46 protein-coding genes (1 of these 46 cut by a window edge) are annotated in these 57,671 nt (G+C 41.9%); 28 read left to right on the forward strand and 18 right to left on the reverse strand.

The window, feature by feature from the left end:
* A protein-coding gene (recQ, locus tag AC59IL_RS11070; RefSeq protein WP_496552183.1) for a DNA helicase RecQ crosses the window boundary here: on the reverse strand, positions 1–545 show its 5' end (the start). The gene continues 1,750 nt to the left of window position 1, outside the view; the window shows 545 of its 2,295 coding nt (coding positions 1–545); its start codon is at positions 543–545; its stop codon lies off the left edge, out of view.
* A 637-nt stretch (positions 546–1,182) separates the two neighbouring features.
* Between recQ and AC59IL_RS11075 the strand changes: the two genes are divergently transcribed.
* From AC59IL_RS11075 to AC59IL_RS11105, 7 genes are all read left to right on the forward strand, one after another.
* Positions 1,183–2,160, forward strand: coding sequence for a KpsF/GutQ family sugar-phosphate isomerase (locus tag AC59IL_RS11075; RefSeq protein WP_496552184.1), 978 nt, complete (start codon positions 1,183–1,185; stop codon positions 2,158–2,160).
* A gap of 153 nt (positions 2,161–2,313) precedes the next feature.
* Positions 2,314–3,396: a mannose-1-phosphate guanylyltransferase gene (locus tag AC59IL_RS11080; protein ID WP_496552185.1), complete on the forward strand. Its 1,083-nt coding sequence runs from the start codon at positions 2,314–2,316 to the stop codon at positions 3,394–3,396.
* Positions 3,397–3,481: 85 nt separating this feature from the next.
* A complete protein-coding gene (locus AC59IL_RS11085) occupies positions 3,482–4,198 on the forward strand; it encodes a 3'-5' exonuclease (protein WP_496552186.1) in 717 nt (238 codons plus the stop codon).
* A gap of 51 nt (positions 4,199–4,249) precedes the next feature.
* Positions 4,250–4,603 (forward strand): MmcQ/YjbR family DNA-binding protein, encoded by a 354-nt coding sequence (locus tag AC59IL_RS11090; protein ID WP_496552187.1) that lies wholly within the window; start codon positions 4,250–4,252, stop codon positions 4,601–4,603.
* Positions 4,604–4,711: 108 nt separating this feature from the next.
* Positions 4,712–5,860 carry a methionine aminotransferase gene (locus tag AC59IL_RS11095; protein WP_496552188.1) on the forward strand — a complete coding sequence of 383 codons (1,149 nt, stop codon included), beginning with the start codon at positions 4,712–4,714 and terminating at the stop codon, positions 5,858–5,860.
* A 75-nt stretch (positions 5,861–5,935) separates the two neighbouring features.
* Positions 5,936–6,427 carry a GNAT family N-acetyltransferase gene (locus tag AC59IL_RS11100; protein ID WP_496552189.1) on the forward strand — a complete coding sequence of 164 codons (492 nt, stop codon included), beginning with the start codon at positions 5,936–5,938 and terminating at the stop codon, positions 6,425–6,427.
* A gap of 35 nt (positions 6,428–6,462) precedes the next feature.
* Entirely contained in the window at positions 6,463–7,074 is a 612-nt protein-coding gene (locus tag AC59IL_RS11105) for an HAD family hydrolase (RefSeq protein ID WP_496552190.1), read from the forward strand.
* 408 nt (positions 7,075–7,482) lie between these two features.
* On the opposite strand, the gene feoB is transcribed toward AC59IL_RS11105, so the two are convergent.
* The 4 genes from feoB to AC59IL_RS11125 all read right to left on the reverse strand — a co-directional run bounded on the left by feoB (position 7,483) and on the right by AC59IL_RS11125 (position 13,466).
* Positions 7,483–9,606 carry a ferrous iron transport protein B gene (feoB, locus tag AC59IL_RS11110; RefSeq protein WP_496552191.1) on the reverse strand — a complete coding sequence of 708 codons (2,124 nt, stop codon included), beginning with the start codon at positions 9,604–9,606 and terminating at the stop codon, positions 7,483–7,485.
* Between the two features lie 209 nt (positions 9,607–9,815).
* Positions 9,816–11,756 carry a glycoside hydrolase family 97 protein gene (locus AC59IL_RS11115; RefSeq protein ID WP_496552192.1) on the reverse strand — a complete coding sequence of 647 codons (1,941 nt, stop codon included), beginning with the start codon at positions 11,754–11,756 and terminating at the stop codon, positions 9,816–9,818.
* Positions 11,757–11,958: 202 nt separating this feature from the next.
* Entirely contained in the window at positions 11,959–12,942 is a 984-nt protein-coding gene (locus tag AC59IL_RS11120; RefSeq protein ID WP_496552193.1) for a 2-hydroxyacid dehydrogenase, read from the reverse strand.
* Positions 12,943–13,211: 269 nt separating this feature from the next.
* Positions 13,212–13,466, reverse strand: a complete 255-nt coding sequence (locus AC59IL_RS11125) for a hypothetical protein (protein ID WP_496552194.1) — start codon at positions 13,464–13,466, stop codon at positions 13,212–13,214.
* 291 nt (positions 13,467–13,757) lie between these two features.
* Here AC59IL_RS11125 and asnS point away from each other — a divergent pair, with 291 nt between their 5' ends.
* Positions 13,758–15,197 (forward strand): asparagine--tRNA ligase, encoded by a 1,440-nt coding sequence (gene asnS / locus AC59IL_RS11130; protein ID WP_496552195.1) that lies wholly within the window; start codon positions 13,758–13,760, stop codon positions 15,195–15,197.
* 78 nt (positions 15,198–15,275) lie between these two features.
* On the opposite strand, the gene AC59IL_RS11135 is transcribed toward asnS, so the two are convergent.
* Positions 15,276–16,115, reverse strand: coding sequence for a universal stress protein (locus AC59IL_RS11135; RefSeq protein WP_496552196.1), 840 nt, complete (start codon positions 16,113–16,115; stop codon positions 15,276–15,278).
* Between the two features lie 132 nt (positions 16,116–16,247).
* Here AC59IL_RS11135 and AC59IL_RS11140 point away from each other — a divergent pair, with 132 nt between their 5' ends.
* Entirely contained in the window at positions 16,248–16,784 is a 537-nt protein-coding gene (locus AC59IL_RS11140) for an ExbD/TolR family protein (protein WP_496552197.1), read from the forward strand.
* 10 nt (positions 16,785–16,794) lie between these two features.
* Here AC59IL_RS11140 and AC59IL_RS11145 read toward each other — a convergent pair whose 3' ends face one another.
* Genes AC59IL_RS11145 through AC59IL_RS11170 form a run of 6 tightly spaced genes read right to left on the reverse strand, consistent with a single transcriptional unit; the run spans position 16,795 to position 22,420 of the window.
* Positions 16,795–17,664, reverse strand: coding sequence for an NAD-dependent epimerase/dehydratase family protein (locus AC59IL_RS11145; RefSeq protein ID WP_496552198.1), 870 nt, complete (start codon positions 17,662–17,664; stop codon positions 16,795–16,797).
* Positions 17,657–19,285, reverse strand: a complete 1,629-nt coding sequence (locus tag AC59IL_RS11150; RefSeq protein ID WP_496552199.1) for a hypothetical protein — start codon at positions 19,283–19,285, stop codon at positions 17,657–17,659. The genes AC59IL_RS11145 and AC59IL_RS11150 overlap by 8 nt, the downstream gene beginning before the upstream one ends.
* Positions 19,273–19,662 carry a hypothetical protein gene (locus AC59IL_RS11155; protein WP_496552200.1) on the reverse strand — a complete coding sequence of 130 codons (390 nt, stop codon included), beginning with the start codon at positions 19,660–19,662 and terminating at the stop codon, positions 19,273–19,275. Before AC59IL_RS11155 ends, AC59IL_RS11150 begins: the two co-directional genes overlap by 13 nt.
* On the reverse strand, positions 19,659–20,009 hold the full coding sequence (locus AC59IL_RS11160) for a DUF2304 domain-containing protein (RefSeq protein ID WP_496552201.1): 351 nt from the start codon (positions 20,007–20,009) through the stop codon (positions 19,659–19,661). Before AC59IL_RS11160 ends, AC59IL_RS11155 begins: the two co-directional genes overlap by 4 nt.
* Positions 20,006–20,710 carry a glycosyltransferase family 2 protein gene (locus tag AC59IL_RS11165; RefSeq protein ID WP_496552506.1) on the reverse strand — a complete coding sequence of 235 codons (705 nt, stop codon included), beginning with the start codon at positions 20,708–20,710 and terminating at the stop codon, positions 20,006–20,008. Before AC59IL_RS11165 ends, AC59IL_RS11160 begins: the two co-directional genes overlap by 4 nt.
* 30 nt (positions 20,711–20,740) lie before the next feature.
* Positions 20,741–22,420 carry a hypothetical protein gene (locus tag AC59IL_RS11170; RefSeq protein WP_496552202.1) on the reverse strand — a complete coding sequence of 560 codons (1,680 nt, stop codon included), beginning with the start codon at positions 22,418–22,420 and terminating at the stop codon, positions 20,741–20,743.
* Between the two features lie 290 nt (positions 22,421–22,710).
* Here AC59IL_RS11170 and AC59IL_RS11175 point away from each other — a divergent pair, with 290 nt between their 5' ends.
* The 11 genes from AC59IL_RS11175 to rho all read left to right on the forward strand — a co-directional run bounded on the left by AC59IL_RS11175 (position 22,711) and on the right by rho (position 35,773).
* Positions 22,711–23,655 (forward strand): isopenicillin N synthase family dioxygenase, encoded by a 945-nt coding sequence (locus AC59IL_RS11175; RefSeq protein ID WP_496552203.1) that lies wholly within the window; start codon positions 22,711–22,713, stop codon positions 23,653–23,655.
* A gap of 208 nt (positions 23,656–23,863) precedes the next feature.
* Positions 23,864–24,307 carry a hypothetical protein gene (locus tag AC59IL_RS11180; protein ID WP_496552204.1) on the forward strand — a complete coding sequence of 148 codons (444 nt, stop codon included), beginning with the start codon at positions 23,864–23,866 and terminating at the stop codon, positions 24,305–24,307.
* Between the two features lie 109 nt (positions 24,308–24,416).
* Entirely contained in the window at positions 24,417–25,001 is a 585-nt protein-coding gene (locus AC59IL_RS11185) for a penicillin-binding protein activator LpoB (protein ID WP_496552205.1), read from the forward strand.
* A gap of 35 nt (positions 25,002–25,036) precedes the next feature.
* The gene (locus AC59IL_RS11190; protein ID WP_496552206.1) at positions 25,037–26,461 is read left to right on the forward strand and encodes a COG3014 family protein; all 1,425 of its coding nucleotides are present in this window, start codon (positions 25,037–25,039) and stop codon (positions 26,459–26,461) included.
* Between the two features lie 928 nt (positions 26,462–27,389).
* Complete coding sequence (locus AC59IL_RS11195) at positions 27,390–27,746, forward strand: hypothetical protein (RefSeq protein WP_496552207.1); 357 nt, start codon at positions 27,390–27,392, stop codon at positions 27,744–27,746.
* 6 nt (positions 27,747–27,752) lie between these two features.
* Positions 27,753–28,163 (forward strand): PadR family transcriptional regulator, encoded by a 411-nt coding sequence (locus tag AC59IL_RS11200; protein ID WP_496552208.1) that lies wholly within the window; start codon positions 27,753–27,755, stop codon positions 28,161–28,163.
* A gap of 26 nt (positions 28,164–28,189) precedes the next feature.
* Positions 28,190–30,373 carry a PspC domain-containing protein gene (locus AC59IL_RS11205; protein WP_496552209.1) on the forward strand — a complete coding sequence of 728 codons (2,184 nt, stop codon included), beginning with the start codon at positions 28,190–28,192 and terminating at the stop codon, positions 30,371–30,373.
* A 329-nt stretch (positions 30,374–30,702) separates the two neighbouring features.
* The gene (gene gcvT / locus AC59IL_RS11210) at positions 30,703–31,788 is read left to right on the forward strand and encodes a glycine cleavage system aminomethyltransferase GcvT (RefSeq protein ID WP_496552210.1); all 1,086 of its coding nucleotides are present in this window, start codon (positions 30,703–30,705) and stop codon (positions 31,786–31,788) included.
* 299 nt (positions 31,789–32,087) lie between these two features.
* Positions 32,088–32,570 carry an SRPBCC family protein gene (locus tag AC59IL_RS11215; protein WP_496552211.1) on the forward strand — a complete coding sequence of 161 codons (483 nt, stop codon included), beginning with the start codon at positions 32,088–32,090 and terminating at the stop codon, positions 32,568–32,570.
* A 98-nt stretch (positions 32,571–32,668) separates the two neighbouring features.
* Positions 32,669–33,421 carry a 2-phosphosulfolactate phosphatase gene (locus AC59IL_RS11220; protein ID WP_496552212.1) on the forward strand — a complete coding sequence of 251 codons (753 nt, stop codon included), beginning with the start codon at positions 32,669–32,671 and terminating at the stop codon, positions 33,419–33,421.
* Positions 33,422–34,084: 663 nt separating this feature from the next.
* A complete protein-coding gene (gene rho / locus AC59IL_RS11225; RefSeq protein ID WP_496552213.1) occupies positions 34,085–35,773 on the forward strand; it encodes a transcription termination factor Rho in 1,689 nt (562 codons plus the stop codon).
* A gap of 58 nt (positions 35,774–35,831) precedes the next feature.
* On the opposite strand, the gene AC59IL_RS11230 is transcribed toward rho, so the two are convergent.
* Positions 35,832–36,533 carry a hypothetical protein gene (locus tag AC59IL_RS11230; RefSeq protein ID WP_496552214.1) on the reverse strand — a complete coding sequence of 234 codons (702 nt, stop codon included), beginning with the start codon at positions 36,531–36,533 and terminating at the stop codon, positions 35,832–35,834.
* A 119-nt stretch (positions 36,534–36,652) separates the two neighbouring features.
* On the opposite strand from AC59IL_RS11230, the gene AC59IL_RS11235 reads away from it, so the two are divergent.
* Positions 36,653–36,898 carry a CBU_0592 family membrane protein gene (locus tag AC59IL_RS11235; protein ID WP_496552215.1) on the forward strand — a complete coding sequence of 82 codons (246 nt, stop codon included), beginning with the start codon at positions 36,653–36,655 and terminating at the stop codon, positions 36,896–36,898.
* Between the two features lie 111 nt (positions 36,899–37,009).
* On the opposite strand, the gene AC59IL_RS11240 is transcribed toward AC59IL_RS11235, so the two are convergent.
* The 3 genes from AC59IL_RS11240 to AC59IL_RS11250 all read right to left on the reverse strand — a co-directional run bounded on the left by AC59IL_RS11240 (position 37,010) and on the right by AC59IL_RS11250 (position 39,494).
* Positions 37,010–37,246 (reverse strand): 4a-hydroxytetrahydrobiopterin dehydratase, encoded by a 237-nt coding sequence (locus AC59IL_RS11240; RefSeq protein WP_496552216.1) that lies wholly within the window; start codon positions 37,244–37,246, stop codon positions 37,010–37,012.
* Between the two features lie 136 nt (positions 37,247–37,382).
* Positions 37,383–37,817 carry an IPExxxVDY family protein gene (locus tag AC59IL_RS11245; RefSeq protein ID WP_496552217.1) on the reverse strand — a complete coding sequence of 145 codons (435 nt, stop codon included), beginning with the start codon at positions 37,815–37,817 and terminating at the stop codon, positions 37,383–37,385.
* A 27-nt stretch (positions 37,818–37,844) separates the two neighbouring features.
* Positions 37,845–39,494, reverse strand: a complete 1,650-nt coding sequence (locus AC59IL_RS11250; protein ID WP_496552218.1) for a M20/M25/M40 family metallo-hydrolase — start codon at positions 39,492–39,494, stop codon at positions 37,845–37,847.
* A 607-nt stretch (positions 39,495–40,101) separates the two neighbouring features.
* Between AC59IL_RS11250 and AC59IL_RS11255 the strand changes: the two genes are divergently transcribed.
* From AC59IL_RS11255 to AC59IL_RS11275, 5 genes are all read left to right on the forward strand, one after another.
* Positions 40,102–43,875: an SNF2-related protein gene (locus AC59IL_RS11255; RefSeq protein WP_496552219.1), complete on the forward strand. Its 3,774-nt coding sequence runs from the start codon at positions 40,102–40,104 to the stop codon at positions 43,873–43,875.
* A 154-nt stretch (positions 43,876–44,029) separates the two neighbouring features.
* Entirely contained in the window at positions 44,030–47,017 is a 2,988-nt protein-coding gene (locus AC59IL_RS11260; RefSeq protein ID WP_496552220.1) for an outer membrane beta-barrel protein, read from the forward strand.
* A 636-nt stretch (positions 47,018–47,653) separates the two neighbouring features.
* Positions 47,654–48,199 carry a hypothetical protein gene (locus AC59IL_RS11265; RefSeq protein ID WP_496552221.1) on the forward strand — a complete coding sequence of 182 codons (546 nt, stop codon included), beginning with the start codon at positions 47,654–47,656 and terminating at the stop codon, positions 48,197–48,199.
* Positions 48,200–48,399: 200 nt separating this feature from the next.
* Positions 48,400–51,213: an outer membrane beta-barrel family protein gene (locus AC59IL_RS11270; RefSeq protein WP_496552222.1), complete on the forward strand. Its 2,814-nt coding sequence runs from the start codon at positions 48,400–48,402 to the stop codon at positions 51,211–51,213.
* 198 nt (positions 51,214–51,411) lie between these two features.
* Complete coding sequence (locus AC59IL_RS11275) at positions 51,412–53,232, forward strand: alpha-amylase family glycosyl hydrolase (RefSeq protein ID WP_496552223.1); 1,821 nt, start codon at positions 51,412–51,414, stop codon at positions 53,230–53,232.
* A gap of 718 nt (positions 53,233–53,950) precedes the next feature.
* On the opposite strand, the gene AC59IL_RS11280 is transcribed toward AC59IL_RS11275, so the two are convergent.
* Positions 53,951–54,748: a GLPGLI family protein gene (locus tag AC59IL_RS11280; RefSeq protein ID WP_496552224.1), complete on the reverse strand. Its 798-nt coding sequence runs from the start codon at positions 54,746–54,748 to the stop codon at positions 53,951–53,953.
* A 23-nt stretch (positions 54,749–54,771) separates the two neighbouring features.
* Between AC59IL_RS11280 and AC59IL_RS11285 the strand changes: the two genes are divergently transcribed.
* Both AC59IL_RS11285 and AC59IL_RS11290 read left to right on the forward strand, forming a co-directional pair.
* Positions 54,772–56,307 carry a sensor histidine kinase gene (locus AC59IL_RS11285; RefSeq protein ID WP_496552225.1) on the forward strand — a complete coding sequence of 512 codons (1,536 nt, stop codon included), beginning with the start codon at positions 54,772–54,774 and terminating at the stop codon, positions 56,305–56,307.
* The gene (locus AC59IL_RS11290; protein WP_496552226.1) at positions 56,307–56,999 is read left to right on the forward strand and encodes a response regulator transcription factor; all 693 of its coding nucleotides are present in this window, start codon (positions 56,307–56,309) and stop codon (positions 56,997–56,999) included. The genes AC59IL_RS11285 and AC59IL_RS11290 overlap by 1 nt, the downstream gene beginning before the upstream one ends.
* Before the next feature lie 173 nt (positions 57,000–57,172).
* Here the strand turns inward: AC59IL_RS11290 and AC59IL_RS11295 are convergent, their stop codons facing one another.
* Positions 57,173–57,457, reverse strand: coding sequence for a hypothetical protein (locus AC59IL_RS11295; RefSeq protein WP_496552227.1), 285 nt, complete (start codon positions 57,455–57,457; stop codon positions 57,173–57,175).
* Positions 57,458–57,671: the final 214 nt, after the last annotated feature.

The following is a 57,671-nucleotide window of genomic DNA, read 5'->3' on the forward strand; positions in this document are numbered from 1 at the left end:
CATTCCGAAATACAGTGTGCTTCATCAACAGCGAAGAAAGATAATTTCAGGTCTGAAAAGAATTCAAGATTTTCCTGCTTGGTTAATGTTTCGGGCGCCACATATAACATCTTGGTACGACCGCTAAGCAGATCATCATGAACTTCGCGAATTTCTTTTTTTGTTAAAGTAGAGTTAAGAAAATGGGCTACATCATCTTTGCTACTATAACTACGCACCAGATCGACCTGGTTTTTCATAAGAGCGATAAGCGGACTTATGATTATGGCAACGCCTTCACTAATTATAGCTGGAAGCTGATAGCACAGGCTTTTACCACCACCTGTAGGTTTAATAACAAATGTATCTTTTCCCGCTAATAAACTTTTGATGACAGGCTCCTGGTTGCCTTTAAAAGCGTTGAATCCAAAATGCTCCTGGAGAGCTTCATGTAAAAAAGTGCCTGAAATAGTTGAAGAAGTGTTTGCACTTTTTTTCTTCGCTACTGGATTGTCTTTCTGAACTTTTGTCGTTTTAGACGGTATTTTTTTTGATGTAGTTGACATTGCTCAAAGTGTTTCCTTCGCACAGATTGTTTCAGAAATATTTAAAATAACTTCCTTTTATTATGCCGTTCGTGCAGCACAATAACAACATAATTCAAGTTGCCTTTTAGCAAAAAATCGTCAGATCGTTTGAATGGGTTTAAATCAGGCCTTTAGGATAAGAGTGTATAACAGGCACCTTGTAAAGGGATGCGAATTTAATTCATTTTTGTTGTTATGCCAACCTTTTAATGGTCAATTCAACATATTTAAAATCACTGTAAGTGTGCATGCATCTACACTTCATTTAAGATACAGCATTTAACTTAACTGTGCACCATTAGTTTTTAACAAAAGTGAATAACTGTTGTTTGTATAAGCAACTGATAAATAGCGAATCATGCTTAACGCAGAACGCGAAACGCCCAAAGCAGAACGCTGAATGCTGAAAAGTCAAAAGCCTGGAATGGCTGTTTATAGCATTATGCGTTAAGCTTTAAGCGTTCCCATTGATGGTAAAAATACTAACCAACTGCAGTTAGTTTTTTTGTGCCGGGGAAGCAGGCCGGCAAGCCTGTTTAGCATGTTTTGTTCTTTTATCCGATATTCATATTGCTTTTGTGCAATTAACAATTTCAAGTAGGTTTGCGACTTAATTATGTCTGTTGTGTCTGCCATTGATATTAAATCGGTTGCGCTTCGAACCATAAGTTTGGAAGCAGAAGCAATTATGGCCATCGGAGCCATGATAAATGATGATTTTGAAAAAGCGGTTAAGGCCGTTTTCGAGTCAAAGGGAAGGATGGTTGTGAGCGGTATTGGTAAAAGCGCTTTGATTGCCCAAAAACTGGTGGCTACACTGAATTCTACGGGTAGTCCTTCTATTTTTTTGCATGCTGCTGATGCCATTCATGGCGACCTGGGTATGATACAACAGGAAGATGTGGTGATGATCATCAGCAAAAGCGGCGAAAGTCCTGAAATAAAAGTTTTGGTGCCGCTGGTAAAGAATTTCGGGAATACCCTGATTGCCATGGTTGGCAACATTGAATCTTATCTTGCCCGGCAGGCCGGAATCATATTAAACACCACTGTTTCGCAGGAAGCCTGTCCTAACAACCTGGCGCCAACCTCAAGCACCACTGCTCAACTGGTAATGGGCGATGCATTGGCTGTTGCCCTGATGGAACTGAGAGGATTTACGCCTGAAGATTTTGCGCGGTTTCATCCCGGCGGAACATTGGGTAAGAAGCTATACCTGCGTGTATCTGACCTGTACATAAATAATGAAAAGCCCGAAGTATCGCCAATTGCGTCATTAAAAGAAGTGATTGTTGAAATATCTAAAAAACGGTTGGGTACTACAGCTGTGATCGATTCTGATAAGCGGTTACTGGGCATAATTACCGATGGCGACCTGCGCCGCATGCTCGAAAAGAATATTCCTTTGGATAGTGTTACTGCAAAAGAAATCATGACGTTGAACCCCAAAACCATTACACCCGATGCACTGGCGGTTGAAGCGCTTGACCGGCTGCGTAAGTACGATATAAACCAGCTGATAGTAGTAACCAATGAATCGGAGTATTTGGGTATTATACACCTGCATGACCTGATCAGGGAAGGATTGATTTAGGTTCAGGTTTGTAAGTTAACAAGTTAAATAGTTAACTGGCTAATAAGTTGAAGAGATAAAAAAAGTTATAAAGATAACAGGTTGAATAGTTAACAGGGTTGATGGAATATCACGGATCAACTTTTAAACTTATCAACGTATCAACATTACTCAATGAACAAACATAACTACGTAGCAATTATGGCGGGGGGAATTGGCAGCCGTTTCTGGCCTATGAGCCGTACCAATTACCCAAAGCAGTTCCTGGATATTTTGAATACCGGCAAAACACTGATACAGTCTACGTTTGATCGATTTGCTGCCTTTATTCCGGTTGAAAATATTTATGTAGTTACTTCTAATGAATACGTGAATATTGTTAAAAAGCAATTGCCCAAAATACCGTTACAAAACATCCTGGGCGAGCCTTCACGCAAAAATACCGCCCCCTGTATCGCCTATATTTCATTTAAGCTGCAGGAAATTGATCCGGATGCATCGTTGATCATTGCTCCCTCTGATCACCTTATACTCGATCCTATAGCGTTTAATAAAGTGTGCTACGAGGCGTTGAGTTTTGTTAACAAACACAACGCGCTGATAACACTCGGTATTAAACCAACCCATCCTAATACCGGCTATGGATATATTCAGTACGAACAACAGGCCGTAAGCGACAATGTGTATAAGGTTAAAACCTTTACCGAAAAGCCAAATCTTGAGCTGGCCAAAACATTTATATCAAGCGGAGAATTTTTATGGAACGCCGGTATTTTCGTGTGGCAGGTGAAAAATATCCTGTATGCGTTTGAAAAATACCTGCCCGAAATGTACGACGTGTTTGTGGCCGAAAAAGATAAATTCAACACCACCGGCGAAGGACCTGCATTACAACGTCTTTACCCGTTGTGCACCAATATATCTATCGACTTCGGCATTATGGAAAAAGCCGATAACGTGTATGTTATTCCTTCTTCATTCGGCTGGAGCGATCTCGGTAGCTGGAACAGCGCCTGGGAAAACCTCGAAAAAGATTATCTGAGCAATGCCTCCGGCGGCGGCAATGTTATTGTGTTTGATACGCAACGCTGCATGATACAAACTCCTGAAAATAAACTGGTGGTACTGCAGGGTATGGAAGATTTTATTGTGGTTGATACCAATGATGTACTGCTCATTTGCAAAAGAGAGAAAGAACAGGATATTAAAGAATACGTGGCAGAAGTGAAAAGAAATAAGGGAGATAAGTATCTTTAATTAAACAATGTGCTAATTTGAAAATTTGAAAATGTAGGAGGAGATGCATTTTCAAATTTGCACATTTTCAAATTTTCAAATTATTATGGTAACTCTGAACAACATTCTTTTTCTTGATATCGAAACGGTTCCTCAATTTGATTGTTACGATAAGTTAACGCCTGAATGGAAATCGCTGTGGGACCTGAAGGCAGCCTATCTTATTCGCAATAAAGAAGAAGAAACGGTTGAAACCATTTACAACAAGGCGGGCATTTATCCCGAGTTTGGCAAAATCGTGTGTATCAGCGTTGGTATTATTCAGGGCTATGGCCCAACAAAAAAGCTCATACTTAAATCTTTTGCCGGGCACGATGAAAAAGAAGTGTTGCTGCAGTTTACCGAAATGCTGAAGCGCTGGGCAACGGATCCTAATAAATGCCTGTGCGCGCATAATGGAAAAGAGTTTGATTTTCCCTACCTGTGCCGGCGAATGATCATTCATAATATTCCGCTGCCTACCATTCTGAATACAAGAGGTAAAAAGCCATGGGAAATAAGCCACCTCGATACAATGGACCTGTGGCGCTTTGGCGATTTTAAAACTTTTACCTCACTCAATTTGCTGGCCTGTACTTTAGGCATCCCCACTCCGAAAGATGATATCGATGGCAGCATGGTATGGGAAGTTTACTGGAAAGAAGATAATATAGATCGAATTGTTTGCTATTGCCAGAAAGATGTGGTAACCGTAGCACAGGTATATTTAAGGCTATGCGGTGAGGAGCTGATCGATGATCAGTATATTGAAATCAAACAATAAATTAAACACATAAGTTGTAAACCTTTTGGTGTACATAAATTCTGGTGACGTATGGACATAGAATCACTTCGCGATTATTGTTTGTCGAAACCCGCGGTTGAAGAAACCTTTCCTTTTGGCCCCAACACACTGGTGTATAAAGTAGGAGGCAAAATGTTTTTACTTTGCTCACTCGATTCCGATTCACTACAGTTTAATGTAAAGTGCGATCCCGAAAAAGCCATCGAGCTGCGGGAGCGATACGATTGTGCGCAACCCGGTTATCATATGAATAAAAAACACTGGAATACCATAACAGTAGATGGAACGGTTTCAAATGCTATATTAAAAGAATGGATCGACGATTCCTACAATTTAATTGTTGCAGGCCTGCCGGTAAAAGAGCGGGAGAAGCTGAAGAAGTAGAATATTGAATTTCGAATGTTGAATGATGAATGTACTTGTATTTATTTCAACATACGATATTTGAGGATCGTCTGTTTTATTCAAACATATATCTTAATCTACACGTAATTGAGCTTACCAATTAAATCGAAGTTACCCGAAGTGGGGACCACTATTTTCACTGTGATGAGTGCCCTGGCTACTGAATACAAAGCAGTGAACCTGGGCCAGGGTTTTCCTGATTTTGCAATGAGTTCAGAACTTACCGGGCTGGTGAACGAGGCTATGCAAAATGGATACAACCAGTATTCGCCAATGCCCGGCTGGATGCCGCTTCGCGAAGCCATTGCTGAAAAAGTTCAGTTTTTGTATGCTGCTGCAATTAATCCCGATACTGAAATAACTATTACACCAGGCGGCACCTATGCCATTTATACGGCATTAACAACCGTGCTGCAACCTGGTGATGAAGTGATTGTTTTTGAGCCGGCATACGACAGCTATATTCCAAACATAGTGGTGAATGGCGCTACGCCGGTTCGTATTAACCTGCAATTCCCTGACTATAAGATCAACTGGAACGAGGTACGCCAAAAAATTACGGCGCGAACCAGAATGATCATGCTCAACTCGCCCCATAACCCTACCGGCGCTGTATTGAGCGAAGACAATATACAACAATTGCGCTCGATTGTGCGCGATACAAACATCATCATAGTTTCAGACGAAGTATATGAACACATCATTTTCGATGATGTGCAGCACCAGTCAATATTACGCTATCCCGATCTGCTGCAAAGAAGCTTTGTATGCTTTTCGTTTGGCAAAGTGTATCATTGCACGGGCTGGAAGCTGGGCTATTGTATAGCGCCCGCTGAATTTACAAAGGAGTTTCGCAAAGTACATCAGTTTAATTGCTTTAGTTGCCATACCCCGTCGCAGGTGGCGCTGGGTACTTTTTTACGTAACAGGGATTCGTATTTAACGCTTGGTTCTTTTCTTCAAAAAAAGCGCGACTATTTTCTGCAGTTAATGCAAAATACCCGGTTTACTATGCTCGATAGTAAGGGCAGTTATTTTATCTGCGCTCAATATAATCGCATCAGCGACGAAAGCGACAGGGAATTTGCCATACGCATTACAAAGGAATTTGGGGTGGCTGTAATTCCTGTTTCGGCCTTTTACCAGCAGGGTACGGATAATAAAGTGATACGATTTTGTTTTGGAAAGAAAGATGAAACGCTGGCACTGGCAGCCGAACGATTATCACACATATAAAAAAGTATTCAGCGAAATAAACCGCGTGTAAAAACCCGGTACCCATTTTTGCTGTATGAGTTTTAATTTAGCAGCATGATTACTCTGTTACCAATGCAGCAGGAGCATGCAGCGGCTGTTCTGGAAATTTACCAGCATGGTATTGCTTCGGGTATGGCTACATTCGAAACAACTGTGCCCGATTGGGAAAAGTTTAACAACAAATATCTTCAGCACTCACGCATTGTTGCCATGGATGAAAAAGAATCCGTAGGGTGGGCAGCTTTAACGCCTGTATCAACCCGCGATTGTTACAATGGTGTTGCCGAAGTGAGTGTGTATGTTCATCAGCAACATCAGCGAAAAGGAATTGGAAGAATTTTGCTACTGGCCCTGATCACAGAAAGTGAACAAAATGGCATCTGGTCGTTGTTAAGTGTAATTCATGAAGAAAACAGGGCCAGCATTCATTTACACGAACAATGCGGGTTCAGGTATATTGGTTACCGCGAACGTATTGCGCAGTTAAACGGCGTTTGGCGCACAACCGTAATGTTGGAAAAAAGAAGTAAAGCGGTTGGTCAATAGCAGATAAGTCAGATTATATTTAAAAAAAATCATACATGTCATCTTTCAAAACAATTGTATTCGATCTTGGAGGCGTGCTTATCGACTGGAATCCCGATTATGTTTACCGCACCATTTTTAATAAGGAAGAAGAAATGAAATGGTTTTACCAGAACATTTGCACTTCTGACTGGAACGAAGAACAGGACGCCGGCCGTAGTTTGCACGATGGCACCGAGTTGCTGGTAAAACAATTTCCGGAACATGAAACCAATATCAGGGCCTATTACGGGCGGTGGGAAGAAATGCTGGGTGGCCCGATTCATGAAACGGTAGAAACGCTGAATCAGCTGAAAGAAAATCCGAACTATAAATTATATGCGCTCACCAACTGGAGCGCCGAAACATTTGGTATTGCTCTGCAACGCTATGAATTTTTGCATTGGTTTGATGGGCGAATCGTTTCCGGAGAAGAAAAAACGCGCAAGCCTTTTATTGAAATTTACGAGCGTTTGATCAGCCGGTTTAACATTGATCCTGCAACGGCCATTTATATCGATGATAATACCCGCAATTTAAAACCTGCCGCCGACCTGGGCATTCATACTATTCATTTTCAATCGCCGCAACAGTTTAGAAAAGAGTTACAGCAGCTGGGGGTTTTATAAGGAAGTTTTTCAATAAACGGCCATCAGTATAGTTGTACTAAAATATATAAGAGAAAAGGGGAAAAGGATTCAGGCGGCTCTTTTCGAAAAGTTGTTGATGCAACTATTTAAGATTTCTATAACAAACCTTTTACACCATTTAGCGTCTTATATATAGTGTATTGCATAACGAAAACTGAACGTGATAGCGGGGTAGGGAAATTGAGTTTTTGGTTTGAGGAAGCAGCAAAGTGATGCGGAAAGATCTATCACAATTATCCCGTACAAATGCAATTAATAACTATATAAAAAATTGTCAGGACGGTTTATTTTTCATGGATTGGATTATTTAACGAAAGGGCCTTTTCGCGGGCCCTTTTTAATTATGTTAGATTGAAAGCGTGCAGGGAATATAAGTGAGGCGAAGAATTACTTCAACAACTGATAAGCGATAAAACTCATAATATACGCCACACCCGTCATGTATATCAGCTGAATCAGCGGCCACTTCCAGCTGCGGGTTTCGCGGCGAACTACGGCGAGGGTGCTCATGCATTGCATGGCGAACGCATAAAAGATCATTAGTGAAATACCGGTAGCCAAACTGTATACTTTGGTTCCATCGGGCCGAACGGCTGCATTCATTTTTTGCATCAGCGTACTTTCATCGGCGTCGTTTCCGCCTTCAACACTATACAGCGTTGCCATGGTGCCCACAAATACTTCGCGGGCGGCAAATGAAGTGATCAGGGCAATGCCTATTTTCCAATCGTAACCAAGTGGTTTTATCACCGGCTCCAGCTTTTGGCCCAATATACCGGCATAGGAATTTTGTAACAGCTCGGTATTTTTTTGCCGGTTTAATTCACTCTCCTGGTCGGGATGCTGTTTTATTTGTTGCTCGTAACGGGCGGCTACATTTTTCATTTTTTCCCGGGGACCAAAGGTGCTCAGGGCCCATAAAATTAAACTGATGACCATGATCACCCTACCCGCATCAAACACAAATATTTTGGCTTTGTTCACCATGGTAACCAGTATGTTCTTCCATCGCGGGCCTCTGTATACCGGCAACTCTAAAATGAAAAAGCTCTTTTCTTTAATATCAATAAACCAGCGGGCAATGTATGAAACAAGCATGCTCATTAACGGTCCCAACAAGTAAAGCCCCATCATCACCAGCCCCTGCACGCCCAGAATGCCCCAGAACATTTTTTTGGGAATTACCAGTCCTATCAAAATGGTATAAACCGGCAGCCGCGCGCTGCAGCTCATTAAGGGGGTAACCAATATGGTGAGCAGTCTTTCTTTTTTGTTTTCGATATTGCGGGCGCTCATGATAGCGGGTACTGCACAGGCAAAACCGCTGATCATGGGCATAACGCTCTTGCCATTCAACCCAACTTTTCGCATCAGCTTATCGGTTAAAAAGCTAATGCGCGCCATATAACCGGTATCTTCCAAAATGGTTACCAGTCCAAATAAGATCATGATCTGAGGTACAAACACCAGTATGCCACTTAAGCCTGCCAGAATACCATTTATAAACAAATCGGTTAACCAACCATGTGGTAAAACGCTGCCCAGCCAGCTGCTTATTTGCGTAAAGCTCCAGTCAATGGCGTTCATGGGGTATTCGGCCAGCCAGAAAACGCTTTGGAACAACAAAAACAAAACGGCTAACAAAATAAAGTAACCCCACCGGCGGTGCAGGAATACATTATCGAGCTTTTCGGTAAATAAAGTTTTTTGCAGCGGCGATGGTTCCGATACCGACTGTTTTAAAATTAATCCGATGCGCTGGTACCGCTGCAGAATTTCTTCGGCCTGCGTTTTGGTATGATTGAAATTGTTAACGCGTTCGATGTTTTCAATCTTTTCCTGCAATGATCTGTCGAGTTCGAATGATTCGTGATTGATGAGGTAGTGAATGGCTTTGTAATCACTTAACTCGGGCAGCAACTGTTTTACGCTGCCAATGGCCGAGCTTGCCAGGGCTTCGTTATTAATAAAATCGCGTACAGGCGCTTTGTATAATTCAAGAGCAGTTTGTTCAATGGCTTTTTTCAGCTGGGGAATGCCTTTGTTCTTCCGGGGATTTATAGGAATAACCGGCACACCCAGTTCGCGCTCCAGTTCGGCCACATCGATCTGAATGCCTTTTTGCCGGGCAATATCCATCATGGTCAAACCTACAACTACCGGTATTTTCAGGTCGATGATCTGCGAAGCGAACAGCAGGTTGCGTTTGAGGTTGCTGGCGTCGGCAATAAGCACCACCATTTCGGGCGAACTCACTTCTTTATCCTGGTGCATCAATACGCGGTAAGCCACCCACTCATCTTCACGGCGCGGATATAAGCTATAGGTGCCGGGAAGGTCAATAATAGTAGAAATGAGCCCATCGCTGAGCTTACAGGTACCTACTTTTTTGTCTACCGTTACACCCGGAAAGTTGCCAACTTTCTGGTTCAGGCCGGTTAAAACATTGAACAGGGAACTTTTGCCGCTGTTAGGGTTTCCAACTAATGCAATATGTATCGTCTTCGCCATTATTAAAATACCCTTTCACAGCCGTAAAAGGGTTTGAACAAGAGGGCAAAAGTACCGATTTTAAAGAAGGCGGTATTTACGAGATGAGTAAAAATTGTGTAAATATCGAATACACAATGTTAAATGTCGAATGACGAAGTAAAAACCACTATCTCAGCAGTCTACTTCGACATTCAAAATTCAATATTTAATATTCTGCGGTTCTATGGTTACTCAACCACGATTACAAATCCGTCGTGGGCCGCCAGGGAAATTGTTTCTTTTTTACCGGGCGTTACAGCTATTGTTTTCTGTTCAAAGAAGGCATCTGTTTTTCCGTTCACTATGCAGGTTGCTTTTTTACCTTTGAAAGCAGCCAGGTTCACTTGTATCGTTTTTTCGTCATCGGTACCATTAATGCCTGCGATATACCATTTGTTGCCCGATTTACGGGCCAGCACAACATATTGACCCGGAAACCCGTCGATAAATTTCACATCATCCCATCCGGCGGGCAACTTTTGTAAAAACTCTTTAATATAAGCCGGCATATGAGCCATGCCTTCGGGTATTTCGACCAGGTGCTGCACACCCGATAAAAACAACACTGATAAGGCCAGTTCAAACGCAGGCGTTGTTTGTCTCTTTATACGCGGAATTTTATACAGGCACATGGGCGTAAAATCCATTGGATCGAAAGCGTTGCGCGTAAAAGGCAGCATGGCGCAATGTGTTGGTTCCTCGTCTGCAGCTTTTTGATCAAAAGTTATATATTCAAAACCTTTTATGGCTTCGGCGCTCATGAGGTTGGGCCAGGTGCGGTGCCAGCCACGGGGTAGTGTAGCGCCATGAAAATTCACCATTAAATGATGTGCAGCGGCACCGTTCAATATGTTGATGTAATACTGTATCATCGATTGGCCGTCGCCGCCAAAGAAATCGATCTTTACCCCGGCTACGCCCATTTTTTCGAGCCTGCTGAATTCCTTTTCCCGGTCTTCGTGTGTGAGCAATTTATTTCGTGGATGATAAGGGGTGGTATTCCAGCTTCCGGCCGAATTATACCATAACCAAACGCCCACCTTTTTTTGTTTGGCGTAATTGATAAGCAGCTGCATGCTGTCGTAACCAATTTTTGTATCCCAGTCTGCATCGATCAGGCAATATTGCCATTTCATATCAGCGGCGTAATCGATAAAGCGTTTTTGAACCGGAAAAACAGTTGAATCATCTTTCAACAAGGCCCAGCTCCATGATGATTTGCCGGGTTTGGCAAATGAAAAATTTTGACTGGTAGCGGCAGCTTTTGCCACATCGGTTCCGGCTGTTGATTCAATAATGGTTGCCAAACTACCAATAGTTATAACACGCCAGGGCGAATACATTGGTAAAACAGATTGAGGCTTATAACCACCGCCGGTAAACACCTCATGGGGATCGGGGAACGCAATATGATAATCGCTATTGGCAGAATCATTATTCAATTTGGTGCCGCAATACGTTCCATCCATACCCGCTTCGGTGATCAGCACCCAATGGCCGGCCGATTGAAACAGGGCCGGATAGATCCACCCGGCTTTGAGTGGTGAAGGCGCTCCCACAGCTATTCCCTTTTCATAATACTCTTCGTAACAGGGATTAACATGTTCCCATCCCGTTTTAGCTACGCTCATGGGCTGCAGCCATGCTTTGGCTGTGGCCGGAAAATGAAAGGAGGTGAATTCGGTATCAACCTTTTTAGGCTCATCAGATGTGCCGGGAAAATAATAACGGAAGGCAACTGCATCGTTCGAAACCTGCCAGATGATATCAACCGGTTGGCCCGATGCATTTTTATAATGAACAATTTGTTTGTTGGCAGTGTAAGTGTTGTTGCGGCGTTTGCCGGTAACCAGCTGATAATTTTCTTTAACAGAAGTAACAGGAGATACGTTAACCGTTGTAAGCCCTTTTGAAAAATCGGCATCCTGGCGAACAATTCCCAGGCGGGAAGTTTCAATAACAGCACTGCTTTTGTATTGAACAGCGTAGAAAGGTGCGCCTGAAGCATCAGTTACACACGTAACCTGAATTTGTTTATCGGGACTGTAAATAATAAGCGGTTTGTGTTGAGCCCAAACCGGGTTAATGGCAATAAAAACCGTACTGCAAATGGCAACCAGTTTTTTCATATGGTGGTTTCGTTAAGTAAAATTATGTAATCGGGCACCGAAGATAAGGAATCAGTGGAATAAATGTATGAATGACATTAAACAGGGGTGACGGGTTAACTGGCCACCTGACTACGCCAGATGGCTTCCCCCGACCCTTCGACTTCCGCTCAGGGCCCGTGGGGCCTATGACCCTTCGACTTCGCTCAGGATGCTCAGGACTTTACACCACTTTATTCACCAGTGGTTTACCTGCTTTAAAATCGGTTATATTCTGCAGGGTGGTTTGGGCTATCTGCGTTAGCGCTTCATCGGTAAAAAATCCCTGGTGAGAGGTGATAAGCACGTTGGGAAAACTCATCAGCCGCATAATGGCGTCGTCTTCAATAATTTCTTCCGACAAATTATGAAAGAACAATTTTTCTTCCTGCTCATATACATCAATACCGAGGTATTTGATGCGGCCTGTTTTTAATGCCTGAATGGTGGCATGCGTATCGATCAGCGCACCACGACTGGTGTTGATTAACATTACACCGGGCTTCATCAATGACAATGTATCGGCATTTATAATATGTTTGGTTTGTTCGGTAAGCGGACAGTGCAGCGAAATAATATCGCATTGGGGCAATAGTTTTATCAACGGCAGGTATTCAATGCCTTTTGCTTCCAGTTCTTTATTGGCAATAATGTCAAAAGCCAGCACACGGCAACCAAAACCCTGCATGATATTACAAAATACCTGTCCTATTTTGCCGGTGCCGATAACGCCCACGGTTTTTCCGTACAGGTCGAAACCGGTTAATTTTTCCAGCGAAAAATTGCCTTCACGCACACGGTTATAGGCTTTATGCGTTTTGCGGTTCAGGGTGAGGATCAGCGCAACCGCATGTTCTGCCACCGCATGGGGTGAATAGGCAGGAACGCGAACAACCCTGATGTTGTGCTGTTGGGCAGCGGCCACATCAACATTGTTATAACCGGCGCAGCGCATAGCGATCATTTGTACGCCTGTTTCGGCCAGTGCTTTTATTACGCCGGCGTTCAATGAATCGTTTACAAAGGCGCATACAACTTCGCAACCTGCGGCCAGCGGAACGGTTTTTTCGTTAAGCGGCGCTTCAAAAAATACCAGCTCATATTGGGTATTATACCGGGTAAAATACTCTTTATCGTACAACTGGGTTGAAAAGAAGGCGATTTTCATGTAAACAAAAGTAGGGGAAACGGGAGGTGATTGAGCTGATAAAAGTCAACCGGCTACTTGATTTTGATGGCGGGCAACGCTGTGCAATCCGGAGGCAACATTGGGCAAGCCGGTTTGAGGCCTGATAAATATTACAAAGTTGATCTAAACTGCTGGCCATTTACGAGGGTGCATGGGATAAGTATAGCCTGCATATAGGAGGAGCAGGTGAGGACTATGGAAGTACCAGAGGGCATGTATGGAGTAAGTATGGAGTTGGTATGGGATTACTATCTTTTAGTTCTCCTGTTTTTATCGATATTTTTTGAAACATTTCTTTCCGCAATAATTAATCCGATATAAAGGCCAATTGAAAATGTACCAATAATCAAAAAAGTTATTAATAAGGTAAATGCATGGTCAAACTCAGCACTTTTGGGAAGCGCTTTTCGCAGGTCTTCAAAATATTTGAAGGTTAAAGAGTAGGAGAATAACGCAAGCGTTAAAAACGGAGCTTTTTCAAGTGTAAGCAACTTGTTTTTCATACATTATTAAATGAAATGTTTAAACCTCCCATTCAGGTTATTTAAACTTTTCATCTAATAACCAAAAAAGTAACACCTCATTAATTAGAATGGGTAATTAATGATTGCAAGCTTTTTTACAAACTATTTTAACACACAGAAATTGGAATCATAAAAATAACTAACACACATTAGTTGATCAAATTTTTTAATGCTTCTTGATTACGATTAACATACCTCCCCCAATACTTATCTTTGCCGTCCTTCTATCTCACCTTATCGGGATGGGGGAAAAGACTAAAACTTAAGGATATGTTCAACAAACGGGTAAAAGTTAAAGATCTGCTGGCCAGCGAAGCAACCGGTCAGGAAGTTACAGTAATGGGTTGGGTACGCGGTTTTCGCAATAATCAGTTCATAGCCATAAACGACGGTAGCACCAATAGCAATATTCAGGTAGTAGTTGATTTGGCCATGCTCGATGAGGCTACCCAAAAGCGCATCACTACAAGCGCCTCAATAAAAGCCACCGGTACACTGATCGCTTCGCAGGGTAAAGGACAGAAAGTGGAAGTTAAAGCCACAGCCGTTGAAATTCTGGGCGACAGCGATCCTGAAAAATATCCGTTGCAATTAAAAAACCGGCCCAGTCTGGAATATTTGCGCGAAATAGCCCACCTGCGTTTTCGTACAAACACCTTTGGCGCGGTATTCAGGGTACGCCATGCGTTGGCATTTGCCATTCATAAATTCTTTAATGAAAAGGCATTTGTATATATGCATACGCCCATTGTTACGGCCAGTGATGCCGAAGGGGCCGGAGAAATGTTCCGTGTTACCACCCTGCCGTTCGACAATCCACCCCGGAACGAAGATGGCAGCATTAATTTTAAAGAAGATTTTTTTGGCAAGAGTACCAATTTAACTGTAAGCGGGCAGCTCGAAGGCGAGCTGGCAGCTATGGCGTTTAGTGAGATATATACTTTTGGTCCCACCTTCAGGGCCGAAAACTCCAATACAGCGCGCCACCTGGCCGAATTCTGGATGATTGAGCCTGAAATGGCTTTTTATGACCTGGAAGATAATATGAACCTGGCCGAAGAGTTCATTAAATATATTATCAGGCATGCGATGGAAAACAATCGCGAAGACCTGGAGTTTCTGGCTCAACGGCTGGCCGAAGAAGAAAAACAACTGCCCCAGGACAAACGCAGCGAAATGAGCCTGATTGAAAAGCTTGAGTTTGTACTGAACAACAGTTTCGAACGCATTACCTATACTGAAGCGATAGATATTTTGCTGAACTCCCCGGCATATAAGAAAAAGAAATTCCAGTACGAAGTGAAATGGGGCATCGATATGCAAAGTGAGCATGAGCGTTACCTGGTCGAAAAACATTTTAAAAAACCGGTGATCGTTACAGGCTATCCCAAAGCCATTAAAGCATTTTACATGCGCCAGAACGACGATGGCAAAACCGTGGCCGCTATGGATATTCTGGCCCCGGGCATCGGTGAAATTGTTGGTGGCTCACAAAGGGAAGAACGCCTCGATAAGCTTACCGAACGCATGAAAGAAATGCATATTCCGGCTGAAGAAATGTGGTGGTACCTCGATACCCGCCGCTTTGGTACAGTACCCCACGCCGGTTTTGGTTTGGGCTTTGAGCGGATGGTGCTGTTTGTAACCGGCATGACAAATATTCGTGATGTGATAGCGTTCCCCCGCACACCGAAAAATGCAGAATTTTAGTTGATAAGTTAATAAGTTGACAAGTTAACCGGTTAACCCGCTAACTTGTCAACTTTTCAACCAGTCAACTGATCAACTTTATTCATGTATCGAAACAATTGGTATATGTGAATGGGTCACCAGCTCGCGGCTACGGCTTTTATGAAACAGGTTGTCGATAAGCCGGTGCTTTTTAGGAATAACAATTACCATATCAAGGTTATTTTGTTCGGCAAACTCATTAATACCTTCCACCACATCTTTTTTATTCAGGAAAAAATAAATGGGTTTTATATCCTGCAACATGGCATCGAGGTAGGCCGATTCAAGAATGGTTTCATCTTTATAATGTTTATCGTCATCATTATAATGAACGTTCAGCACATATAATTCGGCTCCGAATTCGTTTACCATGTCCTTTATATAATCAACGGGTATCGATTCCACCACATCTTTAAAGTCGCAGGCCAGTCCTATTTTCTTTATTCCATGATAGGTAGTGCCGGGTGGCACAACAATTACAGGATATTTCAGGTGACGGATAGCCGTTAATGTGGTACTGCCCATGATCAGTCGTTCGAGCCCCGTACTTCCATGGCTGCCCATAATTACCGCCAGGGGTTGAACCGATTTACATAACTCTTCCAGTTCATCGATGGTATCGCCCAGCCGCGCTTCGGTAAAAATTTCAAGCTGGCCCGAAGTGATATGCATAATATTCATTTTCATTTCCTCAAGCCGCTCTTCACTTGTTCGTTTTACTTCTTCAATTGATATAGTAGATACAGGTGAAACGGGCGCATCTGTATATGATACCGGTATATTGTACACGTGTAGCAATACAATACCGGCATTAATGGCCTGTGCCATGTCAACCGCATAATTCAATGCATTGACCGAAACAGACGAAAAATCGGTAGGAACTACCAGTGTTTTCATGTTTTATTTTTTTGATGATTGAATGTACTGATTGCTTTTATGTTTTTGGGTGACATCTGTCATTGCCACCAATGATCTCAGTAAATATGGAAAAATTGTGCCACTGCGTCTTATATTCAAAACCAAAGAAGTATGGCTGAAATTAACATCCCCGCCAGCGCCGGTGACAAACCCGGCGTACGCAGAAGCAAAAAACAAAGTACCCGCGTTGATTTAACGCCAATGGTTGACCTGGGGTTTTTATTAATAACATTTTTCATCTTTACCACCACCATGTCGACGCCCAAAGCAATGAAATTAATAATGCCGGCAGATGGAACCGGCACCAATGTGGGCATGAGTACTGCTTTAACTGTGGTGCCGCTTAAAGAGAACAAAATTTTTTATTATCATGGCGAACTGGGCGAGGCCTTAAAAACAGGTACGTTTGGGGTAACCTCCTATTCGGTAAACGACGGCCTGGGACAAATTATCCGTAACAAGCAGGCTGCGCTCGACAAAATGCAACCCGGCAAACGCGATGATCTTATGTTAATGGTAAAACCTATGCCCGAATCGAATTATCAGAACCTGGTAAATGTTATCGATGAAGTTTTAATCAACGATGTTAAGCATTATGCTGTTATGGATGTAACCGAGCCTGAGAAAGAAGCTGTAGCTCACAGGTAAATTAGCATGTTTACAGGGATATATTCATGCTCTTTAACGTTTCTTCAAGCGAATGAGGGGATAACTGTAATTCATTTAAGCTGTCGGCAGGGTTCAGATAGTGAATTGCTTTTAAACCCTGGATGTTGTCTTTATTAATTGGAAGCGGTAATTTGAGCAGGGCGCCAATATAAATAACAACCTGTAACAGGGCCAGTGGAACAGGAATAAATAATATGTGCCTGTTATGTATACGTGCAACAACTTTAAAAAACGATCGATAGGTTAATTGCTCTCTGTTAGAAAGAATAAAATGTCCGGTTAAATTACGATCGATTATTGTTTTTACAGCTTTCAAAACATCGTCGATAGCAAAAATTTGTAGTGTTTGCTGCCCATTACCAATCAGGGGAATTATTCTTTTTGATAATGCGTATTGTAACAAGCGCCGGAACAGGCCGCCATTGCCTATTACAAGACTGCATTTTAATACTACATCGGTTTGCGTATCAAAAAGTGTTTCTATAATAAACTTACTTTTGCCATAGGCCGAAATTGCCTGAGCATGTGCAGATACAGTTGAAAAGAAAATAATTTTTTTTACCCCGTTAATACGTGCGCAGTTGATTAATGATTTTGTTCCTTCATAATTTAACTGTTCTGCCTGCGCATTAACATCCGACGGTATAAATGCGCAATGAATTAAAATATCAACCCCCGCAAGCAGTTTGGGAGCGGGTTGTTGTTGAAGGTCAAAAAAGCGTTTTTCGAAAAACGTTTGTTCAAAAGAAGAACTTCTTACCAATGCAATTACCGGGTAACTGCAATCATAAAAGTATTGTAATAATGAATATCCTATAAAACCATTAGCGCCCGTTATGGCAATAACCGGTTTATTCATTTTGTAAAACGTTTAATGCAGTATTATGTGCGTTGGCCATTAATGTAAAGGTTATACCTTTCGCAGGTAAATATCTGAATCCTGAGCTATCTGCAACAAATACATTTTTTGTTAAAGATAAACGTCCGTTTGGTTGAAGGGTAAATAAAACTTCTTTTGTTGAAAAAGGTAAACTGCCTGCATAATGAGCGCTGGCGCCAAAACCCGGTTTTATTTTTTTAATTGGCCAGCATCCCAGTGTGCGAAACACCTGTGAAAATAATTTTTCTCTTTGTTGAATCGCTTTTGTTTCTTCAAAGTCCTGCTCGTAATGCGCATATAATACATCGCCGGTTAAATTACCGGGTTCAGGTCGCAATTGAATATATTTTGACTTTGCGGGTTTATCGGGATGATGAACACCTGCAATAACAATGGCTGGCATGAGATACTGCATTAGTTTTAAAGCATCTCTAAAATTCAATGGCACTTCTTTTATAGCGCGGTAAAGCAATAATGAACTATAGGAATACAATGATGCCATAGCTACATTTGAATTGGTATTATTGCTGTCGTGAAAAAGTGACAACTGCGCTGTACTGGTTCGTTTTGGCGAACCGGGTTTGCCCAATCGTTTCCAAAGCAAACAGGTGGTATATGAATACGGGTTACAAAGCAAAGGCAAATTATGGTTCTGTTTTTTAAATGATCGCATGACTATACGGGCGGTTCCTAATACGCTACCTGCAATGATCAGTTTTTTAGCCTTAATAGTAATCGGCTCATTTGTATTAATTATAAAGCCTGATACATAAACAATGTTTTCCCTTTCTTCAAACGAGGTAACCAAAATGCCTGATTGGTAGGCAAAGTTGCCGGCTTTTTTAAGTTCATCAATGGTAACAGAAGGGCGCCAGGCCGATAATCCCTGATTATGGTAAAAATCCATATCGGAATAATCTGTTGCTTTTCGATGATCTTTATTGGCGGTAAGTAAAGCGAGAGCCGGGATGCCGAGGGAAAAATTTTTCTGCCGGATCGCGAATTGTTGTTTTCGGTAGTGTTCAAGAATAAGGCGTGCATTATCATCAACACAAATTGCCGGTTGAAGGTTTTCAATACCGGGCATCGTATAAGCTTCGATATCATCCGGTGTATAAGAAACGCCTATTCTGTTTGCTATTACCTGATAGGCATTGTTTATAAAAGAGGGCTGCAAATGTGCTTTTTCCAGTTCGGCATTTGAAAACGTGCAGCATCCTAATCCCCACGCACTTCCTAATCCGCCATAGGCCAGGCTTTCAAAAGGAAAAAAGCTGCTTGTTTGGTAAGGAAGTAATTCATGTACTCTGTCAATTATATATTTTCTTGCTGGCGTTAACTGGCTTCCGGTTTTTGTAGGTCCCCAATCTATTCCTTCGAAATTTTTTCCCAAAAAAATATCTTCCTGACTTCTGTGAGTTGTTCTGATATTATGAAAGTTAAACGTATCATTAATAGGGTCGGGCTGGTTGTATGTAAATCCGGCGTCTATTAATAAAGTTTTCCATCCTGCTTCTGTTATTGTTTGTGCGCACATGGCTCCTGCAGGCCCTGACCCGATAATGATACAGTCGAACAGTGTTTCTTTTAAATAAACCATAATAATATTTTACCAATCACCATTTTCACACTTGCTTTTACCAGGCGGAATAACAGATAAAAAATATAAAGTACCGACCGTTTGGTTGGTAAAAAAGCATCATTATAATCACGCTGGGTTTCAAGGACGGCCAGCATAATAAAAATCCGTTTACGAACAGGGTGGTATTGATCGCCAATTGCCATTGCTGCATCAATAAATTTCAAAGCCCATGGATGCTTAATACAAAATTCCCAGACCCTTTTTTGTCTTGCATTAAATTCGATGTGTAATTTTTGTATGGCTTCATTATACAATCTTATTACCACGGCAGTTGGTGTTCGATTAGTGAGGTAATAGGAAAGTAAGTAAGCTTCGTTATCGGTAGCCTTTTTCATTTATTTTCAATGGATTCTTTATTGTTCAGGTCTTTGGCATTATTGAGTGCATCTTTCCGAACAATTTCTGTAAACAGCTGCTCCAGCTTACGTATGCGGGAATATAATTTTAACGCCACAAACCAAAAGATAAGAATGCTCAGGTAAAAGATCAGGTCGGCGCCACGCCCTACGCCCAGCGTATTGGCAATAATATTGGTTGCACCGGGCCAAAGAACAAACACAATTGCAGCGGCGATCATTAAAAAAAGCAATATTATATCGAGTAATCGCTTTTTCAGTCGTATTAAAAAATACAGGCCTATAAAAATAAAGCCTGTTACCAAAACCAGTTGAATGCCGCTCATTTAAAAAGTTTATGTAAAACTAAATCAAATAATACTTTAATGCTGTCGTGGCCTGCCTGCCCTTTTTGTTTTGAGTAATCGGTATATTTTATTAATACCGGTACCTCTTTATACCGCAATTGATGCTTTTTAATTTCGAATAATATTTCCGAGGCATGCGCCATGCGGTTTTCGGTAAGATCGATTTTTTCAAGAGCTGTTTTATTCAGCGCTCTCAATCCGTTATGGGCATCGCTGAGCAATACCCCGGAAAGTAAAAAATTAATAAACCGGGCCGTTTGCAGTACCATTTTTTTTGAAAAGGCAAGCCGGGTTTGGCTTTCGGACAAAAACCTCGATCCCAGCACAATATCGGCCTGGTTTTGCACAATAGGGGCAATTAAACCAGCCACATCTTCGGCGCTATGCTGGCCGTCGGCATCGAATGTAATAACAATATCAGCATCCAGTTTTCTGGCATACAAAAATCCTGTTTGTAAAGCAGCTCCCTGCCCAAGATTGGCGCGGTGTCGTAAAACGGTAACAGGAAAATCGGCTATGCTTTTTCGTATTGGTTCTGCTGATCCGTCATCGACAATAATTATTGCATTAACAACTTTTAACAGCGACGCAATAACATTCCGTATTACCTGTGCTTCGTTGTATACAGGTATTATGGCAACTATTTTTTTATCGGCAGTTTGTGATAACAGGGTTATTATATTTTAACAGTGATAGAACTGTACCCGGATTCATTTAGAAGTAGTTGTGTCAGGATTAATAAAGTACGAATAAAAATTCAATGGGCCGATGCGGGTTTCTTCTATTACTTCATGCTTTTCAGTAAAGGGTTTATAAAATGAGGAAGGGTTTCCTTTAAAAATCGCAATCAATCTAACAGGTCGGTCTGAATATACTGTATCATTTAATTTAGTTGTTTCGAACAAAGCTTTTCCGCCCGATAAAACCGCCCGATTAGCCAGTGTTGTATTTGCTGTAACCACAACATCAATACCTTTCGTTTTATTTTCTTTGATAACTTCATCAATATAAGCCGTCATTCTATGGGATAATGCTATATGTGAAAAGTTTCTCTGGCCAAATATATACTTCTTTCCCAGAAAATAAATGCTGTGCAAAAAACCTATCGAAAACACCAGTAAGAATAACCATTGCAGCAATTTTTTGAGTTTAAAAGAAACTTTCTGGTTCACATACAACCATTTCGCGGTAATGATAACTATAAATAACTCAATTAAAATAAAATAACGGTCTTCGCTAAGATACGTCCATACAGCTTGCCTGGGAGGAGCATAATAAGCACTATGTGTTAGCGACATGTAGGCGAGTGCGCCGAATATCGCCAATCCTGTAAGTCCGGCTATCAGTATAAAAGTCTGCCAGGCAGAAGCGGCCAGCCATTTTCTTCTAAAAGAAAAAAACAGGAACCAACCTGACAAAATGTTAATCAAAACGAGGTTTATCCATTTCATTACCTCCATCCAGGTAATAAAAGTAACTCCTGTAAATGAACTAAGCTGCAATGCATAAAATTCTGTGTTTATAAAAGCCGAAAATAATATGGGATACAGCTTTAATAAATTTGACCAGAAAATACCACTTTCACCCATTGGTACATAGTCTACATTTGTTCCATACGGTTTTTGTAAGGCGAGTAAAGCTATAGTACTTATAATACCGGCAGCAAGTATTATTGATCCATAAAGTAACAATCGCTTATTTTTTTTCATCCATCCATTCCATATAAAAAAAGCAGGGATCACAAATGTTACGGGAATGTACACGTATCTGAACCAGGCAGGAATAAAATTTAAAAAAGCCAGCAATATCAGGGTAGGTACAGCCTTTTCTTTTTTAATCAATTCAATTGAAAAATAACTGCTGTAAATGCTCAGCACCAGCGTAATTAAATCAGTGGGCGTTGACTGGGTTATGTAAGTGGGTATTAATGAACTATTAAATAGCAGTAGCAAATTGCTCAGATATAACGGAAAACCGAGCTGGTTGAATAATTTTCGCAGAATTATAATAAACAATATAATGAAAATAAAGTCGATTATTAAACAACTCATGTCAATATCATTCACCAGCTTATAAATAATCCCAAATACTACTGAATAGCCCGGCGGCCAGCCAACCAGGGGCTCATAATATTCTTTCGTTAAATTGTTTGCATGAACCTGTTTGATGGTGAGCCCATGTCCCTCAACAAAATTTTTTCCGGCTATTGCCTGAAAAAGCTTGTCACTATCTACATGATAATAAACATAGGTTAAAAGTAGTTTAATACAAATTGCCAATATAAAACAACATAGGGAAACATCTTTACGGGAAAGAAAATACTGAAATTGTTTAATACCCGAAGCCACAGACGTGAAATTGCTCTTGTCGGAAATAGCTGATAGCGACATGGTGGTTAATAAGCTTTATTAAAAGAATGAAATTTGTGTTCGCAGTTCTTCTTTTGAAAAAAATAATGCAGAATATTATTGAAAAGGTCTTTGTTTAAGTTCACCCGGGAACTCATCGATATAAAGTTTCGGTTAGGCATTTGCAATTGATAAAATTACATTATTTGATTTATCCTGTTCCACAATTTATTTTGCAAATTTTGCTGCCATTACCATGTTTCGTATATTGTAATTTACTTCCTGCAAGGAATATCAGGGTAATTGATTGTATTAACCGTTAAAAAAAATTTATGGCAATACCGGTAGTAAACCTGGCCGACTTTTTATCAGGCGATCCTCAATTAAAACAAGCCTTCGTAAATCAACTCGGAAAAGCGTATGAAGATGTTGGTTTTGTGGCAGTAAAAAATCATGGCATTCCCGATGAACTAATCGCCGACCTGTACAAATATGTGCAACAGTTTTTTGCCCTTCCCGGCGATACAAAAAGGCAATATGAAATTCCCGGTTTGGCCGGCCAGCGCGGATATACTTCTTTTGGTAAAGAACATGCAAAAGGCAGCGATGCACCAGACCTGAAAGAGTTTTTTCAGTTCGGACAAATTGTAGAAGATAATGACCCGGTTAAAAGTGAATATCCCGATAATGTGCAGGTAAAAGATGTTGCTGCTTTTAATTCAACATTCACCAAAGCCTACAAAGGATTTGAAAAATCAGGCAAAGCTTTATTGCAGGCCATTGCCTTGTACCTTGGGTTAGATGAACATTATTTTGATAAACACATTCATAATGGCAATTCAATTTTAAGGGCCATTCATTATCCGCCCATTACACAGGAGCCCAAATCGGCTATTCGGGCCGAACAGCACGAAGATATTAACCTGATCACCTTGCTGGTAGGCGCTTCGGCCGATGGATTGCAAATTCTAACCAAACAAAACGAATGGGTACCCGTAACCTCATTGCCCGAACAAATAGTGGTGAATGTAGGCGATATGTTGCAGCGGCTTACCAATAATAAACTGAAGTCAACTACACACAGGGTTGTAAACCCACCCCGTGAAATGTGGAATACCTCAAGATATTCCATTCCCTTCTTCTTACATCCAAAAAGCGAAATGAGCCTGGCATGCCTCGAAAGCTGTATCGATGCTAATCATCCCAAAGCTTACCCCGATGCTACGGCCGGCGAATACCTTGATGAACGACTAAGAGAAATAGGACTTAAAAAGTAATTACTTGTAAAAGAGCCGATTATAGTCGGCTCTTTTATTTAACTCCTACTTAACGGAATGGATATTACTTTAGTTGTGTCAATTGATCATTCAAAGAAAATGACACCGGAGTGGCCAGACATAAAATAATTATCTCAGTAGGAAAATAATTAATGTATGGTGCTCTTCGTTCTTAAACAACCCATCGAAAACTGCAAAAACCAATCAAATGAAAAGAAATGTACTTTATAACTTATTGTTATTGCCGCTGGCTATGCTTATAGCCACCTGGAGTATGTCGCAAACAGGGTTGGTTCAGGATCAAAATCCTAACTACCTCATCAGCGAAGCAAAATATACCCAAATGGCCGACTCGTTAAACAGTCTGCACGGAACTACACCTCAGGAAACCTATAAAGCCATCGACTGGCTGGCCGACCGCCGCGAAGCGCGCGAACAACGCCGGGCTTTCCGCCGCGAACTGCGCCTCGAAAGAGCCCGCTACGGCTGGTATTACAACGACTACAGTAATTATTACCCCGGTTACTACGGTAACTATAACTACTATTACCATCCCTATCATAATTACCACTATGGTTATGGATGGAGCCGGAATAACTACTGGAACCTGGTTCCGCTGGCAGCTTCTGTTGGCTGGTGGTTAACCCGTTAATAAAAATGCCTGTCAACATTCAGGAATGCACAATTGTATAATGTGCTACATAAATGCCAAAGTGCAAATACCATATTTCAAGTTATCATATCCCTTTAAAAGTATCACAATGAAAAAAATTTTCATCGCTGTTATGGCCCTGATGGTTATAACATTGGGTGCCTGTTCGCATAAAGTAACCCGTATTGATCCCGGTGAACAGGTTGATTTAAGTGGCCGCTGGAATAATACCGATTCACGCCTTGTTGCCGAAGAAATGATTCAAACAATTTTACGCGAAAAATGGGTGGGCGATCACCAGGAAGCGCATGGCGGACAAAAACCTGTAGTCATTGTTGGCTTCGTAACCAATAAAAGCCATGAGCATATCGAGGCCGAAACTTTTGTAAAAGATGTTGAATCGTCTTTTATTAAATCGGGCCGTGTAAGGCTGGTGCAGGGTGGCAAAAAAAGAGATGAACTGCGTGCCGAAAAAGCCGACCAGCAAACCAACGCATCTGTATCGAGCATGAAAAAATTTGGCCTTGAACAAGGCGCCGATTATATTCTGCAAGGTTCTATTAACTCCATCGTTGATTCGCAAAAACGCCGTAAAGTGGTGTATTATCAGGTTGATCTGGAGCTCACCAACATTCAAAGCAATGAAGTGGTTTGGATAGGTGATAAAAAGATAGCCAAATACGTGAAAAATTAATTTGTTCTATCTACCGTATCCGTAATATACCTGGCATGGCTTTATCATCACACCATATGATAAGGGCGATAGCTGTTGTGTTACTGATGTTCCTGTTGTTCTCCTGCGCAACGTATAATAATCGCATAGGTAACTATTACGAACAGGTTGTTAATAACCAATACGAAAAAGCCTTTACGTCGCTTGATCATAATAAGCTGTTGACACGCAAACGCAACCGCTTGTTATACCTGTTCGAAAAGGGGAAAATGGCGCATCTGCTCAAACAATACGACAGCAGCAACCTTTATTTTAACGAAGCAGATCTGTTTATCGAAGATGCACGCACTTCGGCTAAAGATGTGGCATTGGGTACTTTACTGAACCCTATGATGGAAACCTATAAAGGCGAAGATTTTGAAAAATTCATGGTGCATTATTACAAAGCCCTGAATTATCTGAGCCTGGGACAACCCAGCGAAGCAATGGTTGAAGCGCGCCGCATTTCACTAACCAGTTATGCGCAGCAGGATAAAACCGGCAATAGTGCCAACCGTTATTCGGATGATGCATTTTCGCAAATGCTGCAGGGCATTATTTATGAACAGAGCGGCGATATGAACAACGCTTTTATATCGTACCGCAGTGCAACCGATTTGTTTTTAAAGAACAACAAAACCTGGTATGGGGTAGGGCTGCCCGATCAGCTTAAAAAAGATGTATTGCGCACCGCTGCTGCCAATGGTTTTTTAGATGAAGTTCAACACTATTCGCAACTGCTTAATACCTCTCCGCAACCTGATCAAAAATCGCCGGGCGGTGAACTGATCATCTTCTGGGAAAACGGCCTGGCGCCAGTTAAGCAGGAACAGAACCTGGTATTTGCGCTTAATAAAGATGGGGTGGGGAATTTTATTTTTACCGATGAATCGGGTTCCGTGAATGTGCCTTTTATTTTCGATAATAACTTTAATAAGGATAATATAAAGGCCGAAGAACTGCGGTCGCTTCGTGTTGCGTTTCCCAAATATCTTGAACAGCCGCTGTTTTATACCAATGGATCTGTTTCGGTAAATAATACAACATACAATTTTGAAAACGCCGAAAACATCAATGACCTCGCGTTTGCCACGTTGAAAGAAAGATTTCTGAAAGAAATGACCAAAACGTTGAGCCGGCTGGCCATTAAAAAGCTGGCCGAAGTTGCGGCTCGTCCTAAAAGCGACGATAAGAATAAGAACGAAAAAGAGGCGATGGCCCTGGCCATTCAAATGTTTAGTTTGGCTTCGGAAAAGGCCGATACCCGAAACTGGCAAAGCCTGCCGCATACTATATTATATACCCGCATTCCTTTGCAAAAAGGCACCAATGAGGTGCAGCTGAACTTTTCGGCCGCGGGGCCAGGCCAAAACAAACCTGTTAAGTTGACCGTAGAAGGCAATGGTGGTTTGCAGGTGCAGAATATTTGCACGCTGCGGTAACCAGGCCCGCTTATTCTTTTACCTCCCTCTATAAATTTCTGATTTTGGGATTTTGAGATTTATTGATTTAAATCCCGAAATTCCAAAATTTCGAAATCTCAAAATCATTTAATCTGCATCTGGAATAAAACAACCATGAACTCTTCAATCTCATGGTTGAAGTGAGCGAGTTCACACGTGATCTCATAAACTTCATGGTTGATTGGTGCAATCTCATACATGAACCGTTCCATCTCATGGTTACATGGTTCAATTTCATACATGAACCGTTCCATCTCATGGTTACATGGTTCAATCTCATACATGAATCGTTCCATTTCATGGTTACCTGGTACAACTTCATACATGAACCGTTCCATCTCATGGTTACATGGTTCAATCTCATACATGAACCGTTTCATCTCATGGTTACATGGTTCAATTTCAAACATGAACCGTCACATCTCATGGTTACATGGTTCAACCTCATACATGAACCGTTCCATTTCATGGTTACCTGGTTCAATCTCATACATGAACCGTTTCATCTCATGGTTACATGGTTCAATTTCATACATAAACCGTTCACCATCATGGTTACTTTGTACACTCTCATACATGAGCCGTTCAACTCATGATTGATTGGTGCAATCTTATGACTAAACCGTTCCATCTTATGGTTGAAATCCCCAAATCTCAGAAATCCCGAAATCCGGAAATCTCAGTCGGCGCCGTTTACCCTCGTTTTTTAGCCGTTCATACAATCAATATTTATTCCCTATTAACCTGTCTTGATCCTAAGCTGTTGATAATTAGTGCTTTCTGGTAAAGCTCATTAGCAACTAATGAATATTACCATAATTAAAATGGTACTATGTGTTGCATAGTACTAAAATCCACCCTATATTTGTGTTGTGAAAGGGAATAAACAACCGGTTTCACAGTAGCCATGACAATTCAAATAAGTATAGCCATTTTACTTGCCCTGTTTGTTCTCGTAGGTGCAAAAAAGATGCACCGGCAAACAGGGCACCCCGCAGAGGTGGTGATTGTTGCAGGTAAACCATATACCTGGGTGGGCGCAAAAGATAATCGTGATACCTTAGTATTAATGGCGTCGGAACAAACTGCCAATAAAGTGATCATCAGGGGTGGTAGCAACAATGAAACTTTTGACAATATTTTCAGAGAAGTAGGTTTAGACCGTCTTATCGAAGAAGGTGAATCATTATCCGAAGAAGGAACATCAGCAAATAATTATATAACCAGAAATACCGAACAGACCGTATTGGTGTCTGTAAAATGAATAGCCATGAATATCGAGAACACCCAAAGTCAGATGCGGAAAGGGATACTGGAATTTTGCATTCTTTCTATCATTCGCCGCGGGGAAGCTTACCCGAGTGATATTGTGGATGAAATGAGAGGAGCAAATCTCCAGATCCTGGAGGGTACCCTTTACCCCCTGCTCACCCGGTTGAAAAATGCTGAAATGCTAACTTACCGATGGGTAGAAAGTAACTCGGGTCCTCCCCGCAAATACTTTTCGCTGACACCTAAAGGCGAAGAGTTTTTTAAAGAGCTTGAAACAACCTGGAACGAGCTGGCCAATGCGGTGAATACGCTGGCCAGTAAACGCGGATCGCTTGTTTCGAGTCCGGGCAACAATAGCTCGCCCGAAAGCACCGAATATCCTTCAGAAACAACCCAACCCAACAACTAAACTTCAACCAACAAATATTATTCACCATGAAAAAGGTCATAAATATAAATTTCCAGGGCAGGGTTATTCCAATAGAGGAAACTGCTTACGATATTTTAAAACAATATGTTGAAAGTTTACGAAGGTACTTTGCGAATGAAGATGGCCGTGATGAAATTATCAACGACATCGAAAGCCGCATTGCCGAATTGTTTTCTGAAAGATTGAAAAAAGGCAGCACCTGCATTACCGACGACGATGTACAGGCTGTAATTGCCAGTATGGGCCGTCCTGAAGATTTTGAAGAAGAGAGCGCCCAAACCACCTCTACCGGAGGGGGCATTGGGGCCGGCCCTCAGCAAAGCAGCTCTGCCGGTCAGCAACATTCGCAGCAATCACAAACCGGTTCGTCGTACGGCCCAGGCCGTGGCCGCCTGGTTCGCAATGCCGATGATAAAATTATTGCCGGTGTATGTAGCGGCCTTGCCAATTACTTTCACATCGATCCGGTGATTATGCGAATTATTTTTGTAGTGTTGCTGTTCACCGGTGGATCGGGCTTTTTAGTTTACCTTATTTTGTGGGTGGCAGTTCCTTCGCAATCGATTCAGTCGAACATCACCAAAAGATTGTACCGCAGTGCCGATGATAAAGTAATTGCAGGTGTATGCGGTGGTTTGGCTGCCTACTTCAACATCAGCACCTGGGTGCCGCGTTTAATATTTGCCCTTCCTTTGATCATAGGGTTGTTATCAGGATCATTTAACTGGTTCTGGGGCGATATGGACTTCTGGATCGGACCCAGAGTAGTAACCGGTTCATTAAGCAGCACCTTATTTGTAAGCTATATTGTTTTGTGGATTGCCCTGCCCGTAGCCGTTACAGCAGCTGAAAAATTAGAAATGCGGGGGGAGCGCGTTGATTTGAACTCAATACGTGATACCGTAAAAGGCGACCTCGAGAGTTTCAAATCAAAAGCTCAAAACTGGGGAAATGAAGTAAAACAAACTGCACAGCAATTTGGCGATAAAGCAAAACAATTTGGCCAGAGCGAACACATTAAAACCTTTACAACCGAAGCTTCGGCAACGGCACGTTCGGCAGGCGGTGGTTTGGCGCACATTATAGGCGTATTGTTCAAGGCATTCTTCCTGTTCATTGTTGGTGTAATGGCCCTGGCCCTGTTTGGTGTATTAATGGCGTTTTTGTTTGGCGGCGCCCCCTTGATGTCGTTTAAAGAATTTTTCCTTGATGGCTTCTGGCAAAATTCACTCGCCTGGTTAACCTTATTATTGTTCCTGGGCATACCAATAATTGCGCTGATAACCTGGTTAATTCGCCGCATTATGGGCGTACGCTCTAAAAACCATTACCTCGGTTATGTATTTGGCACCTTATGGTTTATTGGCATAGTAAGCGCTGCTTTGCTCGCTGGTTCAGTATTCCGCAATTTTAAATCGAGAAGTTTTGTTGAAGAAACCGTGCCCATTATACAACCCGCCAATGGAAAAATGTACATTGATGTTGCCAGCAATGATATTAACTATCGTTATTACAGCAACGACTGGTTCGAGTGGGACGGCGACGGCGACTGGCCTTTATACGGATCTAACCTCGATTCATTATTGCTCAACACCGTACGGGTAGATGTTGTAAAAAGCAACGACAACAATTTTCATGTAACAAAAGTGAAATTCAGCCGTGGTAATGATCAGGTTGTAGCCCGGAATCTTGCCGAAAAGATCAGCTTTCAAACAACACAAAACGATAGCATATTAATGTTGCCCAAAGGCTTCGCTATCAGCAAAATTGAAAAGTTCAGAAATCAGCAGGTGTTGATGATACTGCAGGTGCCGGTAGGTAAAAGGTTTTTCTTAGATCAAAGTGTTAAGCATTACAACTGGTTCGATGTTCGCTACAACCGCCGTGGTGGATTTGAAATTGATGATAACTGGAACCATACCTATTGGGTTGATTCGGGCATAGAATATATTATGACACCCGATGGACCAAAACAGGTATCGAAGCTTGATAAGGAAGCATTGAAAAGAGGAGAATATAAGGAAATGGAAAAAGACGAAGATAAAGAAGATGAAAACCGTGAAGAGAATCGCCACGACGATAAGCAAGCCGCACCCCAAAAAGATTCTTCTTCAGGTAAATACCGTTATCACAACAAGCCCGGCAATACAAAAGATACGACCACTGTAAAAAGCACCACCGCTGTATAATAGCATTTAGAGATTTTGGGATTTTGCGATTTCTGGATTTAAATCAAAAAAATCTCAAAATCCCAAAAATCCCAAAATCTCAGTAGTTCTTCCCCGCCGACCTGCTTACTGAATCCCGGCTTGCCGGGAGGAGGCAGCAGGCGGGGTTGAAGTTGGAACAACAGGGGCCCTTTCAAGGGCCCTTATTTTTAATATCGAATATCAAATGTTGAATGAAGAATGTTGAAATTAGAAAGCCGCTGACCGGCACCTTACTTCGAAAATCAACATTTAATATTCATTATTCGATATTTAATACTTTTGCGGCCAACAAAAACTACAAATTGAACATGAAAAACACTCCTTTCACGCAAAAGCACATTGCCCTGGGGGCTAAAATGGCCGAATTTGCCGGGTACAATATGCCTATATCCTATAGCGGCATTAACGACGAACATGCTTCGGTTCGCAATAATGCCGGCATATTTGATGTTAGCCACATGGGGGAGTTTATTTTGAAAGGAGAAAATGCGCTTGATCTTATTCAGCGCGTTACTTCTAACGATGCTTCGAAATTAACTGCCGGAAAAGCCCAATACAGCTGCCTGCCCAACGACCAGGGCGGTATTGTTGACGACCTGCTGGTTTACTGCCTCGAAGAAAACAAAGTATATATGCTGGTGGTAAATGCTTCAAATATTGAAAAAGACTGGAGCTGGATTTCGAAGCACAATACAAAGAATGTGGAAATGCATAACATTTCCGACAAAACCTGTTTACTGGCTATTCAGGGACCCAATGCCACCAAAATACTGCAGCCATTAACGGATATAGATATTCTTAATTTAAAGTACTACACATTTGCCAAAGGCAAATTCGCCGGGATCGATAATGTGGTGATCAGCGCCACAGGTTATACCGGCGCAGGAGGCATTGAGATTTATTTTGAAGATAAAGATGACAATGCCGAAAAAATATGGAATGCGATTTTTGAAATCGGTGGTCCGCTGGGACTGAAGCCTATTGGGCTTGGCGCCCGCGACACCCTTCGCCTTGAAATGGGATTTTGCCTGTACGGAAATGATATCGACGATACCACTTCCCCTTTGGAGGCCGGCCTTGGCTGGATCACCAAATTCACCAAAGATTTTACGGCCCGCCCCATTATTGAAAAACAAAAATCCGCCGGTGTTTCGCGCAAACTGGTTGGTTTTGAAATGATCGATAAAGGAATTCCCCGCCACCATTACGAAATAAAAGATGCAAGCGGTAATATGATTGGTTTTGTAACCTCGGGCACGCAGGCGCCCAGTTTGCAAAAAGCCATCGGAATGGGATATGTAAATACCAGCCATGCAGCACTGGATACTGAAATATATATCGCCGTGCGCGACAAGCAATTGAAAGCTAAAGTGGTTAAATTTCCTTTTGTATAACCCCCGTTTTAGTGAATGGTGAGTGGTGAGCGGTGAGTGGCAGGCTCAGTTGGAGACAGTATTTCAGTTACCCGGGCTCTATTCACCATTCACCACTCACCATTCACATTTTTCTTCGCAGTGTACAATCAGAGGACATATCCCCAAAGTAAGAATTTGCACCCCTAATGTTGAAGCCGTCAACCTGTATCTTGCGCCCGCAATCTGAATCATGAAACTTGCCCCGCTCTGGCGGTATAACCCTACTCTGGCTTACTTATTGCTGCTTTGGGCAAGCGTATCCTAAAAGATGTTTGTGTATGCCTATTATCCATTTAACAACCTTTATTGCCGCGCCAATTGAAAGAGTTTTTGATTTAAGCCGTAGTATTGAACTGCACAAAAAATCAATGTCTGATTACCGCGAAGAAGCGGTGGCAGGTACCACTATAGGATTGATAAAATTGAATGAAACTGTTACCTGGAAAGCAAAACACCTGATGAAAACCCGCGTTTTGCAGGTACAGATAACTGCCATGGAAAGACCCTTCTCTTTCACCGATGAAATGAAAAAAGGCGATTTCAAAAGCATGAAGCACGAACATCATTTCAAAGCCATCGACAATGGCACACTGATGATAGATGTTTTCGCTTACGAAACCCGCTACGGTGGTTTGGGAAGATTGATAAACAACCTGTATGTATTTCCCTATCTCGAAAAATTACTCGAGCAACGCAACCGCGTAATTAAAGAGTATGCCGAAAGCAGCAAGTGGCAGCATGTTCTTGACAATAAACAATAGGCAATAGACAATAAGCAAGTAAAAAACTGGCTACAATTTGCCGATAGCCAATTGGCAATTGTCTATTGATTTAATTACTTTTGCGGTTTATCTGAAATATGTCGAACAGCAAACCTACTCTATACACTTCTCCGTCTCCTGCGTTACTTGATTTATATGATCTTAATAACACAATTGTTGTGATCATTGATGTGTTCAGGGCCACTTCTACTATTGCTACCGCTTTATTCAATGGTGCCAAATGCATTATTCCGGTTGATAGTGTTGCCAAATGCATTGAACTGGGAAAAAAGATCGACGCCATTACTGCCGGCGAACGCGATGGCAAAATTGCCGAAGGCCTTGAGTACGGTAATTCGCCCTTTGAATATTCAAAAGAGTTTATTGGTGGAAAAACATTGGTATTAACAACAACCAATGGAACCAAATTGCTGCACATGGCCCTCGACCGCGGCGCCGGGCATATTATAACCGGTTCATTTCCCAATCTTTCTGCTGTTTGCGATTACCTCGTAAAACAGGGACAACCGGTACTGTTAGGTTGTGCGGCATGGAAAGACCGCGTAAATATGGAAGATATGTTGTTTGCCGGCGCTGTTATTAACCGCGTAAAGCAACAGTTTAGCATTAATTGCGATACTTCGGGCATAGCCGAAACGCTGTACCGCAATGCCAAAAGCGACATGTTTGGTTTTATAAAGGATCAGAATGCCACCCATTACCAGCGACTGATGGGCTTTGGGCTTGAAAAAGATATACGCTATTGCTTAACCCCCGATGTAGCCAATATTCTACCCTTTTATGAAGAAGGTAAACTGGTTGTGCATGACGACACAGCCGGTATATTTTAATTATTTTAAGAATATTTTAGTAAACACATTCGGCATATGCTCTGTTAGTACATATGGGCATTAAGACTGTTGTTTATTGCAATTAACTAAAGGTGCGGTTACCCACGCCCGGTGGTGTAAAAAGCCCGGGGGACTTGATTTTTAACAATATTCATCAACATCAGCCTGTTTTCCTGTTCATTTTGCTGCTGCAGCGATCGATTTGGAACAATTTCTTTTTAAAAGTGACCGTTAAAGGAAATTATGATTGTTATGTAAATAATTTCGTGATATTTGTGCTGCATTCACAACCATGGAATCGAATTTGCATATCCTACACAAAGCCTGATTGTAGATTTTTCAACGAAACAGAGCCGCAGCAGTAAGAAAAAATGGAAGAACGGAGGGGGAAGCAGGCAAAAAAGTAACCCATGAACCCTGATTTAATGTTGATCCGGGTTAAAAAGTGACAGAAAAGCGGGATAGGCCCCAAAAATTTTTGCTTTTTGTAAATTTGGCGTATTATTGTGATTGGAATAGGGCTGATAAGTCATACCCGATACTCACAAAGCTCATCAGTTTATCTCATTCCACGCATATAAACTCATTTCAATTTTTTTTCAAACGAATTTTCAACGAACAAGGTTTGCTCGTCTGATTAGGTGTTAACTCACAAGTTATTTTATGTATGACATTATGCAATTGAACGACATGCTCGTTCCAGAACTGTTAGATATTGCTGAACAGTTAAAAATACCCAATGCGAAAAAGTTAGATAAACTGGAACTCGTATATAAAATCCTCGATAGACAGGCTATTATGGCCAGTGCTACGAAAAACGGTACTTCTGATGATAAAGGTAAACGTAAACGCATTGTAAAAACCACTACAGCTAACGCTACTGAAGAGGCTGATGTAGTAAGCGGTGATGAAAAACCAGTTCGCAAAGAGCTGAAGAAAGAAGCGCCGAAAAAGAAAGTGGTTGAAAAACCTGCACCTGCGCGTAAGGGGCGTAAAAAACCAGAGCCTGAAGAAGAAGAGGAAGAGGAATCAACGCCCGTATTACCTCAATTAATGAATGAAGACAATGATGATGAAGATATTGCAGTAATTTCTTCACAGGATGATGAAGAAGAAGAGGAAGAAGATACAAATGAAGTAAATGTACAGGAAAATGAGCGCATTGCAGAGCCGATGCCTGTTGAACAACAGCATAAATCATATCCTCATCGTCGCGAAAGTGCCTTTAACATTGAATTTGACGGCGTTATTATGGCCGAGGGCGTATTGGAAATGATGCCCGATGGATATGGCTTCCTGCGTTCTTCCGACTACAACTATCTCTCTTCTCCCGATGATATTTATGTTTCTCCTTCACAGATCAAATTGTTTGGTTTAAAAACAGGCGACACCATTTACGGAGCTGTTCGTCCTCCCAAAGAAGGTGAAAAATATTTTGCACTGCTGAAAGTAGAAACCATCAATGGCAAACAACCCGAAGATGTACGTGACCGTGTGCCGTTCGATTACCTTACGCCACTGTTCCCATACGAAAAGTTAAACCTGTTTACTGTTCCCAATCAATATAGCACCCGTATCATGGACTTATTTACCCCCATTGGTAAAGGTCAACGCGGATTGATTGTTGCACAGCCTAAAACCGGTAAAACGGTATTACTGAAAGAAGTAGCCAATGCTATTGCCGCCAACCATCCTGAATGTTATTTGATGGTGGTACTGGTTGATGAACGTCCTGAGGAAGTTACCGATATGGAACGCAGCGTACGTGCCGAGGTAATTGCTTCTACCTTCGATGAACCTGCCGAAAAGCACGTTAAAGTGTCGACCATTGCTTTACAAAAGGCAAAACGCCTGGTAGAGTGCGGTCATGATGTTGTTATCTTACTTGACTCAATAACCCGTTTGGCCCGTGCGCACAATACAGTGGCGCCTGCATCGGGTAAAGTATTATCGGGTGGTGTTGAAGCCAACGCCATGCAAAAGCCCAAACAATTCTTTGGTGCTGCCCGTAAAATCGAGAACGGTGGTTCATTAACCATTCTTGCAACTGCATTGATCGATACAGGTTCAAAAATGGATGAAGTGATCTTTGAAGAGTTCAAAGGTACCGGTAACATGGAGTTACAGCTCGATCGCCGCCTGGCCAACAAGCGTGTATTCCCTGCTATTGACCTGGTAGCTTCTTCAACCCGTCGCGACGACCTGTTGCTCGAAAGAGATGTATTGCAACGCATGAACCTGTTGCGCGTATATTTAACCGATATGAATACCGAAGAAGCGATGAATGAATTGCTGAAACGGATGCGCGGTACAAAAGACAACTACGAGTTTCTGGCCAGCATGAACGGCTGACTGGGATCTGCTCCAAGACATAATAAAAAGCCATCACACAAGTGATGGTTTTTTTATGCTACTGCTGTACAATACCTTTCAACCGCTCATTTTTCCAGTAGCCCATAATTTGCCGGGCTGTAGTAGCATCGTGCAGTTCGTATAAATAAAAGGTTTTGGTGGGCACATGAAAACGCCATACTGCAGCTGTTTTTCCGTTAGGGCTGCCATTATCCTGTACGCCCATTAAAACAAGATTTTCGTTATCGAGCCATAATCCATCTTCTACCGAATTGCCGGGGCCCATAAACAACAGCCGTGTTTTTTTACCCGTTTTTCTATCGTATAAGCTTACTTCGGTATCGGGGCCAATTGAACTGCCTATCCAACGACCTTTTTTATCTTTCCTTATATCTACATTATAACTATCCAGGTCGATGAAATAAGAACTGTCGGGCGAGTATTTTAAAAAGCGGCCATAAGCTTCATAATACTTTTTATCGGGCTTGTAGGGCATTGTTAGCAGCGAATCGTCTGTCCAGGTGTTTGTCATCCTGAATTTACTCCAGTCGAACTGCTTTGCCCGTTGTTTGGCGTAGGTCGAAAAACCGGTGGTATTAAATGTATCGATGGTTTCAACAGCAAAAGCTGTATCGATGATTGGCGATTCAATTGAATCTGTTGTTGTGGTTTCGCCGGGCGCTTTTTTATCGCTGCCCGTACAGGAAGCCAGAACAACAGATGCAGTTATAGTGAGGTAAATCAGGTGCTTACGTTTCATATTTAATAGTTTAAGGTAGAGCGAATACAAAGCACAAAGGCATAGAGGTATAAATGCAACGAGGCTCCCCAACCAAGAACATAGAACATAAAACTTATAACTTACAACTACCTTTAGTCATGCATTTAGCTTTTAATGACTGGATAGGGTTTACCGGTGTTTTTATTTTATTACTTGCATACTTACTGAACCTGGCCGGCAAAATTTCAAAAGACGGCCTGCTGTATATTCTTTTAAATATTGCCGGCGCCGGTTTGGCTTGTCTCGCTTCATACCTTATACACTACCTGCCGTTTGTGTTGCTCGAAGCAACCTGGACGCTGGTATCTCTGGCGGCATTGGTGAGGTTTTGGCGCAGGGTGTAATGCTGAGCGTAGTCGAAGCGTTATTCTGCGCCCCTGAGCGCAGTCGAAGGGGCCTTTCGTATTCGATCCTTCGACTGCGCTCAGGATCTTAAATGCATCCTTCGACTACGCTCAGGACTTCACCAGCGCATCAATTTTCTTTGCCAGTTGCCGGTCTTTATCGGTAACAACGTTGCCGGCGCTGTGGGTATTTAACCAGATCTCCACGGTGTTCCAAACATTCGTCCATAACGGATGATGGTCCATTTTTTCGGCTTCCAGCGCCACACGTGTCATAAAAGCAAATGCCTCGGAAAAGTTTTTAAATTCAAACTTCCGGTATAGTTTATCGTTTTCTTCTTTCCACATATGATTAGTTTATGGTTTCTGGTTTATTGTTTTTGGTTGCTCCGCGATTTATAGTCTCTAATACGTTTTAACCTATTAACCTGTTAACTTTTCAACTCCCTTCAACATTCTACATTCGATATTCAACATTCAATATTTAAAAAATCAGGTGTCCTTTATTCTTTATCTTCTCATTCGTTAGTTCCATTACTAACTGCACACCCGAAATCGACTTTACCGATTCCATGATCTGATGCAGAAATGCATCGGGAACGGTATCGCCCTTCATCAGCCATAAAAAGTCAAGATGCCTGAATTCGGGCAACAGGTATTCGCCGTCAAATTGATTATTATATAAATAATGTACCAGGCTATCTACGGGTTCGCGGTATTCAAACACAGAGAAATAGTAGCGGCGGTTTTTTTTGAACAGCTGAATTTCTATATCGTTGTTAATACGAAAATCAAAGTGTAGTAAATGGTTCAGGTTCCAGCTAAACTGGTAACTCTTCAGAGGTGCCACAATACCGATCAGTCGGGTATTGTCGAAAAAATCATTGGCCAGATCATCCAGGTCGAGCTTAAGTTTCATGCCGCTATATTGGCGCAAAGGTATAGCTTAAAATTGAACGTCGCTTTGCTTCGTCTCTTCGCCTCTTTTGTACTTAACCGTTGTTTTATCGCCTTTATTGAACTTCGATAGCGCCTGCATATAGGTTTCGAGCGAAGTAGTATCGTAACTGCCCAGTTGTACAATTATGTCCCCGGTTTGAATACCGGCTTTTTGGGCCGGTCTTCCATCGCTAACGCCATCTACCCGAACGCCGGTACCCGAAAAAGTATAATCGGGCATAATGCCTAAGGTTACATTGAAGCGGGCGGTTGTGCCCGACGATGTTTCACGGGTTTTTTGAAACGCCAGTTTGCCTTTATCGTTGGTTGCATCAATAAGGCTTTCGATATATTTTATCAAAATGGCTTCGCCGGTATAATTGATCTTGTTGTAATCATCGGTAGGCTTATGGTAATCGCTGTGCAAACCGGTAAAGAAAAACAACACAGGTATGCTCTTTAAATAAAACGACGTATGATCACTGGGGCCGGTGCCGCTTGAGTCGAATTTAATATTGAAATATTTTTGTTTGCTGAGTGTAGTAAATACATTGCCCCAGGAAGGTGAAGTGCCATATCCGCCAACGGTGATCGATTTTGTAGTATCGTTCAAACGTCCAACCATATCCATATTAACCATATAGTTTACCGATTGCAGGTTAATGGTAGGATGCTCGGTAAAATATTTTGAACCAAACAAGCCAAGCTCTTCGCCCGAAAAGGCAATAAATGCATAGTTGTTGTTCTTGTCTTTCGACAGCTTTAATATCCTGGCCAGTTCAATCAAAGCGGCTGTTCCGCTTGCGTTGTCATCGGCTCCGTTGTGTATCAGGTGTTCACCGGTGCGAAGCAGAGAATTTCCATCTTCCCCATAACCGAGGTGATCGTAATGCGCGCCGATAATGATCGTACTGGCGGAACCGTTATTAATAAAACCGATAACATTATTGCCGGTTCTTTTTTTATCGCCTATAGAAGTTTTTAAACGAATATCGAGCGTGGCCGATTCATCGGAAAGATACTGCTGGCGTGCTTTTGCGGTAAGGTAAATAACCGGAATAACAACCGGGCGCGAATTGTCTTTACCGTCGAACTGCAGGTGATCGGTTATTGCTGAACTGTTATAAACAAATAAAGCGGTGGCGCCTTTTTCGGCAGCTTTGCCTGCAATGGTTTTTATGGCTTCGGTAAGATCAAAATGCGGGTTTTCTTTGTTTTCTTCTATAATGTCTTTCAGATCATCGAACCAGGGAACGCCTTTTTCTTTTAATGCAGGAGAAACAGCTGCTTCGATGCTTGAATTGGGACTAAACACAAAAGGGAAAAATTCGTCATGTAACTTCAGTTCACGATCGTTTATGTACAACAGTGTAGAAGTGCCTATTTGCTTTCCATCGTATATTTCAAATGGCTGAAACCAGCCCTGTTCGCCCTTAGGCTCAAGACCGGCTTTTTGAAATTGGGTGCTGATGTATTCGCGGGCCAGTTTTTCTCCGTTAGTGCCGGCTCTTCTGCCTTCCAGCTTATCATCTGCCAGATACATAATATGCGTCTGCAGGTTGGTAATCACGGCCTTATCGGCTTTTTTCAATTTCTGGGCAACCGAAGAAAAGGATGCGAACAACAGAACAATCAATAAACGCAAAAACAGGTTCATTGTACTAAATTTTCAGGCTTAGGTGCAAACAAAGGTATAATTAGACAAAGCCTATACCAATAATTGTTTAAAACAGCCATGTTGTAGCTGGTAGACGCAAAAGCACACCGGAAGGATGCAGCAACGCGGGTTTCATCGAATACCCGAAAATTTTAAGCCATTAAAAAGGTTAGAATTAACAATTTATTCTAAAAGGCGGTTTTTAGAATGGGAATGCTATTTAAACAGGTAAATGAATTTGTGTAAGCTATGCGCATTTCTGATGTGTAAACGAACAAAAACAGCTTTATTGTGGCTGATCGTTAATTGTTTATAAAGCAAATAAGCAGGAAATATATGCGCACAAACACGGTATATTAATTTTGGTTTAGATTGGTTTTTTCTTTATTACCTCACATTTTTTCCTTTACTTTTGCAGATTGCCCTTTTTTGAACAGTTGGTCCCGGAAGATCCGGGAGCAGTGGGCAGTTCGCAGTTAACTGTTGATTTTTTAGACAGCCTGAGTATTGGAAACCTGTTAAAAGTGTAGGTTTTCAACTGCAAACTGTTATCTTGAAATTGAACCCGACAACCCTCAATTAGGGATTAGGAAATTTAAAATACAGCATGGCACTACCTCATCTTATTAAGTATGTGTATACCAATGGAACTGACGAAGTGATCCGTAGGGGAAAAAAGATACACGCCATTGGGTATGTAGAACTGGTGGATTATGATGAACTTCTTGACTCTGTAACTTTTAGAGTAAAAGACGACAGCTACAGCACTTACTATAAAGTTAACATACAAAAGTTTAAGGATGCACGCAGCTTATCGGTTCGCTGTGCATGCCCTTATAATTTAGGCGATATCTGCCGCCACGAAGCAGCTGCCCTTATTCAGCTGCAGGAAATGCTGGATAAAAATATGCTGAAGACCGAAGAGGTAGACTACGATCAGAAGCATACCGTAGTGAAGATGAAGTTTATTGACCTGAAAACATTACGGTTGTTATGTTCGCCCGATACCTATTCCGAAGCAGAAAAATACCTTCGTACACAACGTGCCGATATTGAATATGCGCAGGATGAAGCGGTAAAAGCCACGGTAACTATCGATGGCACTCCATGGAAAGTAGTGATACGCAAAAACGAAGAAAGGAATTTTGATACCAGTTGCAATTACGAAGACCGCCAGCATCCGCTGTGTTTACCAAAAGTGATCGTGTTTTTGCAACTGCTGAATGCTTACGGTCCCTATTATTTCGACAGCATACGCAACTGGGATAAAGAAAAAAATAAACTGCTCGAAGCCTATGGTTACCAGTTAAGCGATAACCTCGATGGCAAATTTGAATTCACTTATAAAGACGGCAAACCTTTTTTACGCGTATTGGACTCGTCGATAAAGCGTATTAGTCCGCAGGATGCCAAGGCCCGCCCCAGGCCTGTAATGGCCGAAGTACCGGCTGCAACAGACGCTGCCGAAACCGTTATAGAAGAACCCGAAAAAAATAAGTTTTTACATCGGGTAGGCGTAGTGTTCAATTTTAATCATGATAATTACCCGGGATTTTCAGTAGATGCCATAAGTGGCGAAATAAATGAAGAAGCCACACAGTTCACCGGTAAGATAGAAAAGCTCGACCTCGGAAAGTTTGTTAACATTGATACCTATAGCGATACCGATAAGCAAATGATTCCGCAGCTGCGAAAAATGCAGGATAGCGAAGTAACAAAATACCTTAACCGCAATTCGCCGTTCAGCGGTATCTGGGAAAATATCATTCATCATGAAGAAGATGATTTGCCTGAAGAAACCAAGGCATTGATGGTTGAATACCTTCATCCCAAACTAAAAAAGTTATTTGCCGATATAGCATCCAGTCCGTTTGTGTTTTTCCTGAATGGCAAAAAGCCATTCAAAACCGAACACCTGCATACTGCCGGCATTGTTACCGATTACATTACTCCCTATTTTAAAGTAATAGCCGGAAAAAATAATTATGAAGTTGAATGTTGGGTAAAGCTGAATGGCCAGCATGTGCCGGTTAACGATAACACCATCAACAGCAGCCTGCTTTTCTTTTACAACGATAATTTGTTTTTGTGGGATAAGGCCGAAGATGTAAGCCTCGTTACACAATTTCATGCAAAAGGAAAGCTGGTGTACAGCAAGGCCGACTGGCCCGAACAGTTGCGCAAAATAATATTACCGCTTACCAAAGATTATCATGTTGAGTTTGATGGAACGCTGGTGAGCGAAGTAAAAGACGGCGATCCTGAAAAACGTGTTGTATTGCAGGAAAAGGGCGATTACCTGGTATTTCAGCCTTTTTTCTCTTATAAAGGCTTTGAAACAAAACCTGGTGGCAAAGATGAGCTGGTGATACCCGATTCGGAAAAAGTAATAATCGTTCACCGGAATAAAGAAAAAGAACTGCAGTTTATAAAGAAGCTCGAAGCGCTGCACTCAGGGTTCATCAGACCCGAAGGTGGGCAACAGCTGGCTTTAAAAGGCAGCGATGTATTAAAGAATAACTGGTTCTTTTTGTTTGTTGATGCGATGAAGGAATTGAAGATACCGGTGTTTGGCTTTGATGCATTGAAAAACTTCAGGTTCAATACCGCTCGTCCGCAAACAAAAATTCATATCAGCAGCAATACCGACTGGTTCGATGCGCGCGTGGATATTGTGTTCGGCGATCAGAAAGTAACCATTGCCGATGTTAAAAAAGCACTGGCCAACCGTCAGCAGTTTGTACAACTGAACGACGGTACGCTGGGTATTTTACCCGAAGAATGGATTAAAAAATACTCGCTGTTGTTTAGGGTTGGTGAGGGTAAACAAAATCAGTTGCGCCTTAGCAAATACCACATGAGCGTAATTGATGAGCTGTACGACAACCGCAGTGAAGAAGAGCTGGTATTGAAGCTCGAAGAAAAATACGAGCAGCTGAAAAGCTTTAACAAGATTAAGGAAATTCCGGTTCCCGAGCACCTGCAGCATATATTGCGTCCGTACCAGGAGCATGGTTATCACTGGCTGCATTACCTTAGCGAAATAGGCTGGGGAGGTATACTGGCCGATGATATGGGTTTGGGTAAAACCGTTCAGGCTTTATCGTACCTGCAATATTACCGAACAACCCATGGTAAATTACGCGCACTGGTGGTATGCCCCACCACACTGATGTTTAACTGGGAAAATGAAATTAAAAAATTCACGCCCTCACTTACTTACTATATTCATCATGGTGGCGAAAGAACAAGAGGCAAGGAACAGTTTATGAATGCCGAAATTATTATTACCACCTACGGTACCTTACGCAGCGATATAAAACTGTTGGTTGAAGTACCATTCGATTATATAGTGCTCGATGAATCGCAGGCCATTAAAAACCCAACCAGTAAGGTTACCAAGGCTGCCTGCCTGCTGAACTCGAAAAACCGCATATGCTTAAGTGGTACGCCGCTGCAGAACAATACCTTCGACATATTTGCGCAAATGAACTTCCTGAACCCCGGTATGCTTGGAAGTGTTGAGTTTTTCCGTCAGGAATTTGCTATTCCCATTGATAAATTTGGTGAAGCCGATCGCAAAGACCATTTGCGGAAATTATTATTTCCTTTCATTTTGCGCCGTACGAAGGAACAGGTGGCTAAAGATCTGCCCGATAAAATTGAAACCATTCTGTTTTGCGAAATGGAAAGCGAGCAACAGGCTATTTACGACGCCTATCGCAACGATTTTCGCGATAAGATCATGGGCACCATCGAGCAGCAGGGTATTCAGCGTTCGCAACTGACCATCTTACAGGGTTTGATGAAACTGCGCCAGATATGCGACTCGCCCGCTATCCTGAACGAAACGGAAAAATTTCCCAATCACTCTATAAAGCTCGAAGAATTAGGCCGTGAAATAACAGAGGGTGTAAGCAATCATAAGGCGCTCGTGTTTTCACAGTTCCTCGGTATGCTGGCGTTGATAAAAGAAAAATTAAAAGAGCTGGAAGTTGATTTTGAATATTTCGACGGAAGCACTTCGGCTATAGATAGGGAAAAAGCCATACAACGTTTTCAGAACGACGAAAACTGCCGCGTATTCTTAATTTCGCTCAAAGCCGGTGGTGTGGGTCTGAACCTTACAGCTGCCGACTATGTATACATCGTTGACCCCTGGTGGAACCCTGCCGTAGAGCAACAGGCTATTGACCGTACGCACCGTATTGGTCAAACAAAGAACATATTTGCCTATCGTATGATTTGTAAAGACACAATTGAAGACAAGATACTTTCACTACAGGATAAGAAGCGCATGCTCGCCAAAGATTTGATCACCGATGATGAAGGATTTGTAAAATCGTTGACGAGGGAGGATGTGGAATACCTGTTTAGTTAATCCTGAAGGAGTCCAACCAACATTTTTATTTCCCCGTTACACATTGACTGTCAACTCATCCCCGGGTTGAACTTTTACAGGCTTTGTGTGTTTACACAAGTTTACCGGCAGGGTAACGTCTAAGTTTTATATTGCTAACGTTCATTTACCATACATGAAAAGGATATTTACCCTGCTTATTTTATTATTTGCTTTTGCTACCGCTGGTTTTGCCCAAAAACGAATTTCAGGTACTATACAGGGTAAACTAACCGACACGCTGTTTAAAGATAATCTTGCCGATGCCACCATAACCGTTTTGCATGCAACCGATTCTGCGGTTGTTACGTATACACTGGCCAATGCCAAAGGCGAATTTCAGATTAATAACATCGATGCCGGTACCTACCGCCTGATGATCACCTATCAGGGTTATGCTCCCAGATACAAAAGATTTACTATATCTGCCGATACCACCAATATACAGCTGGGTACCATTTATATGAATAAGAAAGATGTGCTGCTGCAGGAGGTGATTGTAGAAGCTCCACCCATACAGGTTAAAAAAGATACCGTTGAATACAGGGCCGATGCCTTTAAAACAAAACCCAATTCAACAGCCGAAGACCTGTTAAAAAAATTACCCGGCGTGCAGGTCGACAAAGATGGTAACGTAAAAGCGCAGGGTGAGGATATTCAAAAAGTATATGTTGACGGTAAAGAGTTTTTTGGTACCGACCCCAAGCTGGCTACCAGAAATATTACTGCCGATATGATTGAATCGGTGCAGGTGTTCGACGATATGAGCGATCAGGCAAAGTTTACGCGTATCGACGATGGCAGCCGCTCCAAAACGCTTAACATTAAATTAAAGAAAGATAAACGCAAAGGCTACTTCGGCCGCTTTATTGCCGGTGCCGGCGATAACGATCGCTACCAGGCCAGCGCCATGTTTAACCGCTTCGACAACGATCGCCGCATTTCGATTTTGGCCGGTTCAAATAATCTGAACAAACAAAGCTTTTCGTTTAACGACATAGTAAGTACCATGGGCGGTTATGGATCACGTGGTAACGGTGGCGGAGGCGGTGGATTCGGAGGTGGAGGTGGTGGCGGAGGAAACCGTGGTGGGGGCGGTGGCCGCGGCGGACAGGGATCATCGGGCTTTAGCAGTTTTGGCAGCAGCAATACCGGTATAACACAGGCTACCAATGCCGGTATAAATTATACCGATAAATTGGGCAGTAAAATTGATTTAACCGCCAGCTACTTTTTTTCGAACAGCGAAAACAAAAAACAACAGCAAAGCTTAACGCAGCAATCATGGGACGATTCGCTGGTATTACGCAACGAAGACATGAGCTCCGTGACCAAAAACCTGAACCACCGGTTTAATTTGCGCATGGAGTATTTTATCGACTCCAATAACTCGTTACTGTATACGCCCAACCTGGTGATACAACATTCCGATTCTTATAGTTACGATACATTATTCACCCGTTCGGTTAAAGGAAGTCAGGATTACCTGGCCAACGAAGGCAAAAGCATCAACAGCAATACGCGTGATGGCATTACTTTGAATAATAACTTATTGTACCGCAGACGATTTTTAAAAACAGGCCGTACGTTAACCGTAGGCTGGAGCAACAGCATCAACAACAGCGATGGTAATGGCACCACACAATCGCCATTGCGTTTTTATAATATACAGGGTAATTTGTCAAGCACCACCAACCAGGATATTAAAACAACGCAAAATACAAAGTCAACAAGCAATGTTATAAGCACTTCGTATACCGAACCGATAGACAATAATAAGATCCTTGAATTTAATTACGCATACACCAACAAGCAAACTACCAGCGACCGCGATGCGTATAATTATAGCCCCGTTTCGCTCAAATACGATTCATTAAACCGGGCGCAAACCAATTATTTCGAAAACGCCTTTATTGCCCATCGTGCAGGAGCCAACTTTCGTGTACAAAATAAACTGTATAATTTTCAGTTGGGCGCTGCCGTTGAATTTTCTGAACTCGATAATCACAGCTTTCGTGCTTTAACAGGAAAGGATAGCACTATTAAACAGAATTTTGTGAATTTCTTTCCTACCGCCAGTTTTAATTATTCATTCACCCGTTCAAAGAATTTGCGCATATATTACCGGGGACGAACCAATCAACCTACCATATCACAATTGCAGGATGCGCCCGACCCCTCAAACATATTACAGGTTACCAATGGTAATCCGTCGCTTAAGCAGGAGTTTGCCAATAATATTAATCTTTTGTACAACAGTTTTAATGCTACCACTTTTAAATTTTTGTCGGTTAACATTACGCTGAGCAATACACAAAATAAAATTGTGAACAGCGTTGACAGTTTACCGGTTGCATTAAGAAATAAGCTGGGCATCGACAGTTCGGTGCAGGGCGGGCAATATATTGTGCCAGTGAACCTCAATGGTACCTTCAGCACTTCATCGTTTATTACATTGGGTTTGCCTCTGCAGGGAAGATTAAAGGGAAGCAGCTTTAATTTCAATAACTCTATAACCTACAATCGCGATATCAGTTTAATTAATAAGAAACAAAACGTAACCAACACTTTTGTTGTTACCCAAACGGCTGGTATTAATTTCAATCTTCTAAAAGAAACCCTGATACTGGGATTGAATGGAAGCGTAGCCTATAATAAGGTTTCCTATTCGGTACAATCTAATCTAAACGATGAATACTATACGCAAACCTATTCGGCCGATATCAGTTATACTTTTTTGAAGAGCCTCGTATTTTCGACCGACTTTGATTACTATATAAATACAGGCCGTGCCAATGGATATAACCAAAGCATTCCTTTGTGGAATACAAGTTTGGCCTACCAGTTATTTAAAAAGAAGAATGGCGAGCTGAAGTTTTCGGTAAACGACCTGTTGAACCAGAACCAAAGCATTTCACGCACAGTAAGTGAAAACTATATTCAGGATACGCGCTCAACTGTATTGAAGCGTTATTTCATGCTCACCTTTACCTACAACCTTAACCGGGTAGGTAATAACCAGCGCCGGCAGGGTATGCCCAATATGCCCCGCAACATGGAACGGCAAATGGAACGGCAAATGGGTAACATGCCTCCGGGTGGTATGCCTCCCGGCGGTCAGTAAAATAAACTGTTGTGCCAAATTGCTGAAGGGTGGGTCGCTTTTACAAGGTGGTTCACCCTTCAGCATTTTTGCTTTTATAGGTATTGTATCTGTGTTAATCCGTGTAATCCGGGGCAACCTTTTTTCGGCGTAGCGAAGGAAATCCATGGCAACTTTTTGTCCTGAGCGTAGTCGAAGGATCGGTATTTCGCATTCTGAGCGTAGTCGAAGAATACTTTTCCCTGCAACAAAAAAAATCCCCGCTTCTTGAAGCGGGGTATAGCACATACTATTGTGGTTTCAGAGGTAAGTGCTAAGCGTTATAGTTAGTAAGTACTTTCTATTAGTGAAATCTTTTTCTTGTATAGGAGGTAGCGCTGATCGGAGAATTGCCGAGCATAACAACTGCTAACAAACTTTTAACAAATCGAACGATGTTTGAAGAAGGGCGGTAGATGGTTTTGTGGATCTTCGCACGGTGTACATCGTAATACATAGGATTTTTTTCCATTGGTATTGAATTATTAATGAGTGAATAACAGACCTTCCGGTATAACGCTGGCAGTTACTTTTTTATTGTGTTTCAATGAATTTAGTACATTCCCTATTCAGATGCAAACAGTAATTCATTAATTTTCCATTTTAAACCCCCATTCTATGACCAAGGTAATTTGGTTGTTACTGTTTACATGTTTAACCCTAACAACAACTGCACAAGGAGTTTTTAGCAATAAAACGAATGCTGCATTAAAAAAAGTTATTGAAGACTATCCAAACCACTTCAGCAACATTAAAGGCGATCGCATTTCTGCCATTGATCTGGCAGTTAACTATAAATCGAAAGTAGTTATTCCGGGATCGGTAAACTGCACGCTTACCAGTAAAGATGATGCATATAGCTGGAACTGCGAATTGTTTTCATCGCCCGATTTTGAAAAGGCAAAAAGCAAATACAGCGACCTGTTCAACGAAATTCACAACACCATCATAAAGCTCGAAGGCGAAAAACCCGTAATTCTTAATGGCCAATACGAAACGCCTGAAAAGGAAAGAAAACAAAGCAGCATCTTCTTTCATTTTCTGCCCAATACCGGTATCATTCAAAAGCTGAATGTTGAATTGCAGTTGCAGTCAGAAGGCGGTGAATGGAAGATTAACCTGCACGTGTATGAGGTTCCCTCTAATATGAAATCACAAGCTTAAATAAGTCAGAAAAGTCCGAAAATCGCAAAGGCTGAAAGTCCGAAAGAAGTGTCAAACCACGGTCTGCTTCTTACGGTCTTACGGACTTTCCGACTTAATTATTAACCTTCATTAACATTAAAGCAACCCTGCTTAACCTTATTTGCCATGGGCTAAGAATATTTTCGTAATCGGTTTACGATTACCAAAATATTACCGGCATGAAGAAGTTATACCTGCTTATTATCACCTGCTTTTTGTACTTCGCTTCGTTGGCGCAATCAAATGGTACTGTTAAAGGAGTAGCTTTCGATACATTATCAAAACAAACGGTTCAGTCGGCAACCATCACATTGCTGCAGCAAAAAGATTCATTGCTGGTAACCTTTACCATGACGGATAATAAAGGTCAATTTGAATTGAAAGGCCTCGCTAACGGCAAATACCGGTTGCTTATAACGCATGTAAATTATCACAACACCGGTACCTTGTTTACCATTGATGACGATCATAAGCAGGTTAATCTCGGCAACCTTGTCATGAATGATGTTACCCGGGTTTTGAGCGAAGTGGTGGTAACGGCCGAAGCCCCACCGGTTACCTTAATCGACGATACAGTACAATACAATGCCGGAAGTTTTAAAACAGTTCCCAACGCTACTGTTGAACAATTGCTGAAAAAAATGCCGGGGATTAAAGTTGAAAAAGACGGCACCGTAAAAGCACAGGGCCAGGAGGTAAAAAAAGTATTGGTAGATGGAAAGGAATTTTTTGGCAACGACCCCAAACTGGCCACCCGCAACCTCCCGGCCGATGCGGTTGATAAAGTGCAGGTATACGATAAAATGAGCGACCAGGCCCAGTTAACCGGTTTCGACGATGGTAACAGCGAAAAAACAATTAACCTTAAACTGAAAAAAGATAAAAAGAAAGGCACGTTTGGTAAAGCCATGGCCGGCGCCGGTACAAAAGACAGGTACGAAGGTCGCTTTAATGTAAACTCATTTAAAGGGGCGCGGCAATTGTCGGTCATTGGCATGGCCAATAATACCAATGCCGAAGGTTTTTCATTTATGGATATGCTCAACTTTACCGGCGCCCTGAACAATATGAAACAAGGCGGAGGAGGCGTTGAGATTAATATCAATAACGATGGCAGCGATGACCCTATGCAAAGTAGTAACAACACCGGTATACGAACCATTTGGGGAGGGGGAATTAATTACAACAATATCATTGGCAATAAAACCAATTTTACCAGCAACTATTTTTACAACAGGTATAGTCCTTCTGCCGAAAGCCATATTCAACGCCAATACTTTTTACCTGATTCATCCTGGTACTATAATCAGAATGCTTTTTCAAAAACGATCAATAACAGTCAAAAGCTGAATTTGAGCGCCGATATTCAGGTCGACTCATTTCATTCAATAAAAATTACACCTTCACTTGGATATCAGCAAACCCAAAAATCAACTACCAGCGATTATGCTTCTTTTTCGCTAACCGGTACGCCCGGTACCAGCGGATTGAGTGATAATAAATCAAACAACGAGGGATACAATTTTAAAAACGATATCCTGTTTCGAAAAAAGTTCCGGCAGCGGGGAAGAACATTTTCGCTGAGTTTGCAAAACAACCTGAATGCAAGTGATGGCGATGGAAGTTTAACCTCGGTAAATACCTACCGCAACACAACAGGTACGGTAATAAGAACCGATTCAATTGATCAGCGAAATACCAATAACAGCGATTTGCATAGTTATACAGCAAGGGCAGTGTATACCGAACCGGTTTTTAAAAGGTCGTTGCTCGAATTCAGTGTTGGCAAAAGCAGCAGTAAAAGCACGGCGCAAAAAATTACATACGATTACAATGCCATCAGCGGCAAATTCGACCGGTTAAACGACCGCCTTACCAATGATTATGAAAATAGTTATGGTTATAATACAGTTGGATTTCGCTGGCGAATGCAGCAAAAGAAATTCAATATATCGGCCGGAGTGAACTGGCAAAATGCAGAACTGGAAGGAAAGATCGTTTCACTGATAAAAGATTCTGTTATCAACAAAACATTTTATAATCTGCTGCCTAATGCACGGCTGCAGTACAGTTTTACAAAGTATAAAACGTTGCGCTTAAATTATACCACCGGTACCAATCAGCCATCTGTATCGCAGCTTCAGCCGATACCCGATATCAGCGATCCTTTGAATATAAAAGTAGGTAATGCCGATCTGAAACAGGAATTAACGCATACCGTGCAGGTGAATTTCTTTTCTGTTAATCCGTTCAAAAACAAAAACCTGTTTGCGTTTGTGAACCTGCGCCGTACCGACAACAAAATAGTAGATTTTGATACTATTGATTCGGTAGGTGTAAAAACAACCCGTCCGGTAAATGTAAACGGAGCATATGATGTAAGTAGCAATTTAAATGTGGGATTACCTGTTCGGTTTTTAAGGGGCAACGTGAATTTTAGTATGAACGGTTATTATACCAAAAACAAAACATTTATAAACGGCGCCGTAAATATGATCAATACCCTTAATGTCGGCCCCGAGGTTAGGCTTGAAATGAATGCTGGTGATAAACTGGATGTTTCGATAACCGGCGGTATCAATTATTATAAAACACAATACTCGTTAAGGGCTTCGTTAAACAATGAATATTTTAACCAGCAATACAGTACCGAAATAAACTGGCAACTACCGGCCGGCTTTTTCTTTAATACTGAATTTACCTACACTATTAACAGCCGCCGTGCCAACGGATTTAATGCCCGTGTGCCTTTATGGAACGCGTTTATCAGCAAGCAATTTTTGAAGTATAAAAAAGGAGAAATAAAATTATCGGTATTTGATTTATTAAATCAGAATATAGGAGTGAGCCGAAGCACCAGCCAGAATTATATTGAAGACAAGCGGGTAACCAATTTGCAAAGGTTTTTTATGCTAAGCTTTACATATAGCTTAAATAAAAATGGGTTGAGTGCGGGTGCTGAAAAAGGGGGTATTCATATTATACGAAGATAATTGAAGTCAGAAATCTGAGGTCTGAAGAACCTCTGTATTTAATCACTTCTTACTTTAGAAATCAGACATCGGACTTCCGACGTCGGACTTCCTACTTCGTTTTCTCTATTACTTCAACTTTCTGCTTTACTGCATTTTACTTCGGGGGATAAGCCGTGGTAACAAATTTGCATAACAGGTATTACAAAATGTACCACCATGCCAAAAACCCGCACGGCTGCGATTGCTGCACTATCAGCCACCATCGAAGGAATGGGAGCTATTCCACATAACAACGGCGTATTTTTCAGAGTTTGGGCGCCACATGCCCAAAAAGTTTTTGTAACCGGTGAATTTAATAACTGGTCGAAAACCAAACACGAAATGAATCAGGAAGCCAATGGTTATTGGGGCTTAAACATTCCCGAAGCGGCTGTAAACAATCAATATAAATATATTTTGCATACCAGTGAAGGCCCGTTGCATCGCAACGATCCCTATGCCAAAGAGCTTACCAGTTCGGTTGGCAACAGCATTGTTACCGACCCGCATTTTGAATGGACCGACCAGGACTTTCATATGCCTGCCTGGAATGAGCTGGTGATTTATGAAATGCATATAGGAACTTTTAATGTAACTGAAAACGGCAAACCCGGCACTTTCGAAACCGCCAGGCAGCGACTTGGATATTTAAAAACGCTGGGTATTAACGCTATTGAAATAATGCCCGCTACCGAGTTTCCCGGCGGTTTTTCGTGGGGCTACAACCTGTCGCACCCGTTTGCAATAGAATCGGATTATGGAGGCGTACGGGGCTTTAAAGAGCTGGTAAACGCAGCGCACGAACTGGGTATAGCTGTTATACTCGATGTGGTGTATAATCACTATGGCCCATCTGACCTTGACTTATGGAAATTTGATGGCTGGAGCGTGAATGATGGCGGCGGTATTTATTTCTACCAGGACTGGCGGGCGCAAACACCCTGGGGGCATACAAGGCCCAATTACGGACAGCCCGAAGTACGGCAATATATTCGTGATAATGCATTGATGTGGCTCGATGAATATCATGTAGACGGCTTACGCACCGATGCCATTTCGTATATACGTAATGTAAATGGCACCAATGAACGCGATGCCGATTTACCCGACGGATGGAGTCTGATGAAATGGATCAATGAAGAAGTGAAAAAAAGATTTCCCTGGAAGATAATGATCGCCGAGGATCTGCAGAACAACGAATGGATAACAAAGAACGAAAAAGACGGCGGCGAGGGATTTAGTTCACAATGGGACCCTGCTTTTACCTATAACGTGCGCGATGTTTTAAAAGTAACCGACGATGCTCACCGCGAAATGAAGAATATTCAATATGCCATTGAACATTGTTTTAATGGCGATGCCTTTCAGCGGGTGATCTATACCGAATCGCACGATGCAGTGGCCAATGGTCATACAAGGGTACCCGAAGAAATAGCGCCCGGTGACCCGCAAAACTGGTTTGCCAAAAAACGTTCGGTATTAGGCGCCGTTCTTACGTTAACGGCCGGTGGCATACCCATGATTTTTCAGGGACAGGAATTTGTTGAAGACGGATACTTTGATTCAAACCAACCGCTCGACTGGCAGAAGTTTTCAGATTTCAAAGGCATTGCACGCCTGTACCGCGATTGCATACAGCTTCGTCGCAATATAGAGGGCATAACAAAAGGATTAACCGGGCAGCATACCCGAATTGTTCATTTGAACCACGAAGAAAAAATAGTGGCTTTTCACCGCTGGCACGATGGGGGGCCAAAAGACAGCGTGATAGTTGTAATAAACTTTGCCAATAAGGCACATAAAGATTATGTAATTGGTGTGCCCGACGAAGGCGTATGGAAAGTTCGTTTCAACGGCGACTGGAAGGGCTACGATCCATCTTTCAACGATACACCCGCCATGGAGGCCGAAACTTTCGAAAGCAAAAAAGGCGATCACGATTTTAGTATAGCCATCAATGTGGGTGAATATAATGCTTTAATATTATCGAGGGATTGAGCGAAAAGGGTATAAGAGAAGAATGAGGCAAAGGAGTCTTGCTTGTTTGGCCTTCGTTATAAAATTCGGTCAGACCATTGTTTTATAAATATTAACAGTTTGATATAAAACTTTTGCTTTCTGAGAAACAAAATCCCTTTTGTCTTTTTTTACTCTTTCAAGCTCTTAGCTAAAAAGAAGGCCGGATAGAAATCCAGCCCGTATTTAATCCAATATCCTATGAAAAACCACTATTAAGTTACTATCAAAAATTGGTATACGCAATGATATTTGTCAGTGTTCTGAGCGATTATCGATTTATTGATTTTGGCTAACTTTTAATTAGTTTTTAATCGTAAGAACAATAAGTGAAGTTCTTCGGCTTTCGCCTACGTCAGATACGTCGCTCAGAAGGGAACAGAGCCCTGCATGGCTGATGTTCTTTAAAATTTTGTCGTGGTAATGCAGCGTTATAAACGCTAAATGTTTAGTTGTAGCAATTTTACTCCTTTGATGCTCCTTAGCTAAAAAAGAAGGCCGGATAGAAATCCAGCCCTGTATTAATCCAATATCCTATGAAAAACCGTTATGAAATTAATAGTAATATTTGAAGTATTTAATGACCTGCATCACATAGTTTGATGATTGTGGCAATGTTTTCATCGTTTTAGCGCTATATGCGAAAAAAGCTGCAAAACAATTGCAGCTTCTTACACTTCGTTGTTCTATATGGATACACTTAGCCTGCCCGGTCGGTCCTCATGCGCATAGGGCCCCGGTTGCGCTCCATCTCTTTCATCGCTTTATCACGCTCTTTATTAAACTCATCTACCGTTACCTTTTTTCCGCTTTTTGGTTCCCTGATAGTTGCTACATCTACTTTGGGCGATACCTCAATAGCCTTATACGAAGGTGTACCGTTAATATCTGTTTGTAAGATCAGTCCTGGTAACTGGCCCTGAAAGTCGGGGCCCGCAGCAACGGGTATGGCCGGGGTAAACCAGGCTATAATATGACTGGTATCGGCTACTTCTTTGCGGCTCATAACACCGTTATCCATCGACATCGTCATGCGTTTGCCAATGCGGGTGGTTACCGCCTGCTGACAGGCATATCCCAGTATATTTTTGCTTTCACCGGTTAACTTCCAGTTTAGTTTACGAATACTGTCGTTAATAAGGTATTGTTTGGTGGCAAATTCGCGTTGTTCAACCATACGTTCTTCTGAAAAATTACACCAGGTTATATCATCATCGCCCATTATACGTATCTGAATGCCATTTTCATTCGATGGAAAATCCGCGGCATTATCATCTTCGAGCTGACGGCGCAGCATCTGGTTGTTACCGAATAACACTTCAACTTTAAAAACCCGGGTACGTGGTACCTGCTGCTCCATACCATCGCTACCTGCTATGTGAATTTGCATTTGCCGGTAAAACTCATATACTACCCGTCCCGCGCTTGCGCGGGATTGCTGTTGCGCCTGTACCTGTTGTAACATTAATACGCCAAACAAAAAGTATATCGTTTTCATACTCATTTATTTTTTTCAAATCTATGGCAGCCAGTACGGGCAACAGGTTAATGCACCTTGGTTTAATGTTAATTAAGGTTAATGTTTCGTACGCGCTGCCGTTTATCGGCTACTTTTGTTACGATATGAACAGGCGCCGGTTTTATTTATCTGTTGCATTAATGTTGCTGGCCATTGTAGCTGTAGCAACCTTTCAGGTATATTGGGTTTCGAAAAACTTTCGCGAAGAGAAGCACGATCTTACCTTTCGCACCAACGTATTATTTCGCGAAGCCATACAACACATCAGGGCCGAAAAGTTAAAGCTCGATACCAATGTAAACGTTCAGTTTAAAGTAACCCGTTACGGTGCGGTGGGCATGCTGGATGCTATTAAACAAAAAGTAACCGATTCAGCTGAAGGAAAAAGACGGATGCATGTATTTGTAACAGAAAAAAACACGGCTTATTTTGATGAACCTTTCCCCAACGATTCAATACGCGAAGTTCATGTTTTTAAAAGCGGTCCCGCCCCGGGCATCATTAAAGTGCTAAGCTCGGTAGATTCGTTGCAGGATTCGATCAGTGTACCGGAACTTACCCGTAAATACGCTCAAATATTAAAGCAGGAAAAATTAGCGCTCCCTTTTTCAATAAGCAGTCACCCCACTGTGTTAAGAGAAGAACCCTGGCGACCGCCCGACTTCGAAAATGATAACGAAGTTACCATTGGCTTTAATCACCCGGTTACTTACCGGGTAGCTATTTCAAATACAACGCATTTTGTGCTTGGTAAAATGTGGCCCCAAATACTTGTATCGCTGCTGCTGGTGGGGGTTACAGTGCTTTCGTTTACCCTGTTGCTGCGTAACCTGATACAACAGCGAAAGCTAACGCAAATAAAAAATGATTTTATCAGCAATATTACCCATGAGCTGAAAACGCCTATTGCTACGGTAAGTGTTGCCATTGAGGCGTTGCGCAACTTTGATGCGCTACACGATCCGCAACGCACGAAGGAATACCTGACTATATCTTCCAACGAATTACAGCGCCTGTCGTTTTTGGTTGATAAAGTGCTGAAGCTGTCGATGTTCGAAAAACACCAGATAGAACTGAAAGAAGAATCGGTCGATTTGTCACAGCTGGTAAATGAAGTAGTAAACTCCATGAAACTGCAGTTTGAAAAATACAGGGCGAAAGTAAGTGTGGCGATGCAGGGCTACCGGTTTACCATCAATGCCGACAGACTGCATATTACCAGCGTGCTGTTTAATTTGCTCGATAATGCATTGAAGTATGGTAAAGAAAATCCTTCGATCCATATTGAACTGAAAGAAGATCAGCAGTATGTGTTGCTGTCGGTAACCGATAACGGCATAGGCATAGCTACCGAATACCGTAAAAAAGTGTTTGAAAAATTTTTCAGGGTGCCATCGGGCGATACCCACAATGTAAAAGGCTATGGCCTGGGGCTGAGTTATGTTGCTTATGTTATTCAACGGCACTACGGGTCAATTGAGGTCGAAAGCCAGCCTGGCATTGGCAGCCGTTTTATTATTAAACTTCCTGCAGCCTGATGAACAAAATCAAAATACTGTACGTAGAAGATGAATTGTTTCTGGGCAAAATTGTAAAAGAAAGCCTTGAAAGCCGGCATTTTGAAGTGGTGATGGAAAGTGATGGGCAAAATGTTTTGCAAACGTTCAATCGCACAAATCCCGATGTGTGTGTGCTGGATGTAATGCTGCCCAACAAAGATGGTTTTACCATTGCCGGTGAAATACGTGAACTGAATGCCAACGTGCCGATTATTTTTTTAACTGCCAAAACACAAACCAACGACCTGGTGAAAGGTTTTACGTTAGGCGGTAACGATTACATTCGCAAACCGTTTAGCATGGAAGAGCTGATTGTGCGTATTGAAAATGCTTTACGGATAAAACAGCAGGGCGGTAAACCGGTAAATGGCAAAGATTCGTTACAGATGGGTGAGTATCTTTTTCATATAATGCGGCAAACGCTTACCTACGATAAACAGGAACGCAAGCTGTCGTTTCGCGAAAGCGAACTGCTTAAATTATTATACGAAAACCGCGATAAGATCATCGATCGTAAAGACATACTGAACCTGTTATGGGGCAATGATTCATTTTTCAATTCGCGCAACCTCGACGTATACATTACCAAACTACGCAGCTACCTGAAAGAAGATGACAGGCTGGAGATTATTACTATTAAAGGAGTGGGGTACAGGTTTGTGGTGGGGTAAGCCAATGTTTCTGGTTTGTAGTTTGAAGTTTGTGGTTGCTGCCGCGCTTTGGAGTTTCTTATTAAGATCAAACACCTTAACAGTTTAACAGGATCAAATTGCACGGCAAGATTCACCGAAAGAACCACAAACCACAAACTGCTTCGCGCGCGCGATTTATTCTTTAATAACTTTTATAGCTTAATAGTTTGCACTTGATGCGGTTTTTTCAGGCGTTGAAAGAACCACATGATGGTGAAGGTGGGAATAAAATCAAGGCCCGGCAATGCTTCTTCCACAAAATTAAACAGGCCGCCGAAGGCGCCCTTCCAGCCGCCGAAAACTTTATAAAAAATGATAGCAGAAATCGGCGCCCAGATAATATCACCAAATTCGCCCAACACAGGAATGGCATACGTGGCACAGCCAAGAATATCCATCACCAGGCAAAATATTAATGAGGGTTGCTGTTTGTTCATCTTTTAAATTTAATGCAATTAAGACGCAGAATATTAGTCGCAGGTTGCAGGTTTCTGTTACAGGTAGCAGGCAGCGGGGTTTGTTGTTTGCGGTTTGTGGTTTATTGTTGCTGCTGCGATTTAATCAGTGTTTATGATATTAAAACACACTGATTTATATAAAAGAGAATTTGAAATTCGAAATGATTAAATTTTGTGAGACTCTCCGGAATGA

Source organism: Niastella sp. sgz303648, assembly GCF_059587045.1.

Excerpts from the sequence above, each read along its gene's own strand:
- asnS (WP_496552195.1), top strand. The coding sequence starts at position 13,758 with ATGTTCAACAAACGGGTAAAAGTTAAAGATCTGCTGGCCAGCGAAGCA.
- AC59IL_RS11290 (WP_496552226.1), top strand. The coding sequence starts at position 56,307 with ATGAACAAAATCAAAATACTGTACGTAGAAGATGAATTGTTTCTGGGC.
- AC59IL_RS11140 (WP_496552197.1), top strand. The coding sequence starts at position 16,248 with ATGGCTGAAATTAACATCCCCGCCAGCGCCGGTGACAAACCCGGCGTA.
- AC59IL_RS11240 (WP_496552216.1), bottom strand. The coding sequence starts at position 37,246 with ATGTGGAAAGAAGAAAACGATAAACTATACCGGAAGTTTGAATTTAAA.
- gcvT (WP_496552210.1), top strand. The coding sequence starts at position 30,703 with ATGAAAAACACTCCTTTCACGCAAAAGCACATTGCCCTGGGGGCTAAA.
- AC59IL_RS11145 (WP_496552198.1), bottom strand. The coding sequence starts at position 17,664 with ATGAATAAACCGGTTATTGCCATAACGGGCGCTAATGGTTTTATAGGA.
- AC59IL_RS11160 (WP_496552201.1), bottom strand. The coding sequence starts at position 20,009 with ATGAGCGGCATTCAACTGGTTTTGGTAACAGGCTTTATTTTTATAGGC.
- AC59IL_RS11185 (WP_496552205.1), top strand. The coding sequence starts at position 24,417 with ATGAAAAAAATTTTCATCGCTGTTATGGCCCTGATGGTTATAACATTG.
- AC59IL_RS11090 (WP_496552187.1), top strand. The coding sequence starts at position 4,250 with ATGGACATAGAATCACTTCGCGATTATTGTTTGTCGAAACCCGCGGTT.
- AC59IL_RS11220 (WP_496552212.1), top strand. The coding sequence starts at position 32,669 with ATGTCGAACAGCAAACCTACTCTATACACTTCTCCGTCTCCTGCGTTA.
- AC59IL_RS11295 (WP_496552227.1), bottom strand. The coding sequence starts at position 57,457 with ATGAACAAACAGCAACCCTCATTAATATTTTGCCTGGTGATGGATATT.
- AC59IL_RS11205 (WP_496552209.1), top strand. The coding sequence starts at position 28,190 with ATGAAAAAGGTCATAAATATAAATTTCCAGGGCAGGGTTATTCCAATA.
- AC59IL_RS11120 (WP_496552193.1), bottom strand. The coding sequence starts at position 12,942 with ATGAAAATCGCCTTCTTTTCAACCCAGTTGTACGATAAAGAGTATTTT.
- AC59IL_RS11245 (WP_496552217.1), bottom strand. The coding sequence starts at position 37,817 with ATGAAACTTAAGCTCGACCTGGATGATCTGGCCAATGATTTTTTCGAC.
- AC59IL_RS11155 (WP_496552200.1), bottom strand. The coding sequence starts at position 19,662 with ATGAAAAAGGCTACCGATAACGAAGCTTACTTACTTTCCTATTACCTC.
- feoB (WP_496552191.1), bottom strand. The coding sequence starts at position 9,606 with ATGGCGAAGACGATACATATTGCATTAGTTGGAAACCCTAACAGCGGC.
- AC59IL_RS11260 (WP_496552220.1), top strand. The coding sequence starts at position 44,030 with ATGAAAAGGATATTTACCCTGCTTATTTTATTATTTGCTTTTGCTACC.
- AC59IL_RS11195 (WP_496552207.1), top strand. The coding sequence starts at position 27,390 with ATGACAATTCAAATAAGTATAGCCATTTTACTTGCCCTGTTTGTTCTC.
- AC59IL_RS11080 (WP_496552185.1), top strand. The coding sequence starts at position 2,314 with ATGAACAAACATAACTACGTAGCAATTATGGCGGGGGGAATTGGCAGC.
- AC59IL_RS11265 (WP_496552221.1), top strand. The coding sequence starts at position 47,654 with ATGACCAAGGTAATTTGGTTGTTACTGTTTACATGTTTAACCCTAACA.
- AC59IL_RS11115 (WP_496552192.1), bottom strand. The coding sequence starts at position 11,756 with ATGAAAAAACTGGTTGCCATTTGCAGTACGGTTTTTATTGCCATTAAC.
- AC59IL_RS11275 (WP_496552223.1), top strand. The coding sequence starts at position 51,412 with ATGCCAAAAACCCGCACGGCTGCGATTGCTGCACTATCAGCCACCATC.
- AC59IL_RS11200 (WP_496552208.1), top strand. The coding sequence starts at position 27,753 with ATGAATATCGAGAACACCCAAAGTCAGATGCGGAAAGGGATACTGGAA.
- AC59IL_RS11175 (WP_496552203.1), top strand. The coding sequence starts at position 22,711 with ATGGCAATACCGGTAGTAAACCTGGCCGACTTTTTATCAGGCGATCCT.
- AC59IL_RS11285 (WP_496552225.1), top strand. The coding sequence starts at position 54,772 with ATGGCAGCCAGTACGGGCAACAGGTTAATGCACCTTGGTTTAATGTTA.
- AC59IL_RS11180 (WP_496552204.1), top strand. The coding sequence starts at position 23,864 with ATGAAAAGAAATGTACTTTATAACTTATTGTTATTGCCGCTGGCTATG.
- AC59IL_RS11150 (WP_496552199.1), bottom strand. The coding sequence starts at position 19,285 with ATGGTTTATTTAAAAGAAACACTGTTCGACTGTATCATTATCGGGTCA.
- AC59IL_RS11215 (WP_496552211.1), top strand. The coding sequence starts at position 32,088 with ATGCCTATTATCCATTTAACAACCTTTATTGCCGCGCCAATTGAAAGA.
- AC59IL_RS11235 (WP_496552215.1), top strand. The coding sequence starts at position 36,653 with ATGCATTTAGCTTTTAATGACTGGATAGGGTTTACCGGTGTTTTTATT.
- AC59IL_RS11250 (WP_496552218.1), bottom strand. The coding sequence starts at position 39,494 with ATGAACCTGTTTTTGCGTTTATTGATTGTTCTGTTGTTCGCATCCTTT.
- AC59IL_RS11255 (WP_496552219.1), top strand. The coding sequence starts at position 40,102 with ATGGCACTACCTCATCTTATTAAGTATGTGTATACCAATGGAACTGAC.
- AC59IL_RS11280 (WP_496552224.1), bottom strand. The coding sequence starts at position 54,748 with ATGAAAACGATATACTTTTTGTTTGGCGTATTAATGTTACAACAGGTA.
- rho (WP_496552213.1), top strand. The coding sequence starts at position 34,085 with ATGTATGACATTATGCAATTGAACGACATGCTCGTTCCAGAACTGTTA.
- AC59IL_RS11105 (WP_496552190.1), top strand. The coding sequence starts at position 6,463 with ATGTCATCTTTCAAAACAATTGTATTCGATCTTGGAGGCGTGCTTATC.
- AC59IL_RS11230 (WP_496552214.1), bottom strand. The coding sequence starts at position 36,533 with ATGAAACGTAAGCACCTGATTTACCTCACTATAACTGCATCTGTTGTT.
- AC59IL_RS11085 (WP_496552186.1), top strand. The coding sequence starts at position 3,482 with ATGGTAACTCTGAACAACATTCTTTTTCTTGATATCGAAACGGTTCCT.
- AC59IL_RS11100 (WP_496552189.1), top strand. The coding sequence starts at position 5,936 with ATGATTACTCTGTTACCAATGCAGCAGGAGCATGCAGCGGCTGTTCTG.
- AC59IL_RS11190 (WP_496552206.1), top strand. The coding sequence starts at position 25,037 with ATGGCTTTATCATCACACCATATGATAAGGGCGATAGCTGTTGTGTTA.
- AC59IL_RS11170 (WP_496552202.1), bottom strand. The coding sequence starts at position 22,420 with ATGTCGCTATCAGCTATTTCCGACAAGAGCAATTTCACGTCTGTGGCT.
- AC59IL_RS11135 (WP_496552196.1), bottom strand. The coding sequence starts at position 16,115 with ATGAAAACACTGGTAGTTCCTACCGATTTTTCGTCTGTTTCGGTCAAT.
- AC59IL_RS11075 (WP_496552184.1), top strand. The coding sequence starts at position 1,183 with ATGTCTGTTGTGTCTGCCATTGATATTAAATCGGTTGCGCTTCGAACC.
- AC59IL_RS11125 (WP_496552194.1), bottom strand. The coding sequence starts at position 13,466 with ATGAAAAACAAGTTGCTTACACTTGAAAAAGCTCCGTTTTTAACGCTT.
- AC59IL_RS11270 (WP_496552222.1), top strand. The coding sequence starts at position 48,400 with ATGAAGAAGTTATACCTGCTTATTATCACCTGCTTTTTGTACTTCGCT.